Origin of the sequence: Sulfitobacter sp. (assembly GCF_036961165.1) — a bacterium.
In the GTDB taxonomy this organism is placed as follows: domain Bacteria; phylum Pseudomonadota; class Alphaproteobacteria; order Rhodobacterales; family Rhodobacteraceae; genus Sulfitobacter.
Genome location: NZ_JBALVJ010000020.1, coordinates 1 through 56,880, shown reverse-complemented (window position 1 = coordinate 56,880; position 56,880 = coordinate 1). Strand labels below are relative to the sequence as shown.

Genomic DNA, 56,880 nt, shown 5'->3' with positions numbered 1-56,880 from the left:
TTCGGGTTGGATACATCTTAGCACGCTGTCCAATTTTGCCGGACCACTTCAGACAGGAATGGAGAAGCAAAGCCAGGCTTTAGATAGTTTGCAAGAAGCTGATTGGATGGGACAAAGATTCAACTCTTTTCATGCAATTGAAACAGTTGAGACTGAGCAAAGCCTCTCTGATGGACGCGTGATAAAAGCGTCGGATCACCGTTTGGAGGATGGCAGCTATGTCGGTCTCCGGGTGGATGTGACTGAATTGAGCCAAGCAAAGGACGCAGCGGAAGCTGCAAACCAAGCTAAGACCGATTTCATGGGATTGCTAAGCCACGAGCTGAGAACGCCGTTAACGGTAATTTTAGGCGTAGCGAAGATTTCAAAAAATGCGAGGTTGTTAAGCTCTTCGAAGACTTTGCTTGCCGCTTATGAGGATGGCAGCGCTACACCCGAAGAAGCCAAGCGGATATTGGACGAAGTCTACATTCAGATCGAGGGCCTGATGGAGCGGATGATTCAGTCAGGTGAGCATCTTTTGCATCTGATCAATGAAATGCTGGATATCGCAAAGATCGAATCCGGAAGCTTGGTGATTGAACCTGCGCTTTGCGACGTGAAAGATCTCGTCGACCCTGTCATCCACCTGCTCGGCACACTTTCACGCAATAAGGCGCTGCAGTTCGAGGTCGTTCAAGAGGCCGAGACGGTGTTTGCAGACAAAGTGAGGGGGCGTCAGATTCTGTTCAAGTTGATTGGAAATGCGATCAAGTTTACCGAGACCGGATTTGTACGCCTTATCATTAAGGCCGAAGCCGACAAGGTAAACTTCATGGTTCAAGACAGCGGAGCAGGCATACCAGAAGCTGAACTCGAAAGTATCTTCGACGCTTTTTATCAAGTTTATTCAACGGCCACGCGGCGTGCAGGCGGCACCGGCATGGGATTGGCGATCTCGCGAAGCTTGGCCGGGCTGCAAAACGGGAGCCTTACTGTCAGTAGCGTCCTTTGTGAGGGCAGTTGTTTTGTTCTGAGCCTACCAATCAATCAAGACGCGGCTCATCAGCCTCAGCCTGCGTTGGTCGCAGATAACGCCACCACCTGAGACATCCATAGCTACAACACGTCTTGAGAAATTACGCCAACATGAAGGGCTGGAACGGAAATTCGCAGTTTTTGGCGTCTATGCCAGCTCTGGCCAGAGGGTTCGGCACCTCGTCGTTAGGCTTTTTGGTTCTACAGCATGACGCACAAATTTGCTCGATTTCCGAAACGAATAGGGCCACCCGAAGGTGGCCCTAAACGATGATCTATTGAAACAAGTCAGCGGCGGTCAATTCACGGCCTTTTGGTCGTTCGCATCAGATCCGGTCACATCCTCGATAATCTCCGCGTCTTCAATTTTCACATCCTCGGCCACCTGAGGAACGCCAGCGGCGCCTGATTTGTCGTCCAACGCACCAACAATCAATGGCAGCATTTGAACGCCGGCAGGCATGGCCACTTCGGAAACAGGTGGGCGCTTCCATTCTAATGTATCGAAGCTAGAGCAGTTTTCGCAGATCGGCTTCCATTCGGCGTGGATGTGCTGGCAGTTCTCGCAGATCCACTGGGGACCACGCGGAACTGCAATCGCACGGGCGAGCCAGCCTTTGACTACCGTATCAGATGCGCCTTCGCCCCGTTCAATCGCAGCCATGAGCGTGACCGAACGTGCATCAGGATCTTTTTCCACCAGATCGCCCAGCGCACGACGCGCAGCGGGGAAATCCTCGTTCGCGATATGCAACTCAGCAAGAAGCATTTTGGCCTCAGGGTGGTTTGGCGTGATTTTCGTCAGGGTTGCAAAACGCTTGATCCGCGCGGCAGGTGTTTCATCCGGCACGATAGCCGCAAATGTCGCTGCAAGATCGGGATGCGGGCGCGCCTCCCATGCTTTCTTAAGCAGGCGGGCCGCATAGCGCGGTTTGCTCTGCTCGATATAGCTTTTCGCAGCCATGACTGCAGCTGGGATCAGATCGGGGGAAAGGCGGTTCGCCTCAATCGCCGCTTCACGTTTCTCAATAGGGCTTTCGTCAGACATGATGTCTTTGGCCTCTGACAGAGCCAACACCGCATCGCGGCGTTTATGAACATCCCGCGGCAACTGTCCGTTGCGCAGCTTCGCGCTCAACGTCTTGCGGGCGCCGCTCCAATCTTCCTTTTCCGCCTGAAGGCGCAGCAAGATATCACCGGTTTCTTCGTGCTTGGGTTTGAGAGCAAAGGCTTTCTCGGCCAACACGAGTGCCGTCTCATTATCACCAGCAGCCAGCTTTTGCTTCATGATGCCGCGCACACCAACAAAACGTGTCTGCTCATTTTCAACAAGCTTTCGATACGTTTCTTCGGCCTTCTTGGTGTCACCGGCCAGTTCAGCCGCCTGAGCGATCAGCAGGTTGGTCAGCTCCGGCTTGTTGAGGTATCTGTCGGCTTTCGCAGCCTTGGTCATGGCAACGCGACCTTCACCGCTTGCCAGCGCCATCAAGCCCTCGGAAAGCGCCTCAAAGCCCTTACGCTCGCGGTTGCGATCAAAATAGCGCGATAGCGCGGTCTCATCCCCGTTGATGAATTTCCACACTGCGAACAGCAACGCCATCACCTTCAGCAGCACCCAGAGTGCGAAAACCAGCACTACCAGCAGCAACACTGATTCAAGCGGTCCGGGGTTCAACTCATAACCCAAGGCGCGGATTTGCAGGCCACCATCCGCTTCCAGCAGGAAACCCGCACCCCAAGCTAGTGCGCCAACAACGGCGATGAAAAAGATGATTTTAATCAGGGACCAGAGCATAAATTCTTCCTTAGTCAGCCGTGAGGCGTTGTGACAAAGCATCAGCCGCCATACGAGCAGCAACACGGGCATCGGCAGCGGAACGCCAGTCTGCAATAGCAGCCTGTGCTTGTTCGGGCAGGGCATCAAGTTCTGTCAGAGTAGCTGGCAGGTCGCCTGATTTTATAGCAGCTTCGGCACGAGACAACACGGCGTCCGGATCATTCCCTTCGCGCGGCGCGACCGACCGCGCCCCAAGCGAACGTATAAGGAAACCACCCAATCCCTGCTGGCCACCCTCTTCGGCCCCGCTTGCGCGCGCGGCCGAAAGCGCTGAGCGCGCTTGGTCAGGAAAGTCGGCCTGCAAGGCACTGAGCGTTGGAACACCTTCGGCAGCGGACGAAACAAGGGCGGGGTCAATCTCACCCATATCAAGTGACCAAAGCTCAGAAACCTCATCGGCAAACGGGCGGCCTGCATCAATCGCCGATACGATCTCCGCGATGGCTGACTGCGCTCGGGCGGTGACGGCAGCTTCTGCTGTCGCTTGTTCCACGGTTCTTGCATTGTTGATCAACGCTTCAATTTCACTGCGCTGGGTTTCGACCGACGACTGCAACGCCTGTAGCTCTGCGGCGTAGGCCTGAGCATCAACACCTTCCGGAATTGCTACGGCTGGACGCTCTTCAAGGGCGGTGATCCGCTCCTCTATCTTGCCAAGCTGAGCTTCGATCGGGGACAGATCAACGGCGGGAGTATCCACAGGGGCCGTCTCAAGCGCGGAAATACGGTCCTGTTGTGCGGCCAAATCACTGCGGAGTTCTACGGTTGGGTCCGACACGGGCTTCGTGAAGTAGTCGCTTTGTGCTGCGAAAAAGCCAATGCCGCCAGCAATGATGCCGCCCAAGACCAATGGAAGAAAACTGCTGCCCTTTTCCGGTTCTGGTGCCATGGCGGGAACCGGGTGCACCATTTCCGCCGTGGTAGTGGTTGGCTTCTCTTCAACCGGCTCTTCAGAGGTTTCTTCAATTATCTCTTCGGAGGGTGTCGTGTCCACGACAGGTGAATCGACTACGTCAGCTTCGGCAGAAGTTACCGCATCATCCGCCGGTGTCACCTCTGCAGTGCTAGCGTCTTCTGATGTATCTTTAATCGGAGCAGAAGCCTTATTTTCTTCGACAATCACTACATCTTCGATCTTTGAGGCAGCCGGCTTACTGCTCGTTGATTTACGTTTCGAGGGGCCGGTTTTCTTGGATGACGCCACAACACATACCTTTTCGATTCTTACCCATTAGTTGGGCCAGCTTTTCAACCTTATCCGGCATCCTCACGCCCCTCAAGGCAAGCTGAGGTTGAGACAAAGGTTTTCAAGTGCTTCACGCATGATAACAGCCTGAGGCGCAGGCAATACGGTCAAATTGCGAGTCTTTTCCCCTGCAAGCGGCAGCGCGACTGCATCGCTGAGGGCGATGATGTACGCTTGACCAAGGTTACCGTGGGCTTCCTTTGCCAATTGCGCGGCGCTACGGGGTGAAAAAACTGGAATAATACAAGGGCTTTCGAGCACCCGATGCGCGGCAGCATTCAAGCCTAATAGTCTTTGTTCATAAATAGTCACACGTTCGGTGTCGACGCCTGCGCTTTTGAGCGTCTGCGCGATGTCGCCCCGCGTATGGCGCCCCGATAGGTGAAGCAGCGGGCATTTGGGCGGATCAGCGCACAACGCTGCGATCAGCTCTTGCGCGGTATCTCCCATCTGCTGGGCGGCCCAGCCGTGCGCCGTGGCTTCAGCGGTTGTTTGCGCCCCTACGCAGTAGGCAGGGCGATCTTCGCCCTTGGGCGCATGGAGAACGCCATTGGCAGAGGTGAAGATGACACCGCCAACCTGCGTAAGGGAAGGGATGATGCCCATGCCTGAGATTTCCAACAGCGGAGAGATCACCAACCGCACACGCGACAGCACGGAAGTGTTCAGGCTGTCGGCAAACGCCTTCGCGCTGGCAGCAGGTCGGGTCAGTAAAAGGGTGGGCAGGACCATGGGCCGTGACGCTCTCAGGATTGTTTGCCAGACGTTAGAGTGTTACCTGCGGAGGGTCTACTTCGCAACGGAAACAACCCTTTTATGACCAGCATGACCATCCTCGGCATCGAGAGCAGCTGCGACGACACAGCCGCTGCAGTGCTACGCGGACACCCCGGTGCGGCCGAGATTCTGTCCTCGATCGTGATGGGGCAAACCGCGCTGCATGCGGATTTCGGCGGTGTCGTTCCCGAAATTGCGGCCCGCGCCCATGCCGAAAAGCTTGATCTCTGCGTCGCTCAGGCATTGGACGAAGCGGGACTGGGGCTTGACCAAATTGACGCGGTTGCGGTGACAGCAGGGCCGGGGTTAATCGGCGGCGTTGTTTCGGGCGTGATGTGTGCCAAGGGTATCGCACTGGCGCGCGGCCTGCCGCTATACGGTGTCAACCATTTGGCGGGCCACGCCCTTACCCCAAGGCTCACAGACGGGGTGAAATTTCCCTATCTGATGCTGTTGGTATCAGGTGGCCATTGCCAGTTCCTGATTGTTTCTGGGCCGGATGAATTTCAGCGCCTTGGCGGCACAATAGACGATGCTCCGGGCGAAGCGTTCGACAAGGTCGCGCGCCTGATTGCCCTGCCGCAACCAGGCGGCCCGTCTATTGAACAACGTGCAAAAGAGGGCGACCCAAAGCGTTTCCAGTTGCCGCGCCCACTGCTCGACCGTGAAGGATGCGATATGTCCTTTTCCGGTCTCAAAACTGCGGTACTGCGGCAGCGCGATAGTTTGTTGGTCGATGGCACGTTGGGCATGCAGGATCAGGCCGACCTTGCTGCGGGATTTCAGGCCGCCGTCGTGGATGTGCTGGCCGAGAAAGCCCGCCGCGCCCTTGCGATTTATGCCCCCCTGACGACAAACCGCAGCATTTGCGTGGCAGGTGGCGTGGCCGCGAACATGGCTACTCGCGCCGCACTAAAAACCGTTGCGGACGGGTTTGATGCCGACTTTGTGGCGCCACCATTGGCCTTGTGCACTGATAACGCCGCGATGATCGCTTATGCCGCGATGGAGCAAATGGGCACCCGCGCGCCCGACGGAATGAGGCTCTCAGCAAGGCCGCGCTGGCCGCTGGACCAAACCGCGCCCGCTATGCTGGGCAGCGGCAAAAAGGGAGCGAAAGCATGAGCGTCTGCGTCTTGGGCGGCGGTGCCTTCGGAACCGCTTTGGCGATATCCTTGGCTGGCAAGGGGCATGTGACACTCTGGGCACGAGATGCCGGAGATATGCGAACCGCCCGCGAAAACACCAAGCGCCTGCCAGGCTGCCGTTTTCCCGAAACGCTGGAAGTCACGCAGGACCTAGTGCAGGCATTGCATGCCGAGACGGTGCTGTTGGCGCTACCCATGCAAAAGATGCGTGGATTCCTTCAGGAACACGCCAACGCTCTGGCTAGCAAAACGCTGGTCGCCTGCTGCAAGGGGATCGAACTGAGCTCAGGCGCGGGGCCTGTCCAGATAATCACCGAAGAAGTGCCCAGCGCTCAGCCAGCGATCCTTACCGGTCCCAGCTTTGCCGATGATATTGCGCGTGGGCTGCCAACTGCGCTTACAATCGCGGCGCGCGATGATCTGGTTGCACAACAACTGCAGCAGGAACTGACCACAAGCACGCTGCGGCTTTACCGGACGACTGACACCATCGGGGCCGAACTGGGCGGAGCACTTAAGAACGTGGTGGCGATTGCCTGTGGCACCGCCATCGGCGCCGGCATGGGCGAAAGCGCGCGCGCGGCCCTGATGACACGCGGTTATGCAGAAATGCAGCGGATGGCAGCCTCTCGTGGTGCTGATCCCGACACGCTTGCCGGTCTGTCCGGCTTTGGCGATCTAACGCTGACCTGCACTTCGGAGGGGTCGCGCAATTACCGGCTTGGCCTTAGCTTGGGACGGGGTGAGGCGTTTGACGCTGGCACGACAGTCGAAGGCGCAGCCACTGCACGGGCAATGGCCCGTGTCGCCGCGCAGGAAGATCTGGACATGCCGATAACGATGGCCATTGCCGGACTGCTTGATAAAACGCTAGATGTCAGAGAGGCTGTGCACAGCCTGCTGACCCGACCCTTAAAGGAAGAATGACATGCTTGTATGCCTGATGGCCCACGACAAAGCCGGCGCACTGAATGTGCGGATGGAAAACCGTCCCGCACACGTGGACTATCTCAAAAGCACCGACCATGTGCATCTGGCTGGTCCACTGGTAGACAAAGAAGGCGGCATGTGCGGCTCTATGATCGTGCTTGATGTGCCTGACATGGCAGCGGCAGAGAACTGGGCTGCGAATGATCCCTACGCCAAGGCGGGCCTGTTCGAGAGCGTTACCTTGACCGAATGGAAAAAGGTGATCGGCTGATGGCCTACTGGCTTTTCAAATCCGAACCCTTTACTTGGGGCTGGGATGATCAGGTCGCCAAAGGCGAAGTGGGCGAAGAGTGGGATGGCGTGCGCAACTATCAGGCGCGCAATTTCATGCGTGAGATGGCCGTGGGTGATCTGGGCTTTTTCTATCATTCTCAGAAAGAAAAAGCCGTTGTCGGCATAGTCGAAGTGTGCGCCTCCGCCCATCCTGATACCTCCACTGACGATCCACGCTGGGAATGCGTGGACATCCGCGCGGTCCGCCCCTTTGCACAGCCCGTAACACTGGAGATGGTCAAGGCGGATGAGCGATTGGCTAAAATGGCGCTGGTCCGCAGTTCGCGGCTGTCAGTACAGCCGGTCACGCAGGCCGAATGGAAGCTGATCTGTGAGATGGGCAAAACCCAACCGTAGAAATCTAGTCGGTTTTCGCGCATGCTTACTCCACAGTGAGTTTCGGGAGGATTGACATGGGATTTCTGGCAGTGATTGCCGCCGCAGCGGCAGGGTTTGTGGTGGGTGCAGTTTGGTACATGACCCTTGCTGAGCCATGGATGACCGCGGCAGGTATCAAAAGAAGGCCAGATGGAAAGCCTGAGAGCAACTCACCCTTGCCATTTGTTCTGGCGGGCATCGCAATGGTGCTGGTTGCAGGCATGATGCGCCACACGTTTGCCCTGTCAGGAATTGACAGCGCGGGTGCGGGCCTTGTGTCTGGGTTGGGGATCGGGCTGTTTTTTATCAGCCCATGGATCATGATTAACAATGCTTATGCGGGGCGACCCTTCCGCCTGACGTTGATTGATGGCGGATACGCAACGATCGGCTGCGCTGTTATCGGGCTTGTGCTGACGCTATTTTAGAAAATCGGTGCGGCGGACACGAAAAAAGGGTTCTGGCACCCCGCCAGAACCCTTCCTCACCCCGTGCGCTCCCTTACCCCGGCACACGTATTCGAAATGTGTTCTGGCCTTACTAGCCGATGAGATATTGATACGCCCGCTTGAACTTTCACACAAGAAATCAATGTATTGAAATGGCTCTAAAAACGAAACGCCCGCTTAACCAAGCGGGCGTTTCATCCTCAAAATCAGTACTTTGATTTAATTGTATACGGCTTCTTTGCCGAAGTGCTTTGTCAGCATGTAATAGATCACAGCCCGGTATTTGTTACGCTCGGACTTGCCATAAACTTCGATCACGGAATTGATCGCTTCCATCAGGTTTGGACCATCCGGCAGGCCCAGCTTCTTCATCAGGAAGTTGTTTTTGACGGTCTCAAGCTCGGCGGGCTGGCTACCTGCAACGGTTGACGCGTCAGCATTATAGATTGAAGGACCGCAACCGATGGTCACTTTGGTCAGCAGAGCCATGTCAGGCTCCATGCCGCATTTGTTTTTCAGATCTTCCGCGTACTTCGCGATCCATTCATCCCGCTTGCCCAATGTCGTCTCCCAGTTAGTTATTTGCCGCCCAAATGGCGATTTCCTTCCGAACCCTAGTCCGAAACCATCCAAGCGCAAAAGGAATTTTTTCCAGCGATTTTCCCCCATGACCGTAGCTGTCTGACGGGCATTGTGTGTCAGAGTCTCGAATCTACGTCCGTCCCGGCCAAGGCTGCATTGCGTAAGCTTTGGTTGATAGTGCCTTAAATACGAAAAAACCGCGCAGAAGCACCCGCGCGGTTTGAAAAATTTGTTTAGTTACCGCCTGTGATTAATAACGGTAATGCTCTGGCTTGAATGGGCCTTCCGGAGACACGCCGATATAGGCCGCCTGCTCCGGGTTCAGTTTGGACAGTTTCACCCCGATCCGGTCGAGATGCAGACGCGCTACTTTCTCGTCCAGATGCTTGGGCAGGATGTAGACATCGTTTTTGTACTGGTCGCCGCGGAGCCACAGCTCCATCTGCGCCAGCACCTGATTGGTGAACGAAGCGGACATCACGAAAGACGGGTGGCCAGTGGCATTGCCAAGGTTCAACAAACGACCTTCGGAAAGGAGGATCAGACGGCTGCCGGATGGCATCTCGATCATGTCTACCTGTTCTTTAATGTTGGTCCATTTGTGGTTTTTGAGGGCCGCGACCTGAATTTCGTTGTCGAAGTGGCCGATGTTTCCAACAATCGCCATGTCCTTCATCTCGCGCATATGCTCGATGCGGATCACGTCCTTGTTGCCTGTTGTGGTGATGAAGATGTCAGCGGTGGAAACTACGTCTTCCAACAGAACAACTTCAAAACCGTCCATCGCGGCCTGCAACGCGCAGATCGGATCAACTTCGGTGACCTTCACGCGGGCACCAGCGCCACTAAGGGACGCGGCAGAGCCTTTGCCAACGTCGCCGTAACCCAGAACAACAGCGACCTTACCAGCCATCATTGTATCCGTGGCGCGACGAATGCCATCTACAAGGCTCTCTTTGCAGCCGTATTTATTGTCGAACTTCGACTTAGTCACAGAGTCGTTCACGTTGATCGCAGGGAAAGGCAACTGACCCTTCTTGACCAGATCATAGAGGCGGTGAACACCTGTTGTGGTTTCCTCGGAGACGCCAACAATCTGGCTGCGCATTTTTGTGAACCAGCCTGGGCTTTGCGCCATGCGCTTTTTGATCTGCGCGAACACGGCGACTTCTTCCTCAGAAGTCGGCACTTCGATCAGGTCAGTCTCGCCGTTCTCGACGCGCGCACCTAGAAGGATGTAAAGCGTGGCATCGCCGCCATCATCAAGGATCAGGTTCGGGCCCTCGGGGAACTGGAAGGATTTATCCAGATAGTCCCAATGCTCCTCAAGTGACTGACCTTTGATCGCAAAAACCGGCGTGCCACCGGCAGCAATAGCGGCGGCAGCATGATCTTGGGTCGAAAAGATGTTGCAGGATGCCCAGCGCACATCGGCGCCCAGCACCACAAGTGTTTCGATAAGAACCGCGGTTTGGATTGTCATGTGAAGAGAGCCAACGATCCGCGACCCTTTAAGCGGTTGGGCTTCGCCATATTCGTCACGCAGTGCCATAAGGCCCGGCATCTCAGTCTCTGCAATGTCCAACTCCTTGCGGCCGAACGCAGCAAGGTTGATGTCTTTTACGATATAGTCATTGGCCATGAGGGCGCTCCTTCATATCTTGTTGAAGCGCGCATAGCATCGCCGTGGTGTTTTCGCAATCTGCTCTGCAGCCACCAGACAGGCGAATTGTCTCAACCCTCAGTGCGGGCTTGAATGGCTGTCAGCATCTGCTCAGCGTCCTTGCATGCGGTCCAGTTCCCACCTTGGGCCTGAACGCAAGCGTTGCCGTCAGAAAGATTCCGTACAAGGGTCCATGACCCTGTAGAATCAGATACCCAAAGGCGGGTGTTATCTTGCGTGGGACCCGCCACCGGGCGCTCCCCATACCAGTCGATCAGCGAAGATTGCATTTCTGCCGTGCTCATACACACTTCCTGAGCTGTGGCTGCTGTGGCCATCACGCTGAATGCTGCGATTGTCATCAATGCGGTTTTCATTGTTCTCTCCTTGTTACAGAAAGAACAACAAAGCTATCACTCGGTTCCAGTTTTTATTTTCGGAACCAAAAGCGATTTGGTGAAAAGAGGAGGCATATATGGCGCAGCAACCCCGCGCGTGGCAACGAATGCTGTCGGGCCGCAGGCTCGATCTTCTAGATCCAACGCCTGTTGATATCGAGATAGAGGACATTGCCCACGGTCTCGCCTTTGTTGCGCGATGGAATGGCCAGACCAAAGGTGACTTTGCCTATTCGGTAGCAGAGCATTCGCTGTTGGTTGAAACCATATTCGGGCGCATCGTCCCTATGGCGCCAGTAAAATGGCGGCTTGCCGCGCTGCTGCACGACGCGCCTGAATATGTGATCGGGGACATGATTTCACCCGTGAAAGCCGCTGTTGGGCCAAGCTACACCGCGCTAGATGAGCGGCTGGAGACGGCTGTGCACATCCGATTTGGCCTGCCCGCGAAGGTCCCTGTCGCGGTGAAGAAGCAGATCAAGAAGGCAGACCGCGTCAGCGCTTGGATGGAGGCGGTGCAGATCGCTGGGTTTTCCGTTGAAGAGGCGGACAAGTTGTTTGGCAAACAAGATCCCACCCTGAAGGAAGGTCTGAAAATTGCGCTGCGGCCTCCGATCGAGGTACGCGCAGATTTTACTGCGCGCCATGCGCAACTAATGGAGGATATGCCATGATCCGCGTACGTCCAGCTATGCCGCTTCATACAAACTCAATGGCGCAGTTGCTCAACGAGATCATCAAAATCGGTGGAACTACAGCGCTGATACGTCCCGTCACAGGGCAGGACATGGCGGAGTGGATGACTTTCGCGCCCAACCGCGCAGCGTGGCATGTGGCGTTGGATAGTGACGAACGTGTCGTTGGCTTCCAATGGATTGAACCAAGCGAAAAGCTACCGCCGGACGCTGCCGAAATCGCCACCTTTGTACAGGTGGGACAAACCGGACTTGGTATTGGCTCTGCCCTGTTTTCCGCCACCGCCGAAGCGGCAAAAGAGCTATGCTATGTGTGGATCAGAGCCAATATCCGCGCTGACAACGACGGCGGGCTGACTTACTACCAAAGCCGCGGTTTCCGCGACTACGGCGTGATTGAGGACTATGTCCTTGCTGACGGGACAAGGGTGAACAAAAGACTAAAACGCTACGACGTTTAGCGCGGGCTGCGCTTTGCCAATATCCGTTGAAGTGTGCGGCGATGCATATTCAGACGGCGTGCTGTTTCTGACACGTTGCGATCACACAGTTCATACACCCTCTGGATGTGCTCCCACCGCACGCGGTCCGCGCTCATCGGGTTTTCCGGAGGTGGCGGCAGGTTATCGCCGTTTGCCAACAACGCATTGGTGATGTCGGTGGCATCAGCCGGTTTTGAAAGGTAGTCGATCGCGCCGATCTTCACCGCAGCGACCGCAGTTGCAATCGCACCGTACCCCGTCAGGACGACAACCCGCGCGTCGGGTCGTTTGTCCCGCAGGATTTCAACCACGTCTAGGCCATTTCCATCCTCAAGACGCAGATCACAGACCGCATAGGCCGGTGGGCGGGCCAAAGCGATTGCGCTGCCCTCTGCGACCGACCCTGCCATCTCAACCTCAAATCCGCGCTTTTCCATCGCCTTTGCGAGGCGGCGTAGAAAAGGTTCGTCATCGTCAAGCAACAGCAAGCTCTTGTCAGGACCAATGTCGTTCAGGTGCTCTTGTGGCATTGTTGGTGTGCCTTATTCAAAACCGTTTGGGTATCTATGTCACAGATATGGGTCGCAGGGACCTTTGGTCAAATCTGATCTACAAAGCAACCGATCTTGTCGGCCATCTGCTCTGGCGTCAACTCACGGCGGAAGAACTCAAGGAACCCATTTTCCGGTGTGACCAGATAGCTGAAGGTGGAGTGATCCACGAGGTATTCACCGTCCACGGGCGGATGCGCCTTGTAGTAAGTACGGTAGGCTTTGCTGGCCTCTGCAACCTGCGCGTCACTGCCCGTCAGGCCGATCATACGCGGGTGCATCGCCTCGGAAAAGTCGCGGACAACTTCGGGCGTATCGCGCGCCGGATCAACCGTAATGAACACTGGCGTGACCATCTTGCCGCGCTCTTCGAGTATTTCAATCGCCGCGGCATTACGGTCCACGTCCAGCGGGCACACATCAGGGCAATAGGTATAGCCGAAGTAAATCAGTGTCGGTCCGGTGATGACCTGCTCACTTGTGACAGTCTCCCCTTCGCCATTTACCAACGTGAATGGCCCGCCCAAATCGCCCGCAACAGCACCGGCGCCGCATTGGGCGAATTGGTCCCCGCCTCCTTTGCCTGCGAAAAAGAACATAGACAGCAGGCCCACACCTGCGACAACGATTGCAGCGATCCGGATCATCTTGAACTCCTTTGCGTGCAATCTATTGCGCGCCCTTGATGGTGATTTACGTCAGACCTACGCTAGGTCCCATGCAATGCAAGTCACAAATGAGTGGAGCGCCCAGATGACGCAGCCAACGATACGCACTCTGGGAGAGCGAAAAAGAGCCAACTGGATTCGTTTAAGGACGATGATTCTGCTGCGCTGGGTGGCGATTGCGGGGCAGTTTATTGCGGTGACTGTCACGCCGATGCTCTTTGGTATGCAGCTGGAACTGGGTTGGTGCTATTTCACCATTGGAGTTTCTGTGATCGGCAACCTCGTTGCCGGATTTGTCTTTCCCGAAAACAAGCGTCTGTCAGAACGACAGAACATGGCGATGATCCTTTTCGATCTGCTACAGTTGAGCATTCTGCTGTTCCTTACGGGCGGGCTGAACAACCCTTTCACCTTGTTGCTACTGGGGCCGGTCACGATCTCCGCTACGGCCCTTAGCATGCGCTCTACGATCGTGCTGTGTGCTGTTGCGATCATTACTGTGACGGTGCTGGCGTTCTATCACCTGCCCTTGCAAACGCGTGAGGGTGCCATTTTGCAGATTCCGCAGCTTTTCATCTTTGGCCAATGGATCGCGCTGATCATTGCCGTGATATTTACCTCTGCCTACTCGCGCCGGGTAACGTCGGAAATCCATTTGATGTCCGATGCGCTGTCAGCAACGCAAATGGCGCTTGCTCGTGAACAGAAACTGACAGATCTGGGCGGGGTCGTCGCCGCCGCCGCACATGAATTGGGCACGCCTTTGGCCACCATCAAACTAGCCAGTGCAGAACTGGTGCATGAACTACGGGACCAACCCGACCTGCAGGAAGACGCAGAGTTGATCGTACAGCAGACCAACCGATGTCGCGATATCCTGCGTGACATGGGCCGCGAAGGCAAAGATGACCTTCACATGCGCCAAGCACCGCTGGTCACGGTCATAGAAAGCGCAGCAGAACCGCATATGAACCGCGGCAAGAAGGTGTTTATCAACCTCGAAAGCGGTGACGCTGATGACAGTGCCCAGCCCTCCATCTTGCGGATGCCAGAGATCATTCACGGCCTTCGCAACCTTGTCCAGAACGCCGTCGATTTCGCTGATGACACAGTCTGGATCGAAGCACGCTGGACAGATAAGTATATCACCGTGCGCATTCTGGATGATGGCACGGGTTTCCCCCCCCAGGTTCTTGGGCGGTTAGGTGATCCGTTTGTTGCGCGGCGTCGCCCACGTAAGACGGATACCACAAGGCCGGAATACGAAGGAATGGGGCTAGGCCTGTTTATCGCCAAAACTTTGCTAGAGAGATCAGGTGCAGTTCTACGATTTGCAAACGGATCCGATGAGGCCGGCAATCACAGCAAGCAGATAGGCGCGGTAATCGAAGTGCGCTGGCCCCGTCGCGAAATCGACGCGCGTGAAGGAGATAATGCGCTGGCAGTAGGGCAAAATACTCGCTTCTCGGAAACATAAATCGACCTTGGTTTTAACACTTTATTAACGCTAAATGTCCCAGAGTGAAGGCTTGCCCGACTTATTGGCGGAGTGATTTTTTGGACAACCTCATAGTGATCTCAGCAGTCGTAGTGCCCACCGTTGCTCTTAGTCTGTTTTGGATATTGCGATCCGGCACGCCCGCGCCGAAAGCCTCGGTTGAAGAAGTGCCAGTGATCTTTTTTAAGGATGGCGTTCTGGAATACGCCAATGAGGTGGCCCTCGCCAGATTTCCAATCGTAACAGGTTCGCAAAACTGGCAAGATATTCACGATATATTGCAGCCCTTTTATCCCGAATTTCCTTTCACTTTTCAATCAGGGACAACCAGCCAAACCAACATCGTCAGCACCGCGTGCGAGCCGGAGCAACGATCAAATCTCCAGATCGATTGGCGCAATAACGCCGCATCACTAACATTTCATGATGCCTGTGACACCGCACCGCAAACGGCGGACATCAAAGAACTTGAATTACTCCGTCAGATCAAGACGAGCCTGCCCCACGCCGCATGGAAGACCGACACAAACGGTGCTGTCGTTTGGCATAATGATGCCTACCTTGCCCTCTATGACCGCGCGCCAAAGGGCAGCACGGCAGAACCTCTGTTCATGCTACCCGTAAAAACTGACGAACAGAGCACATGCCGCATGGAATTTAAGTCAGACGGCGCGGCGGGGCCAGAATGGTTTGACGTAAACAGCTTTGCGGTGGACGGCGGCATAATGCACCACGCAACATCACGCACGGCCTTGATCAGGGCGGAAGAAGCGCAGCGGGACTTTGTTCAGACGCTGGCGAAAACGTTTGCACATCTGTCTATCGGCTTGGCCATTTTCAACCGCGATCGGCAATTGGCACTGTTCAATCCGGCGCTCACCGATTTAACGGGGCTGTCGATTTCATTTCTAAGTCCAAGGCCGACACTCGATTCCTTCTTCGACGCGTTGCGCGAAAACCGCCGCATGCCGGAACCGAAGAACTATAAAACGTGGCGCCAACGCATGGCCGATTTGGTCAGCGCCGCCGAGATCGGCAGTTTTGAAGAGAGTTGGACGCTGGAAACAGGTCAAACGTACCGCGTGAAAGGCCGCCCTCACCCAGATGGTGCTATTGCTTTTCTGATTGAAGACATCAGCGCCGAAGTTTCGCTGACCCGTAATTTCCGTGCGGAGCTTGAGTTGGGGCAGAACCTTGTGGATACGTTTGAGGATGCGCTGGCCGTGTTCTCTCAGTCAGGTGTGCTTACCTTTTCGAACAAGGCCTATGACCTTTTGTGGGGATTTGAGGGCGAAAGCAGCTTTGCTAACGTAACAATCACCGACGCTGTCCGCCTATGGAAAGAAAAATCCGCGCCAAATCCCTTGTGGCAGGATCTGCAGGACGCTGTAATGACACTTCAGGACCGGACAGAATGGACGATGCCCGTCTGCCTCAAAGGTCAAACCCCAATGCAGTGCAAGATTGTTCCCATCGCCTCAGGCGCAACTGTGGTCCGTTTCTCACGTCAGGCAGCGGTGCACCCTGCGGCAGCGAAGCAACTCAAAAATAACCGCAGTTAACGCTCTTTCATGCACCGCGCTGGACGGCTAGTTTGGCGGCATGCAAATCACCGTCTCTCTCCATTCCCCTGATGAAACTGCCGACCTTGCGCGCAGACTGGGTGCAAAACTGTCAGCAGGTGATACCCTCCTGCTGAGCGGGGATGTCGGGGCAGGCAAAACCCATTTTGCCCGTGCGCTGATCCAATCGCTTCTCCCACAACCGGAAGATGTTCCCTCCCCCACGTTCACATTGGTCCAGACCTATGATGCAGCATCCGGAACCGAAATTTGGCATACCGACCTCTACCGCCTTAACGATCCCTCCGAATGCGAAGAGCTGGGCCTAACGAACGCAATGGAGCACGCGATCTGCCTGGTTGAATGGCCGGATCTCTTGGCCGATCTGCGCCCGCAGGACGCGCTGGACATTACACTCACCGCAACAGATGCTGAAGACCACCGCACCCTGACCGCCTCATGGTCAGACCCGCGCTGGGACCTCAAATTGACTGAATTGACTGACTGGATTCCATGACTAACCGCGAATCACTACTGATTAAGTTCGTTCATGACGCGGGTTGGGATGATGCCACGCGTATCACCGTGGCTGGCGATGCCTCCAACCGCCGGTATGAGCGGCTCAGCCGCGCTGATGGCGGCACGGTCATTCTGATGGATGCGCCTGCCGACAAAGGCGAAGACGTGCGCCCCTTCATTGCCATCGCAGAACATTTGCGCAGCATCGGCCTGAGTGCACCGGAAATACTCCAGCGAGACACCGCAAACGGGTTTCTATTGATTGAGGATTTGGGCGACGATCTGTTCAAGCAGGTCATCGCCCGCGACCCTAGCCTTGAGCTACCGCTTTATGAAGCATCGGTGGATGTGCTGACCGTACTGCATGCCGCCCCCCTGCCTGACTTGGCGCCCTACGACATGGCGACGATGACCAATTTCGCTGCGCGCGCTTACGATTGGTATCTCTTTGGCTTGACCGGGCTTCGCAACACCCCGGAGCAAGCAACATTCGAACAACTCATGGCGGACTTGTTGACCCCCGTCGACGCCGCCCCGTCTGTCCTGATCCAGCGTGATTATCACGCCGAGAACCTGCTGTGGCTGCCGAGCCGTGAGGGAGCCGCACGCGTAGGTCTACTTGATTTTCAGGACGCAATGCGCGGCCATCCGGCCTATGATCTGGTCTCGTCCCTGCAAGACGCGCGGCGCGATGTGACCCCCTCAATCGAGGCGGCGATGATAGACCGCTATCTGGTCCAGAACCCCCAGGATGAGGATGTCTTTAGAGCCGCCTATGCGATCCTTGGCTTGCAGCGAAACCTGCGTATTGTCGGCGCATTCGCGCGGCTTTGCATTGATCTGGGCAAGCCACGCTACATTGATCTGATCCCCCGCGTTTGGGAGTTCGTCGAGCGTAACCTTGCGCATCCCGCTCTAGCGCCAATAGCCGATCATATCCGCTCGACCCTGCCCGCGCCGACCGCAGATCGTCTGGACCTGCTTAGATCGAAATGCGCGTCATGAGCTTTCCGGTCATGCTTTTCGCGGCGGGCTTTGGCACGCGTATGAAACATCTGACTGCTGATCGCCCCAAACCCATGGTTGAGGTAGCAGGCAGACCGCTGATTGATCACGCCCTTGGGTTGGCGCAAGATATCACACCGTCGGCGATTGTCGCGAACCTACACTTCCGGCCTGAACTGTTGTTAGACCATCTCACCCCGCTTGGCGTCCAAACGATCGTCGAAAGCCCGCTTATCCTTGAGACGGGGGGCGGTTTGCGCAATGCGCTGCCGCTGCTGGGCAATGGGCCGGTTATCACCATGAACACCGACGCCATCTGGAGCGGTGCAAACCCCTTGCAGCTATTGTTGGATGCTTGGGATCCCACACGTATGGACGCACTCTTGATGGGTGTCTCGCCTGAGCGGGCGCTGGAACATAGCGGAACTGGAGATTTCACCGTGGCTCCGAACGGGCAACTGACACGTGGCGCCGGCGTAGTTTATGGCGGCGTTCAAATCATCAAGACCGAACTGTTGGCCGAGATTGAGGATCAGGCTTTTTCCCTCAATGTGGTGTGGGATCGCATGCTAGCGGGGGGTACTCTGCATGGTCTCATCTATCCAGGAACGTGGTGCGATGTGGGTCACCCCAGCGGCGTGAGAACTGCCGAAATCCTGATGGCATCAGATGTTTAAACCGCAAGATACACCGCGCGTCTTTGGCCTACCAACCGGCGTAGATTTCCCTCAGCTTCTGGTCGCTGGCCTCTTAGATCGGTTCAAAGGACAACCGCCCGAAGCACTGGCGCGTGTCGAGTTGATCGTGAACACCCAGCGCATGGCGCGCCGCCTAAGGTCCATCTTTGAGGATGGCCGCGCGATGTTGCTGCCACGCATCCGGCTCATCACTGATCTTGAGACTTTGGCCCCGAGCGTCATTATTCCCGAAGGGGTCCCTGCCCTGCGGCGGCGATTGGAACTGATCGGGCTTATCTCTGCCTTGTTAGAAAAGTCCCCCGATCTGGCTTCCCGCGCATCGCTATATGATCTCGCCGACAGCCTTGCTGCGCTGATCGACGAAATGCAGGGCGAAGGAGTGACGCCCGACAAAATCGCCGAGCTGGACGTAACCGATCAATCAGGTCACTGGGAGCGGGCAAAGGTATTTCTGGGAATCGTGCAGAACTATCTTTCCCTGACCGAAGCCATGCCAGACAAAGAAGCCCGCCAGCGCGCGCGGGTTGCGGCCATTGCCACCCTTTGGGCAGAGAAGCCGCCACAGCACCCCATCATCATTGCAGGCTCCACAGGCTCGCGCGGGACCACGATGATGTTGATGCAGGCCGTGGCGCGTCTGCCGCAAGGGGCACTGGTCCTCCCCGGGTTTGACTTTGACCTGCCGCCAGAGGTTTGGGCCACGCTAGACGACCCTATGATCTCGGAAGACCATCCACAGTTCCGGTTCTATCATCTGATGTCCAACTTGGGCAGCACGCCAAATGCTGTCGAGTGCTGGTATAAGAATGCAACGCCATACGCACAGGACCGCAACAAACTGATATCACTATCCCTGCGCCCCGCCCCTGTCACTGATGCTTGGCGGATTGAGGGTCCTCGGCTTGAAAACCTCGATGAGGCAACCCGCGATATGACCCTGCTGCTGGCCGAGACACCCCGCGCCGAAGCGTTGGCGATTGCGATGAGGTTACGTCAGGCCGCACAAGACGGGCAGACAGCCGCGCTTATTACACCGGACCGGATGCTGGGCCGCCGTGTGACCGCCGCACTGGATCGCTGGAATATACTGCCCGATGACAGCGCCGGTACACCACTGCACCTGTCGCCTCCAGGCCGGTTTTTGCGCCATGTTGCCGCGCTTTTGTCACGACGTCTGGATGCCGAGGCGCTTTTGACGCTGCTCAAACACCCGCTAACCCACAGTGGTGATGGCCGCAACATGCACCGCCTTTATACCCAAAGGTGTGAGCTTGCCATCCGGCGGCACGGCCTGCCTTATCCAGAACCTGAAGCGTTCATAGCGCTATGCGAAAAGGCTGTCCCAGATGATGAGGGCATGCAGCGCTGGTCTGAATGGGTGGCGAAGGCGACGATGGGGCATCTTGATTACGCCACTCATCCGCTGGGCCATTGGACCGCACTTCACATCCAGTTGGCCGAAGCGTTAGCCGCTGGGCCGACAACAAGCGAAGCGCATGAGCTTTGGCAGCAAAAGGCCGGGATCGAAGCACGGCGCATCATGCAAGAACTGGAGGACGAAGCGGGCCACGGCACTGATCTAAATGCTGCCGACTACGCTGATCTGGCAGGCGCACTCTTGGCGGCAGGAGAGGTGCGCGACCGCGACGCCCCATATCCTGACATCATGATCTGGGGCACGTTGGAGGCGCGGGTACAGGGCGCTGATCTGGTCATTCTTGGCGGTCTCAACGACGGCACTTGGCCCGCAACTCCGCCGCCCGATCCGTGGTTAAACCGGAAAATGCGCCATGATGCTGGGCTGTTGCTACCAGAGCGGCGCGTGGGTCTGGCCGCGCATGACTATCAGCAGGCGGTCAGTGCTCGCGAGGTTTGGATCACCCGCTCTATCCGCTCCGAAGATGCCGAAACCGTGCCCTCGCGTTGGGTGAACCGTTTGGGCAACCTGATGGGCGGTCTGCCAAATCAAGGCGGCGTCGAGGCGTGGAAAGCCATGATAGCACGCGGCGACCACTGGCTGGGGCAAGCGCGCGCGCTTGAGACCGTTGAACCTGTGCCGTCCGCGCCGCGCCCTTCCCCACGGCCGCCATTGGCCGCACGTCCGCGCAGCCTGTCAGTGACCGAGATCAAAACCCTGATCCGCGACCCCTATGCCATCTATGCCCGCCACAGCCTGCGCCTGCGCGCGCTTTATCCGTTGGTGCAATCGCCCGATGCACCGCTACGCGGCATCGTCGTGCATGCTGTGATGGAGGACTTCGTGAAGTCTGTCATGGAGAACCCCGCCCTGCTGTCACGCGCGCATCTGCTGGATATCGCCGGTCAACAGCTGGAAGAGCTGGTACCTTGGCCCGCCGCGCGCACCATTTGGTTGGCGCGTTTGGCGCGAGTTGCCGACTGGTTCATCGAAGGAGAGCAGGCGCGCCTAACCCAATCAAAACCTGTCGCGTTTGAAGATGACGCGCGCGGTCTTCTGGAATTGCCGGATCTTGGCTTTACCCTGCGCGGGGTTGCCGACCGGATAGACCGCAACCTCAGCGGGGAAATCCAGATTTATGACTATAAGACAGGCAACCCTCCGACCGACAAACAGCAAAAAAACTTCGATAAACAACTTCTGATCGAAGCCGCGATGGTTGAAGAAGGCGCGTTCAAGAAGATTGGTGCTGCTCCTGTGTCCCGCGCCACCTTCATTGGCCTTGGCAATAAGCCGGTCGAGATTGACGCACCGCTAGAAGAAGAACCCCCACAGGTGGTCCTAGAGAACTTGCGCACACTGATCGCTGCCTATCTTGATCCCGCTCAGGGCTTCACTTCCCGTAGGGTGATGGAAAAAGAGATTTTTGCAGGCGAATTCGACCACCTTGCACGGTTTGGAGAGTGGAACAGCTCGGACGCTGCGCAGCCAGAGGACCTGACGTGAACGACATACCCGACTGGAATGATGCAACCCGCGCTCAGATCACCGCCGCGCAGCCCAACACCTCGACATGGCTCAGCGCGAATGCGGGATCGGGCAAGACACGTGTGCTAACCGACCGTGTCGCGCGGCTGTTGCTCGATAAGGAAGAGCCGCAGCACATCCTTTGTCTGACCTATACCAAAGCCGCCGCTTCCGAGATGCAGAACCGCCTATTCAAGCGCTTGGGTGAGTGGGCGATGATGGAAGATGACGCCCTGCAATCCGCCCTGCGTGATCTAGGCGTGCTCAAGGATATTCCAGCCGAGCAACTACGCGAGGCGCGTACCTTATTTGCCCAAGCGATCGAGACACCGGGTGGTTTGAAAATCCAGACGATCCACTCATTCTGCGCCTCATTGCTGCGGCGCTTTCCGCTGGAGGCAGGCGTCAGCCCCCAGTTCAAAGAGATAGAAGACCGTGCCGCGGAACTTCTGCGCGCTGATATTCTTGATGCGATGGCTGATGGACCGCAGGCGCATCTAGTGGCCGATCTGGCGGCGCATTACACTGGCGATAGCTTTGGATCGCTTACGCAGGCGATTACAGGCAAGCGGGAGCTGTTCGACACGCTCCCCGATGATCTTAAACTGGTATTTGATGTGCCAGAGGATTTCGACCTCAGTGCGCTCCCACGTGAGATCATGGACGAAGCTGTTGCGCGCTGGATGCCTGATGCGATTGCAGTGTTCGCCGCACAGAAGACCAAGACCATGCCGGTTTTGGCGGACGGTTTGCGAAAGATTGATTTCAACGAACCTACTTTTGCCGATCTAGAAAAGCTCAAGACGCAACTGCTAACCCAGAAGATGGAGCCGCGAAAAAGCTTCCCGACCAAAGATGCTAAAGCTGATCTTGGCCCCCTGCTCACCCCGTTCGAAGATCTGGCCCAGCGCGTATATGAAAGCCACGATCTGCAAATGCGCGCACGCAGCGTTTCACGCACCGGCGCGCTGCACCGCTTTGCAAAGGTCTTTATTGCGCAATACGAGGCGGAGAAACAGCGCCGCGGCTGGCTGGACTTTGACGATCTCATCTTGCGCGCCCGCGCCCTGCTTAATGATCCCAAAGTCGCTGCTTGGGTGCTGTACCGCATTGACGGCGGCATAGATCATATTCTGGTGGATGAGGCGCAAGACACCTCTCCGCGGCAATGGGATGTGATCGAAAAGCTCGCTGATGAGTTTGCATCCGGTGCGGGTGCGCGGGGCGATCAGACGGCGCGCACGCTGTTTGTGGTGGGCGATAAGAAGCAGTCGATCTACTCGTTTCAGGGCGCCGATCCCCGTGAATTCGATCTTAAGCGGGCCACCTTCCAGCAAAGCCTTGAAGAAGCGCAACTAAGCTTCCAGAACCAAAGCCTTGATTATTCGTTCCGCAGTTCTCCTGCGATTTTGCGTGCGGTCGACCAAACTTTCAACACGCTGCCCGAACCACGCATGGATGCACCAATGACGCACCTTGCCTTTAAAGACGCCCTGCCCGGCCGCGTTGACCTTTGGCCCGTTGTCCAGGCCAACAAGGGCGACGAAGACGAAGCCGACTGGACCGATCCCGTTGATCGCAAAAGCCCGCAGCATCACACCGTTATTCTGGCTGAGCAGATCACCGCGCAGATCAAGCATCTGGTAGAGGGAGAGCATTACATCCCAGACGAGGCGGATGACCGCAGCATGATCCGCCGGCGAATCACCGCCGGAGATTTTTTGATCCTTGTGCGGGGGCGTAAAACCGGCCTCTTCTCGGAGATTATCCGCGCTTGTAAGGCTGCGAAGCTGCCGATCGCCGGTGCTGATAGGCTTAAGGTTGGGGCCGAGCTTGCGGTGCGGGACATCGGGGTGCTGCTATCGTTCCTTTCAACGCCTGATGATGCGCTTTCGTTAGCTACCGCGCTGCGCTCCCCGTTGTTCGGCTGGAGCGAACAGGAACTATTTACCCTCGCCAATGGTCGGCCGCCAAAGCTCGACCTGTGGCAAAGCCTACGGACACAAGAAGACCGTTACCCCGACACGTTAGCGGCGCTGCATGATCTGCGGAGTCAGGTGGACTTTTTGCGCCCCTACGATCTGATCGAACGCATCCTGACCCGCCACCACGGCCGTTACAATCTGCTGGCGCGCATGGGAACCGAGGCGGAAGACGGGATTGATGCGCTTTTGGGTCAGGCATTGGCCTATGAGCGGACCGAAGTGCCCAGCCTCACCGGCTTTCTGGAATGGATGCAGGCCGACGATCTAGAGATTAAACGCCAGATCGACAGCGCGTCTGACCAGATTCGCGTGATGACGGTGCATGGAGCCAAAGGTTTGGAAGCCCCGATTGTGATCCTGCCCGATACCGGTCGTAAGGATGTCAGCGTCAAAAGCGAAATTATCACGCTCGACGGTGTGCCCATCTGGAAACCAAACGCGCCTGACATGACCAAAGGCATCGCCGCCCGCATTGACGAGCTGAAAACAGAGCAAACCGAAGAAGGCTTGCGGCTGCTGTATGTGGCGATGACCCGTGCTGAAAAGTGGCTGATCGTAGCGGCGGCGGGCGATCTACCAAAGGAAAACACCAGTTGGTACCAGATGACTGAAGAGGCGCTTGGCCATCTGAACGCGGTGCCGTTTCAGGACGGCCCTGCAAACGGCATACGGCATGAGGAGCCGGGCTGGAATGAGTTACCTATGGTATCTGTCGCTCCAAAGGTCACTAAAACACCTGTGTTAGAGCCAGTTTCCAACACAGATCCACCCGCACCACCAAAGCGGCGCGAAGTTATTACACCCTCGGAATTAGGCGGCGCCAAGGCGTTGGGTGGTGAAGAAGGCATGGATGAAGATGACGCGAAATCCTATGGCTCGGTCGTCCATATGTTGTTGGAGCATCTTTCGCCGCTTGAACCGGACCAGCGCGCGGATGCAGCCGGACAACTGCTCCGCAATACCAATCCCGTTTTTGCCGAAACCGCGTTGGCCGAAACTCTTGCAGTACTGAATGCGCCTGCGCTGGCTAAGGTTTTCGCGCCACAGACCTTTGCCGAAGTGCCGATAACTGCTGATTTGGGCAGTGAGCGGCTATACGGCATTATTGATCGGCTGATCGTCACGCCCGATCACATATTGGCGATTGATTTCAAAACCAACCGGACTGTGCCCGATATGCCTGCCGCCTGCCCCGAAGGATTTCTGCGTCAGATGGGGGCCTATTCCCATGCACTTAAGGCTGTTTATCCCGATAAGAACGTCGCAACAGCGATCCTCTGGACGTACACTGGAGGCCTGATGTCTCTGCCTGACGATGTGGTGATGGCGGCGCTTGCGCGCACAGGTTGCCTTGACGCCGGCATCGCGCCTTCTTAGTTATCTACCAACCCCGAACCAATGGAGAGCTCTATGGCCACCGTTTCAGTTACCGATGCTACCTTCGACGCCGAAGTAAAAAATTCCGATATCCCCGTTGTTGTGGATTTCTGGGCAGAATGGTGTGGCCCTTGTAAGCAGATCGGCCCGTCACTTGAGGAATTGTCTGCCGAGATGGAAGGCAAAGTCAAAATCGTCAAAGTAAACGTTGACGAAAACCCAAACTCTCCTGCCCAAATGGGTGTGCGCGGCATCCCTGCCTTGTTCATCTTCAAAGGCGGCGAAGTCGTCTCCAACATGGCAGGCGCGCGCCCGAAGGCAGCACTGCAAAGCTGGATCGAAGAGTCCATCTAAGGCCTCTACGAACTATAAATTTGAAAAGGCGCCCCACATCGGGCGCCTTTTTTCTTGGGTTAAACCTTCCAGCCAAACCGTCTGAGGCGCTGTGCGATCTTTTCTTCTGCTTCCGGTCTGCCGGCGTTGATGCTGTTTTTCTGCCAGTACCAGTGAATGTAGGCCGAATAGTTTGGCGTTGAGCGTCGCACCGCTTCAAAACCCGCAGCAAGATCATCCAGTTCGGCCTGAACAGCGATGTGATGAAAATCCCCCTTGCGAAACAAGAGCGCGGGTTTGCCGAAAAAATATCCGTTGAACGCCACGCTGGAATTCTGCGTCACCACGTAGTCGCAGTGCACCAGCAGATCCGCCATGCCACCCGCCTGCACAGTCAGCCGCTTGTGCGCGCGCTCAAGTGCTGTCAGCGCCGCAACCTCTGCCTTGCCATACCGCTCACCCGGATGAAGAGTGGCTATGACGGTGCCACTGGTATGGGACAGACAGTGCTCCACCATCTCGATCGGGCTGCAAATCTGGAACGGGCGATGATCCAACAGCTTGCCCTGTAGCGGGACGTAGACCATGCCATCACGGGTTCCTTGCTGTGGAGCATCACCGAACAGGCGAATTTTCCAAAATGAATAGAACCGCGCTGCTTCGGTTGCCTCCGCCGGATCGGGTATAAACGGGGCTTGGGCCACATCCCACGCCCAGCGCTCGGCGCTTTTTTCGATCTGCCAGAACGGGTAGTGATAGGCGCGGCGAAAGCATAATCCACGCGCGTCAGGCGGCGTCTTAATATGGCTCATCGACCAGCCCTGCACTTCAGGCGCACCGCGCGGACCAAACAGCGCATACTGCACATCCATCCCTGCGCGGGTCATAACGTCGGCAAGTTTTCCGATGAAATTATGCTTACCCGCCTGCGCACTCTGGCACAGCTCAGGCTCCATGTAGAATGTCACGGTCTCAGGGTTACTCATGCTCCTGACGCTATCGCCGCCGTGCGCCCGCAACAAGGGCTGCCCTTGTTCCCTCGGCATGTGCACGCCATATAGAACCCAAGAAACGGAGGCATTATGGCACAGAGCGATTTTCCAGGTTGGCACGGTACAACCATAATTGGTGTGAAAAAGGGCGGCGAAGTCGTGATTGCAGGGGACGGTCAAGTAAGCCTTGGCCAGACTGTGATCAAAGGCACCGCGCGAAAGGTGCGCAGGCTTTCGCCGGGCGGATATGATGTGGTTGTCGGATTTGCCGGGTCTACTGCTGATGCTTTTACCCTACTTGAGAGGCTGGAAGCCAAGCTTGAGGCGACGCCCGGTCAATTGCAGCGCGCAAGTGTCGAGCTAGCCAAAGACTGGCGCACAGACAAATACCTGCAAAAGCTTGAAGCGATGCTGATTGTCACGGATGGCACGGAGCTGTTGATCATCACCGGTGCCGGCGACGTATTGGAGCCAGAGCATGGCATCGCCGCAATCGGGTCTGGCGGTAACTTTGCATTGGCCGCCGCGCGCGGGTTGATCGACAGCGACCGTGACGCCGAAGCTGTGGCTCGCGACGCGATGAAAATCGCCTCTGACATTTGCGTTTATACCAACGGCAACCTGACCGTGGAGAGAATCAAAACATGACTGATCTGACCCCCCGCGAAATCGTCTCGGAACTTGATCGCTATATCATCGGCCAGAACGACGCAAAGCGCGCTGTGGCTGTGGCCTTGCGCAACCGCTGGCGTCGCAAGCAACTGGCCGATGATCTGCGCGATGAAGTCTATCCCAAGAACATTCTGATGATCGGGCCCACCGGCGTCGGCAAGACGGAGATCAGCCGCCGATTGGCCAAGCTGGCGCGCGCGCCATTCCTCAAGGTGGAAGCGACGAAGTTTACCGAAGTGGGCTATGTTGGCCGCGATGTAGAGCAGATCATCCGTGATCTGCTAAACGCCGCAATTGCGATGACGCGCGAACACATGCGCGAGGACGTAAAGGCCAACGCCCAGAAAGCCGCCGAAGAGCGTGTGATTGATGCCATCGCTGGACCGGACGCCCGCGAAGGCACACGCGACATGTTCCGCAAAAAGCTGCATGATGGGCAACTGGACGGTACCATGATCGAGCTTGAAGTAGCCGATACCTCCAATCCGTTCTCTGCCATGGAAATCCCCGGTCAGCCCGGCGGAGGCATGGGCATGATGAACATCGGCGATCTGTTCGGTAAGGCGATGGGTGGGCGCACCAGCAAAAAGCGGCTCAGCGTGGCAGAAAGCTATGACGTGCTGCTAGGTGAGGAAGCAGACAAGCTGCTGGACGATGAGACGGTCACCCGCGCCGCTATCGAAGCGGTGGAACAGAACGGCATCGTGTTTCTGGATGAGATCGACAAGGTCTGCACCCGCGCCGATGCCCGCGGCGGTGATGTGAGCCGTGAAGGCGTTCAGCGCGATCTGCTGCCGTTGATCGAAGGCACCACGGTGAGCACAAAGCACGGCCCTGTTAAGACTGACCATATACTGTTCATCGCCTCTGGCGCGTTCCACATCGCCAAGCCGTCCGATCTGTTGCCCGAACTTCAGGGCCGCCTGCCCATTCGTGTGGAATTGCGCGCGCTGACCGAAGCCGATTTTGTCCGTATTCTAACCGAGACAGACAATGCGCTGACGCTGCAATACACGGCGCTGATGGGCACCGAAGAGGTCGAGGTGAGCTTTACCGAGGACGGCATCGCTGCACTGGCCAAAATCGCAGCGGACGTGAACCAATCGATTGAAAACATCGGTGCGCGCAGGCTTTATACCGTGATGGAACGCGTGTTCGAAGAACTCAGCTTTACCGCGCCGGACCGTGGCGGGGAGAAGATCGTGGTGGATGCCGGATTTGTGGACACCAATCTGGGTGAGCTTGTGAAATCCACCGATCTCAGCCGCTACGTGCTTTAAAGTCTTCCCATTCTCCCATGCGCCGGCGATCAATGGCGCATGGGCTATTTACGCTTCCTCATAGATAACCGTTTGTTTCTGTTGGCAGGCTTCCTGCTGACGTTCACATCGTCTTTCGGGCAGACCTATTTCATCTCGCTGTTCGCGGGTGAGATTAAGGGGGCTTTTGGCCTGAGCGATGGGGGTTGGGGTGGGATATATACCATTGGCACCACGCTATCGGCTGTAACGATGATCTGGGCCGGCGCGCTGACGGATCGGTTCCGCGTGCGGCATTTGTCGTTTTGGGTGATGGTATTACTGGCACTGGCCTGTGTGGCCATGGCGATGGTGCAGAAAGGGTTCCTACTGATCTTCGTAATCTATGCGCTGCGATTGATGGGGCAGGGAATGCTGTCCCAACTGGGCGCGGTGGCCATGTCACGCTGGTTCATCGCTACACGAGGGCGTGCGCTATCACTCTCCTCTATGGGGTTTGCGGTGGGACAGGCTATGTTGCCTGTGATGTTTGTGGCGCTGCTGGCGACATGGCATTGGCAAAGCCTTTGGCTGCTGGCGGCGGGCTGCATTGTCGTATTGATCCCTGTGATGCAAATCCTGTTGAAGCAAGAGCGTACGCCACAGTCGATGGCAAGCGGCACACAAAGCCTTGGCATGGACGCTCAGCATTGGACGCGAGGACAGATGCTGCGCCACCCGTTGTTCTATATCCTTATTCCGCTGGTTCTTGGCCCTTCGGCATGGGGTACGGCGCTGTTCTTCCAACAGGTGCACCTGACCGAGGTAAAAGGTTGGAGCCTTGTGTCTTATGTAGCCTTGATGCCCATCTATATGGTGGCAAGCATTACCTTCACCTTCATCACGGGTTCGGCGATCGACCGCTTTGGTGTGAAATGGATTGTGCCGTTCCAGATGGTGCCCTTTGGCATCTCTTTTCTAGTGCTCGCCTATGCCGATACCATCTTTATGGCGGGTGTAGGTCTGGTGATTTTCGGTGTCGGACAGGGGATGCAGGGCACGGCGACTTCGGCCTTTTGGGCAGTGTTCTATGGAACCCGGAACTTGGGCGCGATCAAAGCGGCGGCGGCGGCGCTGATGGTGTTCGGCTCGGCCATCGGGCCGGGGATCACAGGCGCGTTGATTGATTTCGGCATAGATTTTCCCGATCAGATGATCCCGATCGCGTTTTTCTACTTTGGCGGCGCGTTAATGGCGGGCTTCGGCATCCTGCGCTACCAGCGCGATCTACCTGTGACGGCGTAAGTACACGTAGTACGCACCGCCACCGCCGTGACTCACATGAGCCTGCGCCACCTGAAGCACGACAGACTTCATCGGCTGTATGGACAGCCACTGCGGCACCTGATGCCTCAACACGCCGTGGCGCACGGGGATGGGGCCACCTTCATCGCGCTGCTTTCCCTTGCCAGTGACAACAAGGATCAGGCGTTTGCCATGCGCGTGGGCGTTCATCACGAAGCCAGTCAAAATGGGATGCGCACGCTCCAGCGTCATCCCGTGCAAATCGATCTTGCCCTCTGGCCGCAACTTGCCCCGCTTGAGTTTGCCAAAGGATTTCTGATCCATCTGCAAAGGGGCCTGTCGGACTTGATCGTGAATGGCTGGTGCCAGATTATGTGTAGGCGCACGAGATGGCGGGCCTGGCTTGCCCAGAATGACCGCTTTCGCCTTACGTAGGTTACGCGGGGCAGGGGCCGACAGGCTTACATCGGGGTCAAACCGCTGCACTTCTAAATTGCTGCGCTCAATCCTTTCGGTATTGGCGCGCACACGGTCCCACAGCTCCTGATCTTCTGCGCTCAGCCTGCGGCGGGTCATATCGCGCTTTCTGGCAATAGGGCATAGGCGCGCTGGATCGGCATCAGGATTAACAGGCGGCCCGGATCGCGCAGAGTGCCGGCCAGCCGCCCGGCATTGTCTCCGGTACCAAAGAACACGTCAGCGCGCTGGGCGCCCTTGATGGCAGAGCCGGTATCCTGCGCGATCATCAATCGCCGCAGCGGTGATTCGCCGTCTTTTTCAATCCAGACAGGCGCACCCAGCGAGATAAATTTTGGATCAACCGCAACCGTGCGCATAGTGGTGATCGATCGGTTCATAGCCCCTAAGGGACCCTTGTCTGCAGGAACCTGGCTCACCTCGCGGAAGAACACATAGGACGGGTTATGATATAGTAAATCTTGCCCGTCCTCAGGATTACGCCGCACCCAATTCTTAATGACCTGCGCGCTCACCTGATGTGGTTCATAGACGCCACGGCGCACCAGTTCTTTCCCGATAGAACGGTAGTTATGCCCGTTAGAGCCACGATACCCCACGCGAACAGCAGTGCCGTCACCTAACCGAATGCGGCCAGAACCTTGAATTTGCAGAAAGAACAGCTCAACCGGATCGTCGACATAGGCGATCACCAGATCACGCCCATCCATCACGCCACTTTCCAGAATATCGCGACGGGTGAGCCAAGGCCGGTTTTGCCGTGCCTCTTGTGGCATCTTGTACACTGGATACCTGTAGCGCGGTGTCGGGCTGAGTGATCCGTCAAGCTCGGGCTCGAAATATCCGGTGAATAGCGCCTCTTGGCCGTCTTCGATCAAAACAGGGCGGAACAAAAGCTCGAAAAACTCGCGTGGATCAGGGCCAGAGCGAGCAAAAGTGCAGATCGATCGCCAATCTGGGTCTTTCATATCCTGACACGTATTCAGAAACGTCTCAAACGCCGCAGCGTGATCATCCTGCGCCCAACCATCCAACTGGTCAAAGGACAGGATGCTATATTTTACCTCAGACGCCAAAGGCCCCGCCAGCAGCGAGGCCCCGAGTATGGCGGTGATGCGAATCGCGCATGCTACCCATCTGTAGAAACCAAGAACCAATTTGGATCATCCGAGCCCATGATGCGGGCAAAAACCCACGTGTCTTTTTGCTTTTTAGCATCAGTGATGCTGCCTTCGACAATCTCGCCGTCCGAATTGCGCACTGCCTGTGTCAACTGGGCCACAAATCGCAGAGTCATTTCAGCTTCTTTTGTTTCGGGATCAAGCGTCACATTATCAAGCGACATCTCGCGAACGCCGATGAAATTCGCCTCGATCGTGAGGCCCTGGTCCTCACGGATAGCCACGCCATCAACGAAGCTTTCGTAAATTTCATCGGTCAGGAACGGCTTTATTTCGTCAAGCTCACCCCGCTCGAATCCCATGACAATCATTTCATAAGCGCCGCGGGCACCTGCCAAAAACTCGGTCACGTTGAAGGATGGCTGTATGCGCTTCATCTCCGCCAAAGCGCGCGCCTGTGGAGACCCGTCTTCAAAATGGTCCGTAATATCAAGGTCAGGCCCACCTTCGATAACTTCGAATGCTGGACCCTTACGTGGGACAGGCGGCACGTTCGTGGCCGGCTCTTCAAAACCTTCCCGTGTGCCCAGTACATTTTTCAGCCTCAAGATGAGAAAAACCGCAATCGCGGCAAGAACCAGAAGCTGGATAAGCGGTGAATTCATGTTGACCTCTTGGGGACTAGGCGTGGAAATAATCGTCTAAGCACCTTATGTAGGTGCCAAGGGGGCTCAAGTCCACTGTAGCCCCCGTGAAAGGAAGCAAATACATGTGGCTTTTAATCGCATTCATCGCCATTCCGGTGATTGAAATCGCCTTGTTCATACAGGTTGGCGGGTTTATCGGGCTTTGGCCGACGCTGCTGATCGTTATTCTGACCGCTATTGCGGGCACATATCTGGTGCGCAGTCAGGGGCGTTTGGCACTGGCTCAGTTGCAAAGTTCGTTCAATGACCTGCGCGACCCGACAGAGCCGTTGGTCCATGGCGCGATGATCCTGTTTTCAGGTGCGCTGCTGCTAACACCAGGTTTTTTCACCGACGCGGTAGGTTTTGCGCTGTTGATCCCCGCTGTTCGCCAAGCCGCATTCAAAGCCATTCGCGCACGCGTTAAAGTGCAGACCTTTGGCACACCCGGTGCTGGACGCCCGCCGCAGCACCCTGAGCGGACCGGTGGCGGCGATGTGATTGACGGTGAATTCATTGAATTGCCCGATGACGAAGCGCCTAAGAGCTCCTCGGGCTGGACAAAGCACTAAGCGATTGAGCGCTCTGACCTGACCTGATAAACGTGCCACATCAGATTTTAACCTCCAAGTAGGAGAGCCGATTATGGCCGAAGCCGAAGCACAACCACCAAAAGCACCACAACTGCGTGTTCTGGGTCAGTTCATCCGTGACATGTCTTTTGAAAACATCATGGCACAAAAGGGCGCACCAAGCGACGTACAGCCCGATGTGCAAGTTCAGGTAAACCTGGATGCGAAGAAGCGGTCTGCTGAAAACCAGTACGAATCTTCAATCAAGCTGAACGTGACCTCCAAAGCCAAGGGCGCAGATACCACGCTGTTCGCGCTTGAAATCGACTATGTTGGTATCTTTGATATTCAGGACGTGCCGGAAGACCAGCTGCACCCGTTCCTGCTGATCGAATGCCCACGCATGATTTTCCCGTTCTTGCGCCGCATCGTAAGCGACGTGACACGCGACGGCGGCTTCCCGCCGCTGAACCTTGAGAATATCGATTTTGTGGCCCTATACCGCAATGAAATCGCGCGCCGTCAGGCTACCGAAGATGTGAAAGCAGACGCCTAAAAGCTTAGGTTTTCAACCAAAGCACATCGCCGCCCAACTTGCTGACAAACTCAGCGTGGGCGGCGTTTTCTTTTTCAGTAAGCCTTGGTGGCAGTGGGGTAGGGCGCGAACGCGGTGTCCACTCATTTTGGTTCTCGCCGTCTTTCGGCTCCACACGGGTGGAAAGGCCGAAGTCAGGCTGTTTGCCCCCGATCAGCTCCAGATAGACTTCGGCCAGAATTTCACTGTCGAGCAGAGCGCCGTGCAATGTACGTGACGAGTTATCGATACCAAAGCGTCGGCAGAGCGCGTCCAGCGAAGACGGCGAGCCGGGGAATTTTTTTCGCGCGATGGCGAGCGTATCGATCGCTTGTTCCCACGGAATCTGACGCAAGCTCATTTTTGACAGCTCGAAGTTCAGGAATTTGATATCAAAAGCCGCGTTGTGAATGATCAGCTTGCTATCACCGATGAAATCCACAAACGCTTGGCCAATATGCGCAAACTTCGGCTTGTCGCGCAGAAAATCATCGCCCAAACCGTGCACTTCGAATGCCTCGTGCGGCATACCGCGTTCGGGATTGATATACTGGTGATAGGTGTTGCCAGTGGCGACATGCCTCATCAATTCGACCGCGCCAATCTCAACGATACGGTCGCCGGTATGCGGGTCAAAACCTGTGGTTTCCGTATCTAGGACGATCTCACGCATGAAGTTGGCTCCAGATTTCTTTCACGATGTCTTGCACCTGTGTCGCTGCGTGTTCAAGGGTATCGGTCTCGATCACATAGGTGGCACGGGCGCATTTCTCGGCTGCGGGCATTTGTTTGGCCTTTATGGACAGGAACTGCTCACGCGTCATGGCGCCGCGCGCCATGACGCGAGCCTCTTGAGTGGCCTCATCCGTCACCACACAGGCGGTTGCATCCAAACGGGCGTCTCCGCCTGTCTCGAACAGTAGTGGGATATCCAAGACGACAATATCCGCCTGCGTTTGCGACAGAAATATCGCGCGGTCCTGTCCAACCAGCGGATGCACGATCGACTCAATCTGTTTGAGCGTAGACAGATCGTGGCCGATGATTTCTTTTAGGGCAGGGCGCGATACTGCACCGTCTATAACTGCTTCAGGGAAGGCTGCGGCAAAGGGTGCAACAGCGGCCCCGCCTTTAGAATAGAGCCGGTGTACCGCAGCATCTGCATCCCAAACTGCGCACCCTTGATCGGCAAACATCTGCGCCGTGGTAGATTTCCCCATTCCGATAGACCCTGTAAGACCAAGCAAAAACATCAGCGTAACGCCGCTGCACGGGTGGCGTGGTCCACATCGGGTCGGCGTCCAAACCACCGCTCAAAGGCCGGTACGGCCTGATGCAGCAACATGCCAAGGCCATCGACCGTCACACATCCATATTCCTCGGCAGCTTCCAACATCTTGGTTTTAAGCGGGGCATAGACCAGATCCGTCACAACAGTCTGGGGGCGCAAACCATCCAACGGGACGCGCAACTCTCCCTTGCCGATCATGCCCAACGACGTGGTGTTGACTAGCAAAGCGGCGTCATCAACCATGTTACCAGCCTGAACCCAGTCATAAACATGCACACGATTGCCAAAATCCTGTTGAATCTTATCTGCGCGTACTCTTGTGCGGTTGGAGAGCAAAATCTCAGGCACGCCGGCATCCAGAAGCGACGCAATAACCGCACGGGAAGCACCACCAGCACCCAGAATAGCAGCAGGGCCAGAGCGCGGATCCCACTGTGAGGCGCCCGCCTTCAGATTTTCGATAAAACCATAACCATCTGTATTATCTGCGTGAATTTTTCCGTCTTTGCGGAATATCAGGGTATTGGCAGCACCGATCAGCGTCGCTCGGTCTGTGATCAGATCAGCGATCTCCATCACCTTTTCTTTATGCGGAATTGTAATATTCACACCGACAAAGCCCATCTTCGGCAACGTTCGGAGCACAGTTTCCAGATTGTCCGAAGACACATCCATCGGGATATAGTGTCCAGGAATGCCATAAATCTTGAGCCAGTGGTGGTGAAGCTGCGGAGATTTCGAATGCGCGATTGACGAGCCGATGACACCGGCCAATGGGATGCGGGGCAGTTCGGTCATTGGGCGATGTCTCCGCGAAGGGCAAGATAGTTGAGGATTTCGAGCAAGGGCATGCCAAGGACATTAAAGTAATCGCCCTCAATGTGCGAGAATAGTCGCACGCCTTCTTCTTCAAGCTTATAAGCGCCAACTGCGTGGCGGATGCTCTCCCAGTTACGGTCGACGTAATCTTCCAGATATCCATCGCTTGCATCGCGCATCCGCAAACGAACTTGGCCTATATGACGCCACAGAGGCTTGCTGTTTTCATAGATCACGGCAGCAGACAAAAGCGTATGACGCTCGCCCCGCAGGCTTTTCAGTTGAGCAAGAGCATCATCAGAAGTTTCGGGTTTGTTAAGCAGCACACCTTTGTGATCCAGAACTTGATCGCAGCCGATCACCAGCGCGCCGGGGTTCTTATCACTGACCTTTGACGCTTTGAGTTCAGCAAGCGCGTCAGCTATATCGCGGGGCGGGGCACCTTCAGCGATAAGGGATGATTTGATCATCTCTTCGTCGACACGTGCAACCTGCACCTCATGCGGAACTGCCGCTTGGCGTAGCATTTGGCTACGGATCGCAGAACCTGACGCAAGGATGATCTGTATAGTCATGTGGATAACTCATGCATAATCTTAAGATATTCTTAAGTATAACTTGTCCGCAATTCGCGGCTTGGGTTCAAGAGGGGGATAAGCCACACCTCTCATCCGGTTTGACCGCATTTCACCCACGGTGGAAAAGAACAAGTTAATGTTTCGGTAACTTGAGTTATAGCGGTGATGCTCACAGAGTTTTCCACAGTCTACTGGCCATGTAGTCAGTCTTAATCATTTGAATTATAAAATAAAATTTATAATTTCATACCTTATTAACATTTTTTTCACCCAAGTCTCAGCCCGTGTATGAAACTGAGGATAAGTATTTGATCCACAGATTTTGGCTTCCCTACTTAAATCAACAATCTTTCTTTCTATCTCTATTATTATAAAGAGTAGGCCAAGCATGGAGAGATAAAGATGAATAATATCCTGATCGCGGCCTATCCTTGGATCAAAGGGCTTCACATCATTTCTGTGATTTCATGGATGGCAGCGCTGTTCTATCTGCCCCGCCTCATGGTCCATCACACCGAACAAGTGGGCCTTAGCGGGGAGACGCACAAAATCTTTGCCATGATGGAATTCAAGCTCGCCAAAGTAATCATGAACCCGGCGATGATGGCCACATGGATTTTCGGCCTGTTGTTGGTGATGACGCCCGGGATCGTGAATTGGGACCTTGTCTGGCCTTGGCTTAAAGGGGCGTCCGTCATTGCGATGACCGTCTTCCACATTTGGCTGATGCGGCGCATGATGGGCTTCCAGCGTGGTGAAAATACCGTGACCGGAAAACAATACCGCCTAATGAACGAAGTGCCGACCCTGCTGATGATTCTGATTGTCTTTTCCGTGATGGTTAAGTTCTAGACCCATCATTGATTGACAGAACAGCCTTTAGCAGGCTAAGAGCATCCAGCGCCCCATTCGGGGAACGCATAACCCGATTATTTTTCCAAGATAGGCCAGCTGGCGCATCTGCGTGAGGCCAAGGATATCTCCATGACTGTTGAAACTCTCAATCTTGCCGACCTGAAGGCGAAATCCCCAAAAAGCCTGATCGATATGGCCGAAGAGCTGGAGATTGAAAACGCTTCCACGATGCGCAAGGGCGAGATGATGTTCCAAATTCTGCGCGAACGTGCGGATGAAGGTTGGGAAATCTCTGGCGATGGTGTGCTGGAAGTTCTGCAGGACGGCTTTGGCTTCTTGCGTTCACCCGAGGCAAATTATCTGCCCGGTCCGGATGACATCTATGTTTCGCCTGACATGATCCGCCAGCACTCCCTTCGGACGGGTGATACGATCGACGGGCTTATTAAGGCTCCTGACGACACTGAACGTTATTTTGCGATGACCGAGGTAACAACGATCAACTTTGAAGACCCTGAGAAGGCGCGTCACAAAGTTGCATTTGAAAACCTGACGCCGCTCTATCCAAACGAGCGCCTCAAGATGGAAGTCGAAGATCCAACAGTCAAAGACCGATCTGCGCGTATCATTGATTTGGTCTCTCCGATCGGTAAAGGTCAGCGTTGCTTGATCGTGGCGCCTCCGCGGACTGGTAAGACTGTTCTGCTGCAGAACATTGCCAATTCGATCGAAAAGAATCACCCAGAGTGCTATCTGATTGTTCTGCTTATCGATGAACGCCCCGAAGAAGTTACTGACATGCAGCGGTCCGTGAAGGGCGAGGTTGTGTCATCCACCTTTGATGAACCAGCAACGCGTCACGTCGCTGTGTCTGAAATGGTCATCGAAAAAGCGAAACGTCTGGTTGAGCATAAGCGCGACGTTGTGATTTTGCTCGACTCCGTGACGCGCCTTGGTCGTGCGTTTAACACGGTTGTGCCGTCCTCTGGTAAGGTTCTTACAGGTGGTGTGGATGCGAACGCCCTGCAGCGCCCTAAGCGCTTCTTTGGTGCGGCACGTAACATCGAAGAAGGTGGCTCACTCACGATCATCGCAACAGCGCTGATTGATACCGGTAGCCGCATGGACGAAGTCATCTTCGAAGAATTCAAAGGGACAGGTAACTCCGAGATTGTTCTGGATCGTAAGATCGCTGACAAGCGGGTATACCCTGCAATCGACATCCTGAAATCCGGTACGCGGAAAGAGGAACTGTTGGTTGATAAGATCGACCTCCAGAAGACGTTCGTTCTGCGCCGTATCCTTAATCCGATGGGTACGACGGATGCGATTGAATTCCTGATCTCAAAATTGAAGCAGACCAAGACAAATTCTGACTTCTTCGACTCGATGAATACTTAAAACTTCACATAAATTCAAAGGCTTAGGTCTATGGATACTATTTTTGCCCAGGCAACAGCGATGGGCCGTTCCGGTGTGTCCGTTGTGCGGATTTCTGGCCCGTTGGCGCATGAAGTCGGTGTAAAAATGGTGGGTTCGCTACCTACCCACCGTGCGACCGCACTTAGAATGGTCAAGGACAGTGAGGGTGGTTTCATAGATCAGGCCTTAGTCCTGTCTTTTGAGGCACCGCACAGCTTTACTGGTGAAGATGTAGTAGAACTACACCTACACGGCAGTATCGCGATTATGCGGCGAGTAATTGCTGAACTAGGATCTTTCGATAATGTCCGTCTTGCTGAACCAGGTGAGTTTACGCGCCGAGCGCTTGAGAACGGTCGCCTTGATCTGGTGCAGGTTGAGGGGCTTGGTGATCTGATTGAGGCCGAGACCGAGGCGCAGCGAAAGCAGGCCCTTCGCGTCTTATCAGGAGCATTAGGATCAAAAATTGAGGCATGGCGTAGCGCGCTGATCCGAGCAGCCGCTCTTCTTGAAGCGACGATAGATTTCGCGGATGAAGATGTGCCTGTTGATGTCAGTGATGAGGTTCGTGACCTACTGATAGGCGTCGATGAAGCCTTGAAGCTTGAGATTGAAGGTACAAAAGCTGCCGAAAGGATTAGAACGGGCTTTGAAGTCGCAATTGTTGGTGCACCAAACGTGGGTAAGTCTACGCTGTTGAATAGATTGGCCGGTCGAGAGGCTGCGATTACATCTAATATGGCCGGAACTACCCGCGACGTCATCGAAGTGCGAATGGATTTAGGTGGCTTGCCAGTAACTTTTCTCGATACAGCAGGTATTCGGGAAAGCGTAGATGAGATTGAGGCACTCGGGGTAGAGCTCGCTCTGAAGCGAGCAGCCGATGCAGATTTACGCGTATTTCTATTAGATCAAGGTGATACACCGCCATTCGTTCCGGTGGACGGCGATATTATCCTGATCTCAAAGGCTGATCTCACCGGTGATTCTTTCCCATCTGTTTCAGGCAAGACTGGTGCGGGGATTAATCAACTTCTTAAGAAAATTGAAGAACTGTTGGTCACGATGGCGTCGGGGGCTGGGTTGGCAACACACGCTCGCCACGCCATAGCAATGCAAACGGCGAGAGGGGGGTTACAGGCGGCCCAGAGAATTCTTGATGCTGGACCTGATCAGTACGATATTGCGGCGGCGGAACTCCGCCTTGGAATCAACGCGCTCGAAGCACTGGTAGGTCGCATTGATGCAGAGAATCTGCTAGATGAGATATTCGCAAGTTTTTGTCTTGGTAAATGAGGATTGTTTCACGTGAAACATTTTGATGTCATTGTAATCGGTGGTGGCCATGCGGGCGCGGATGCGGCGCATGCTGCGGCGCGTATGGGTGCAAGTACTGCACTCCTAACGATGTCCCGCGATACAATCGGCGTCATGTCCTGCAACCCAGCGATTGGTGGATTGGGCAAGGGGCACTTAGTTCGAGAAATAGATGCGCTTGACGGTGTTATGGGTCGCGTTGCTGACGCCGCTGGTATTCAGTTTCGGTTGCTTAACCGGCGTAAGGGCCCAGCCGTACAGGGACCACGCGCACAGGCGGATCGCAAAATCTACCGTACGACGATGCTCGCTGAAATTGAAGCCCACCCTCAGATCACCATCCTTGAAGGCGAGGCTGTTGATTTCATTATGGATGGAGAGCGGGTCGCTGGTATTGTTACAGCTGAAGGCATCAGCCTTCGTGCAGGGGCTGTGATTTTGACCACTGGAACCTTCCTGCGTGGTATCATTCACATAGGTGACGTTCAGAAACCCGGTGGACGTATGGGGGATAACCCTTCTCAAAAACTTGCTGAACGTATTGACCATTTTGAACTCAAGCTTGGTCGTTTAAAAACGGGAACGCCACCGCGGCTTGATGGTCGGACAATAAATTGGGAAGGGCTGGTCATGCAGCCAGCGGATGATGTCCCAACGCTCTTCTCATTTATGTCGAAACAGGCGGGCGCGCGTCAAATTTCCTGCGGTATTACACATACCAATGAGAAAACGCATGAAATAATTCGGAATAATCTGGATCGCTCCGCGATGTACGGCGGACATATTGACGGTATTGGTCCACGGTATTGCCCCTCAATTGAGGATAAGGTGGTTCGTTTCGCTGAAAAATCCTCCCATCAGGTCTTTTTGGAGCCTGAGGGGTTAGACGATCCGACGATATACCCAAACGGGATATCGACCTCCTTACCCGTTTCCGTTCAGGAAGATTATGTTCGTTCAATTGCAGGGCTTGAAGCAGTCGAAATCATGCAACCTGGTTATGCAATTGAGTATGATTATGTTGATCCTCGCGCTCTCAAGCAAACGCTAGAATTGAAAAATGTTCCAGGATTATACCTCGCTGGGCAGATCAACGGTACCACAGGATATGAAGAAGCGGCTGCGCAAGGGCTAGTTGCTGGTCTGAATGCTGCTTTAGCTGTCCAAGATCGCGATCCTGTGCTGTTTAGCAGGACAAATAGCTATATCGGGGTGATGATTGATGATCTAACGGCCCGCGGCGTGTCCGAACCATATCGGATGTTCACATCCAGAGCTGAGTTCCGCCTTTCATTGAGGGCGGATAATGCCGATCAGCGTTTGACGGGGCGGGGCATAGAGATTGGGTGTGTTTCTGAAAAGCGGAAGGCTGCGTACACGCAAAAGATGGATGCACTAGATGCGTGCCGCGCAATGCTAGAATCCAAGACATTCACGCCGAAAGAGGCCTCTGTTGCTGGAGTGAGTATGACCCAAGACGGGCAGCGGCGGACAGGTTTCCAACTCTTATCGTTCCCGGATGTGATATTTTCAGATATTTGCCAGCTTAATCCAGACCTAGTAAAAGTGGATAAGGACATAGCTGATCAGGTATCGAAAGATGCTCTCTACGCCAATTACCTTAAGCGGCAGGAAAATGATGTTGCTCTCCTTCGAAAAGACGAGGGTGAGCGTATACCTGTATCTTTCAGCTACACTGGGATTGATGGGCTCTCAAATGAACTGAAGTCAAAACTCATCGCTTCTAAACCGGAGAATCTTGCTCAAGCTGCCCGAATTGAGGGTATGACACCTGCTGCTCTGACTCTTTTGCTTGCTTTGATCCGTAAGGGTCAAAGAAAGAAGTCCGCGTGATGACAGATGATGTATTGAGAAATGTTTCACGTGAAACAATGGACCGCCTCCACCAGTTCGAAGCGTTGGTCCTGAAGTGGACTAAAAAGATAAACCTAATTTCCAAAGGTGACGCATCACATGTTTGGGAGCGGCACATCGTTGATTCCGTACAGGTATTCAATGCAGCACCTGAGGCTGGAGACTGGGTTGATATTGGCAGTGGCGGGGGATTCCCCGGTATAGTTGCTGCAATTCTTGCTAAGGATATCACACCTGAGCGGAAATTCATCCTTGTTGACAGCGATCAACGCAAGTGTGCCTTCCTAAGGACGGCAGTACGAGAACTCAATTTGAATGTTGAAGTGTACGCAAACCGCGTAGATCAATTGGTATCATTTAGTGCAGCGGTCCTCTCAGCTCGTGCTATGGATGATTTAAATTCATTACTGGAGTACGCGGATCGGCATTTAGCATCTGATGGAACAGCGCTTTTTCCAAAGGGCGCGAGTTGGGCAAAAGAACATCAGGCTGCACAGAAACATTGGTCATACAACTTGGACGTGATTAAGAGTAAAACGAATGCTGACGCCACCATCCTGAAGATCAAGGAGCTTACGCGTGTCTGACTTGTTGCGCCCGAATGGGCCAAAGATTATCGCTATCGCAAATCAAAAAGGTGGGGTGGGTAAAACTACGACGACCATCAACCTTGCGGCTGCTCTGGCCGAGAAGGGTCAGAGAGTGTTGGTTATTGATCTCGATCCGCAGGGTAACGCTTCAACTGGGTTGGGTATCGCACTGGATGATCGGGAATTCACAACTTATGAGCTTTTGCTCGAAGATGTTGATCTGAATGAAGTGATACTTAAGACTGAAACGGAAAATCTCTACATCATACCTGCAACGGTTGACCTTAGTTCGGCCGATCTTGAGTTGCTCTCTAATGAAAAGCGTAGCTTTTTGTTGCACGACGCGCTGCGCCAGACGAAGATGGACGCATTTGGTTTCAACTACATATTGATTGATTGCCCGCCATCACTCAACTTGTTGACGGTGAACGCTATGATTGGTGCTCATTCAGTCTTGGTCCCATTGCAGAGCGAATTCTTCGCATTGGAGGGTCTTTCACAGTTGATGCTTACGATCCGTGAAGTGCGCCAGAGTGGTAATAAGAACCTGCGGATCGAAGGTGTCGTCCTTACAATGTATGATCGTCGGAATAACCTCTCGCAGCAGGTAGAGCAGGATGCGCGGGATAATCTGGGTGATTTGGTGTTCAAAACTATGGTGCCACGTAACGTGCGGGTCAGCGAGGCGCCAAGCTTTGCAATGCCTGTATTGGCGTACGATACCCTTTCCAAAGGCGCGAAAGCATACCGTGATCTTGCAGATGAACTGATGAGCAACAATCAAATACAGGCCAAAGAGGTGCACCATGTCGAATAATCACGAGCGTAAGCGAGGTCTTGGGCGGGGATTGTCTGCACTCATGGCGGATGTAAGTGAAACCGAAAGCGTAGCCGCCAAGGGGCCGTCAGCCGCTGATCAAATGGTCCCGATTGAACGCATTTCGCCGAATCCGGACCAGCCGCGCAAGCAGTTCAAGCAAGACGATCTTGATGATCTGGCGGCGTCGATCCGTAAGAAAGGTGTGCTGCAACCTTTGATCGTGCGTGCGTTGGATGGCGGAAAGTATGAAATCGTTGCAGGGGAGCGCCGCTGGCGTGCTGCCCAGATGGCGCAGCTACATCAGCTTCCGGTCATTGTTCGTGAATTCAGCGACATCGAGGTTCTCGAAGTAGCGATTATCGAAAACATCCAGCGGGCCGACCTGAATGCTGCAGAAGAAGCGGCGGGTTATAAGCAGCTGATGGACAAATTTGGCCACACTCAAGAGAAGATGGCCGAAGCGCTTGGTAAAAGCCGTAGCCACATCGCGAACCTGCTTAGATTGCTGAATTTGCCGTTACCCGTGCTTGAACTTTTGCGGGATGGAAGCCTTAGCGCAGGTCACGCCCGTGCGCTGATCCCCGCGCAGAATCCAATGAAGCTTGCGCAGCAAGTGATAAAGGGCGGTCTTTCGGTCCGCGCCACCGAAGCTTTGGTAAAGCGCGAATTGGCTGGCGAAGCAAAGCCGAAGCCAACCGGTTCTATAGACGACGATGATAAAGATGCGGATACCAAGGCGCTTGAAGGTGATCTTTCAGCAAACCTTGGCATGCGGGTATCGCTTTCGCACAAGCCTGGGCAGGAAAGCGGCCAGATGACTGTGCAGTATAAGTCTCTGGATGAGTTGGATGAGCTATGCAGATTGCTCAGCGCAACTTAATCGTTGAGTAGGGTGGCGATAACCGAATTCAGAACTCTGAAGCCCTGATCTGTGACGGTTAATCGTGAATTCGTTGAGGAAATCATGCCAATATCGGTCAGGTGGTTTAGCGTCGCCTGTTTCAGAGGTTTTTGCGCCAGTGCGTTGAATCGTTCAAGATCCACGCCTTCGCGTAGGCGTAGACCCATCAGTAGAAACTCGGTTGCTTCGTCATCTTTTGTCAGGGCTTCACGGGTTTGTTCTGCTGCGTTTTGCGCAACTTCATCAAGCCAGCGTTTCGGGTTGCTGTAACAGACAGTGGCGTGGCGTTGTCCGGAAAGCGTCAGGCGCCCATGCGCACCGGGACCGATCCCTAGATAATCACCGTACCGCCAATAGATGAGGTTATGCCGCGACTGTGCCCCGTCCGCAGCGTGATTTGAAACTTCGTAAGCTGGCATTCCTGCGGCGCCACACACATCTTGGGTGAGGTCGAACATATCGGCCCCAAGGTCTTCGTCTGGGAGGCCGCGCAGTTTTCCAATTGCATACCGATCCCCAAATGCAGTGCCATCTTCGATCGTCAATTGGTATAATGAAAGATGGTCTATAGATAAGGCTAGAGCCTGTTTCAGCTCCGTTCCCCAATCTTTCAGGGATTGGTTCTGGCGTGCATAAATCAGATCAAAACTGACGCGTTCAAACGTATTCCGTGCGATGTCGAAGGCAGACAGGGCCTCAGCAACTGAATGGATGCGTCCAAGCCGTTTTAGGTCCGTATCATTCAGCGCCTGTATGCCCATTGAGATGCGGGATACGCCGCCGTCACGGTAGGCAATGAACCGTCCAGCCTCAACCGATCCAGGATTGGCTTCGAGCGTGATTTCGAGATCATTGGCAACGGGCCAAAGCCGTCTGATTTCAGCAATGACCGCCGCAACGGTATCGGGATTCATCAGACTGGGCGTTCCGCCACCAAAAAATACGGAAGTAACCGTTCTTCCCTTTGTTAGAGCCGCAGATCGCTTCAACTCTAAAAGATAGGCCTGCTTCCAAGCGGCCTGATCAATGTTGCGAGAGACATGGCTGTTGAAGTCGCAATAGGGGCATTTCGCTTCACAGAACGGCCAATGGATATATATTCCAAAGCCGCCCTGTTGCCAGTCATCAGTCAAAACAGCGTTCCAGAAGTTTGGCGAAAGCATCAGCGCGGTGGCTGATCGTATTTTTCTCGTCGTGGGTCATTTCCGCAAAAGTACGGGCTTCACCGATTGGCTGGAAAATCGGATCATATCCGTGTCCTGTTTCGCCGCGCATGGGCCAAACGAATGTGCCATCCACAAACCCCTCGACGACTTCGTCGTGTCCATCAGGCCACGCCAGCACAAGCGTTGCGCAGAACCGCGCGGCGCGAGGGTGTGGGGCGTTTGCTTGCTCTAGCAGATCATGGGTTTTGTGCATTGCCATGATAAAATCGCGACCATTCGGCGTTTCTCCCCAATCAGCAGTGTAAACGCCGGGCGCGTTATCCAACGCAGCTACCTGAATACCGCTGTCGTCGGCCAATGCTGGTAATCCGGTTGCTTTCACAGCCGCATGCGCCTTGATCCGCGCATTGCCGATGAAGGTATCGTCGGTTTCTTCTGGTTCTCCGAGATTCAATTCCTTGGCACCGACAACGGTGATGCCAAGGGGGGCGAAAAGCTCCAGCATTTCTTCCAGTTTGCCCGCGTTGTGCGTGGCAATCAGGATGCGGTCGCCTACGAACTTACGGCTCATGCGCAGGCAGCTTTCTGGATCGCCGTCAGTTCAGCAATGCCCTTTTCGGCGAGGTCCAGCAACTGGTTCATCTGGTCACGGGTATAAGTGGATCCTTCGGCGCTCATCTGTGTTTCAATCATGCGACCGCTTTCAGTCATGATGAAGTTGCCATCAACGCCTGCTTCGGAATCTTCGGGGTAGTCGAGATCGAGCACGGGTTGACCTGCATAGATGCCGCAGCTGATAGCCGCGACCGGATCAACCAGTGGATCAGAGATCACGTCGCCCGCCTTCATCAATTTGTTCACCGCCAGCCGCAGCGCGATCCAGCCGCCAGTGATCGATGCGCAACGCGTGCCACCATCGGCCTGGAGCACGTCACAGTCGATGGTGATTTGACGTTCACCCAAGGCAACGCGGTCAACACCGGCGCGCAGGGCGCGACCGATCAGACGCTGGATTTCCACTGTCCGTCCGCCTTGTTTACCCACGGCAGCCTCACGGCGCATGCGGGTGTTGGTGGCGCGGGGCAACATGCCGTATTCTGCCGTCACCCAACCAAGACCGGAGCCTTTGATGAATGGTGGCACCCGCTCTTCGATAGTGGCAGTACACAGCACATGGGTGTCGCCCATCTTAATCAGCGCCGAGCCTTCGGCGTGTTTTGTGAAACCAACTTCGACAGATACACTGCGCATTTCGTCAAGTTTCCGGCCAGATGGGCGCATGGGACATTCCTTTTGTTTGATTTACCTGTCGGGATACCTCTGGGTCCCTTGCAGATGCAACCCCCGCACCCTTAATGTGACAGCATGACAGACACATCAGGCATTTTACAGGAAATGAACGAGCGTTCGCGCGAAGTGTTTCGCCGTGTGGTCGAAGGATATCTCGCGAACGGTGATCCCGTCGGCTCACGCACGCTGACCCGCGAGTTTTCAGAAAAGGTGAGTGCGGCGACAATTCGCAATGTGATGCAGGATCTTGAGTTTCTGGGCCTTCTCGACAGTCCACACGTAAGCGCCGGTCGCATACCGACTCAGTTGGGTCTGCGCATGTTTGTGGACGGTTTGCTGGAAGTCGGAAATCCCAACGACGGCGATCGCGCCCAGATTGATGCGACAATGGGGCGAAACGGGGACGACGTAACCGGCATGCTGGATCGCCTCGGAACTGCCTTGTCTGGTGTGACGCATGGTGCATCGCTGGTCCTGGCGCCAAAACACGAAGCGCCAATTAAACATATCGAGTTTGTCTCGCTCTCGCATGATCGCGCGCTGGCGGTTCTGGTGTTCTCGGACGGTCACGTCGAAAACCGATTGTTCGCGCCACCCTCGGGCCAAACGCCCAGCTCTATGCGAGAGGCGGCGAATTTTCTCAACTCGTTAGTCGAAGGCAAAACTCTCAGCGAACTGACCCGCACGATCAAAATCGAAATGCAGCGGCGGCGTCAGGAGATTGATGTGCTCGCGGCTGAACTGGTCGAAAGCGGTCTGGTCATTTGGGAAAGTGGTGAAGATCATCCCGAACGCCTGATCGTGCGTGGGCGTGCGAATCTTCTTACCGATAGCGGTGAAGCGCAGGATCTTGAGCGTGTGCGCAGGCTTTTTGACGATCTTGAGCGTAAGCGCGACATTGCAGATTTCCTTGAACTGGCCGAGGAAGGCGACGGTGTGCGCATTTTTATTGGTTCAGAGAACAAACTTTTCTCACTTTCGGGTTCCTCTTTGGTGGTTTCCCCATATATGAACTCTGATCGTAAGATTATTGGCGCGGTGGGTGTGATAGGTCCAACGCGTCTAAACTATGGACGTATCGTGCCGATTGTGAATTACACGGCGCAACTGGTTGGAAAGTTGATTTCTGACCGGAGTTAGAGGTGGAATATGGCTGACCCGAACGACAACAATTTTCTTGATGATCCCGAAGCGGCGGAAGCGGAAGCTTACGCAAGCGAGATGGAAGAAATTGACGAGGGCGAATTGGCCCTTGAAGAAATTATGGCTGAGCGCGACAGCTACAAGGAGCGATTTATGCGTGCGTTGGCTGATGCCGAGAACGCGCGTAAGCGATCAGATAAAGATCGTCGCGAAGCCGAAAATTACGGTGGATCGAAGCTGGCGAGGGATATGTTGTCTGTGCACGACAACATGAAGCGTGCTCTTGAAGCGGCGACCGAAGATCAGCGTGCGGTCTCTGGCCCGCTGTTGGAAGGAATTGAACTGACTATGCGTGAGTTGCTGTCAGTTTTCAAAAAGCACGGCATCACGCCGATCACTCCTGAAGTGGGTGAGAAGTTTGATCCAAAGCTGCACCAGGCGATGTTCGAAGCACCTGTACCAGACACGAAAGCTGGCGACATCATTCAGGTCGCTGCTGAAGGTTTCATGCTGTACGACCGTCTGCTGCGCCCAGCTCAGGTTGGCGTCTCATCGATGACCGGCTAACGTCGTAATAACCAGATTTCTAGAGAGAGGCGGTCAATTTTTGGCCGCCTCTTTCAATTTATAGATCAACTCCAAGGCTTCTCGCGGTGAAAGCTCATCGGGCAGAATATCATCCATCAACTTGTCGAGCGCGGAATCCTTTTTGGGTGCGGGTGGTGGTGTAGGTGTCATCGTAAAAAGCGGCAGATCGTCGATTAACGTCTTTTGAGTCGCACCACCTTCACGCTCGCCCTTCTCCAGCGCTTCGAGCACGACACGTGCACGTGAGATCACAGCGGGCGGCAAACCGGCAAGTTGCGCCACTTGAACACCGTACGATCGATCCGCCGCGCCCTTTTTGACTTCGTGCAAAAAGATAACCTCGCCTTCCCACTCTTTTACTGTGACCGTGGCGTTATCAACGCCGTCCAGTTTCCCCGCGAGGGCGGTCATTTCGTGGTAGTGAGTCGCGAAAAGCGCACGGGCGCGGTTCACATCATGCAAATGTTCCAGCGTGGCCCAAGCGATTGACAGCCCGTCATAGGTAGCCGTGCCGCGACCGATTTCATCAAGGATCACCAATGCGCGATCGTCTGCTTGGTTCAAAATCGCAGCGGTTTCCACCATTTCAACCATAAAGGTCGATCGCCCACGCGCCAGATCATCCGACGCACCAACGCGGCTGAATAGTTGGCTCACCAATCCGATATGCGCAGAGCTAGCCGGCACGTAGCTGCCCATTTGCGCGATCAATGCAATAAGCGCGTTCTGCCGCAGATAGGTTGATTTGCCGGCCATGTTAGGACCTGTCAGCAACCAGATTGCGGCACTTGTATCGGCACTTAGATCGCAATCGTTTGCAACAAACGGTGTACCCGACTGCCGAGCAAGCGCGCGCTCGACTACCGGATGACGACCGCCGTGAATATTGAAGGCGCGCGAATTGTCGACCTGCGGCTTTACCCAGTTTTCTGCCTTCGCCAGATCGGCAAGCGCACAGGCAAGATCAAGTTCGGCAAGAGCTGCAGACGTCGCGCCAATTTCACCAGCCTTTTTCAATATGGCTTCTCTAAGCGAGGAATAGAGCTGCTTTTCCAGCTCAATCGCACGGTTGCCAGCATTCAGGATCTTGGTCTCAAGCTCGGACAGTTCGATGGTGGTAAAGCGCACCTGATTAGCAGTGGTCTGTCGATGAATGAATGTTTCGGACAGCGGTGCGGATAGCATCTTTTCTGCGTGGGTCGCGGTGGTCTCGATGAAGTAGCCCAGCACGTTGTTATGTTTGATTTTCAGAGACGAAATACCTGTATCAGAGACGAATTTCGCCTGCATCGTAGCGATCACGCCGCGCCCCTCATCACGCAATTTTCGTACTTCGTCTAAATCCACGCGATAGCCTCGTGCGATAAACCCACCATCGCGGACCAGCAGTGGAGGCTCGGCAGTCAGCGCTTCATCCAGCAAGGCGACCAAATCGTCATGACCGGCTAAGTTCCGCACAGCAGTCTGGAGTAACTCAGGCAATTCAATCGGTTCCAGTGTTTGGTTTAAGTACGCCGCTTCTGACAGACCGTTGCGGATTGCGGCAAGGTCACGTGGGCCGCCGCGATCAAGCGATAGGCGGGACAAGGCGCGCTCAAGGTCTGGCACCGCGCGAAGGCGATCACGGATGTCTTGGGCAACACGCGAGTTCTCAACAGCGAAATCTACAGCGCCGAGCCGGGCCTGAATCGTCTCTAACACTCGTGAAGGACTGGAAATGCGACGTTCAAGCAAACGGGCACCGCTGGCTGTCACGGTCCGGTCCATAACCGCCAGCAACGATCCTGTGCGTCCACCGGATAATGCGTGCGTCAGTTCCAGATTGCGGCGGGTTGCGGCGTCGATCTGAACTGTGCGCGCTTCGGTCTCTTTTACCGGTTTGCGCAGCAGTGGCAGGTTACCTTTCTGCGTCATGTCCAAGTATTCGATCAACGCACCCATTGCAGAAATCTCTGCCCGATCGAAGTTGCCGAAAGCATCTAGGGATTTTACGCCGAACAAGGCGCAGATGCGCTCCTCTGCGCCAGTGCTGTCAAAGCTTGAACGGGCCAAAGTGGTCAGTGAGAGATTGAATTCAGTCTCTAACTCTCGGTGTTCAGTATCTTTCCCTTCAGCAACCAAAAGTTCAGATGGCGCGAGCCTTGCTAATTCTGGTCCTAAACGAACCAATGGCAAACCCATCACGTGAAACGCGCCCGTTGAGATATCGACCCACGCAAGCGCATGCGCATCACGGACCTCGGCAAAGGCGGCAAGGTAGTTGTGCCGCCGCGCTTCAAGCAAGGATTCTTCGGTGAGAGTTCCGGGCGTGACAAGGCGCACGACATCGCGGTTGACCACAGACTTGTGGCCGCGCTTTTTTGCCTCGGCAGGAGTTTCGAGCTGTTCACCTACGGCGACGCGAAATCCTTTGCGGATCAGAGTCAGCAAGTACCCTTCAGCGGCGTGAACGGGGACACCGCACATCGGAATATCCTCGCCGTCGTGCTTGCCGCGTTTGGTCAGCGCGATGTCCAGCGCCTCGGATGCCGCTACCGCGTCGTCAAAGAACAGCTCATAGAAATCGCCCATGCGATAAAATAGCAACGCATCTGGATAGCCGGACTTGATCTTCAGATACTGGGTCATCATCGGTGTGACTGTGCCTGCGCTCATCTGCTTCCCCCTTGTTTCCCCTGTCTGTACAAAACCACAGGACCCGAGGGAAGGGGGCCATGGATGTGGACGATGCCCGCTATTGTGGTAGACATTATTCAAAATCTTCCAACGAATGATCGAGCCATTGAGAAACAAAGTCGACCTCTCGTCTGACCCTGATGCGCTTTTCCTCAATCCATGGAGGGAGGAGGGGCTGAAGCTGCTTGGGGAACCCGAATTCTATTGGCGGGAAATGACCGGAGCGGTCATTGACGGTTTTGCAGTTAGCGCCCATCCAGAGATAAATTCAAAAATCCGGTCCTTTGTTGCGCACAGCAAACGTCACAAAAAATTCAAGACCGTGATCGAGACGAACGCACTTCCCGTGGTCCTGGATAACGCCAAGTTTCGAAAGTCTCATGTGATGGTCGGTGACAAACTGGTCCTTTCGGGTGCTTCTGCAACGCGGCTGTTCAATACCTTCCGATGGGAAAATGAGGCTGGTGGGGCAAATCCGGTTGAGACGTTAAATAGTTATTTGCATGCCTGCCGAACAGTGAACGAGGGAAAGGAGCTTCCTGTTGAGAAGATATTTCTGGAATCCGATCTCGATTTCGCGATCGAATGCCGAAACACCTTCAACTACTTTCACTTCATCACTGAATCGCTCAGCCAGCTTTGTGTGTTGGATGCGGTAGGATTTCAGGGAAATGTCTATTTCCACTTTCCCAATCAGGAAGAGAAGCAAGGCGGGTTTGCGACCTCGTTTGTCGAGGCGCTGTTCCCTGAATTCGCAGGCCGCGTTTTTTTTGAACGCGCACCGAAGGAGTATGATCTGGTTTTGACGGCCTTTGATGTCGTCGGTGCAATTGGGCAGATGCCGCAGGATATGTTGACCGGGCTTGGTCGGATCATTCCGGATGACAATGTTGTTGGCAGCATCGAATTCCAACCAGTTCTGGCAATGAATTCGGTCAGTAGTGCGCTGCTGGCGCTGCGTAGTCGTGCGCATAAAGCGATTGAGGGGAAGGATTTCAGCCATCTGCCAAAGCGGGTGTTTATTGGCCGTAGCGACAATCAGAGTCGTAGCCGACCCTTGGCCGGTGAAGATCTGCTGATGAAACATCTCGGCCACTTCGGGTTTAAGTATGTCGTGTTCGAGAACCTCGCTCCGTTGGAGCAGATTGCGCTGATGGCGCAGGCGGAGGTGATGATTTCGCAGCATGGGGCAGGTTTCACCAACATGCTTTTTGCCAACTCTGATGCCTACCTGATTGAACTAGGGACGCTGCAAACCGCGCAATTCCGCTGGGCAGACTTCTGGCCGTTGGCGCATGCGGCGCAATGCACCTACCTGAGTTTTTATGGCGACTTTAACAGCGAAGACCAGCTTCATGAACCGACCTTTAGTGCGGATGGCATCGTCCCTCCTGCCTTGTCGGAAAAGGCTGTCGCGCAAGTTGTTGCGTTTGTTGTGACCTTGTTGGGCCACGCGCCCACTATGCCGGATGCTGCCAACCTTACCACGCTTGCGCGGCGTGTGCTGCGTGCGGGCGCTGCGGCGCGGACCGTTGCGTTGTTGGAAAAGCATTTCAGAATTGTGGCCAAAGATGCTGGTTTGTGTTTGCTGCGTGCAGATTGCCATAAGGCGCTGGATGAGCCGAAAACGGAATTGGTGGCGTTGGAGCAAGCTCATGCCGCTGATCCTTCGCGCTGGCAAACATTGGTGCGGATCATCTGGTGCGCAAACCGGTGCGAACAGCCTGCGGTTATTCGCTGGGCATTGTCGCGCCTTGCAGCGGAATTCCCCGACCGCCACGCGGCATTTATCAGCAATCATGACTGGGTACGCTTCGTCGCATGATTGTGCGAAAGGCTGCGTGGCGTTATGACGGGTGAAATAAAACTGAAAGTGCCCAGCCTGTGACCAAAAACAAAGTAACTTCCGAAGAGGCGCTTGCCTTCCATCTTGAGCCAACACCGGGCAAGTTTGAAATCACCGCGACCGTCCCTATGACGACGCAGCGTGACCTGTCGCTTGCCTATTCCCCCGGTGTTGCTGTTCCTTGTGAGGCAATCGCAGCCAATCCCCAACTAGCTTATGATTACACCAACAAGGGCAACCTCGTTGCAGTGATCTCGAACGGGACGGCGGTTCTGGGTCTTGGGAACCTTGGTGCGCTGGCCTCCAAGCCAGTGATGGAGGGTAAGGCGGTTTTGTTTAAACGCTTTGCCGATGTGAATTCGATCGATATCGAGCTCGATACCGAAGACACCGAAGCCTTCATCAACGCGGTCAAGCTGATGGGCCCGACATTTGGCGGGATCAACCTTGAAGATATCAAAGCGCCCGAGTGTTTCATCATTGAGCAGCGCTTGAAGGAGGAGATGGATATCCCCGTCTTCCACGATGACCAGCACGGCACTGCTGTGATCTGCGCAGCGGGCCTTCTGAACGCGCTCAAAATCTCAGGTAAAAAGATCGAAGACGTGCGCATTGTTCTGAACGGCGCAGGGGCGGCGGGCATTGCTTGTCTTGAGTTGTTGAAGGCGATGGGTGCGCAGCACAACAACTGCATTATGTGTGACACCAAAGGTGTGATTTATCAGGGCCGTACCGAAGGTATGAACCAGTGGAAATCGGCACATGCCGCTACCACCGAGGCACGCAGTTTGGCCGACGCGATGAAGGGGGCCGATGTATTCTTGGGTGTTTCGGTCAAGGGCGCTGTGACCACCGATATGGTTGCCAGTATGGCCGATGATCCGGTGATTTTTGCTATGGCAAACCCCGATCCTGAAATCACACCGGAAGAGGCGCACGCGGTGCGTGCCGATGCCATCGTCGCCACTGGGCGCAGCGATTATCCTAATCAGGTGAACAACGTCCTGGGCTTTCCTTACCTGTTCCGTGGGGCGCTCGACATCAACGCGCGTGCCATCAATGACGAGATGAAGATCGCTTGCGCCCATGCGCTGGCAAACCTCGCGCGCGAGGATGTACCGGACGAGGTGGCGCTGGCGTATGGCAAAAATCTGAGCTTTGGCCGTGATTATATCATCCCGACACCTTTTGATCCGCGTCTGATCCACCGCATTCCGCCAGCCGTGGCGCGTGCTGGTATGGATACTGGTGCCGCACGTCGTCCGATCATTGATATGGATGCCTACGAGCAAAGCCTGAAATCCCGTCTGGACCCGACGGCCAATATCATGCGCGGCATCAACGCCCGCGCGCGTGCCAATCAGGCACGTATGATCTTTGCTGAGGGCGATGATCCCAAGGTGCTGCGCGCTGCGGTCATGTACCAGCGTCAGGGTTTGGGCAAAGCGCTTGTTGTTGGGCGGGCTGACGATGTGAAGGCTAAGCTGATAGCGGCAGGGCTTGAAGATGCCACGCGTGAGCTTGAAGTCTTCAACGCGGCCAACAGCCATCATTTGGATATGTATAAGTCGTTCCTCTACGAACGGTTGCAGCGGCGCGGCTTCGATAAGAAAGACATTCATCGTCTTGCTGCACGGGACCGTCATGTGTTTGCGGCATTGATGCTTGCGCACGGACACGGCGACGGACTGGTAACAGGTGCTACACGCAAATCTGCCCATGTTCTGGAGCGGATCAATCACGTTTTTGACGCCACAGCCGAAGCTGGCGCTGCTGGCATCACTGCATTGCTGCACAAAGGCCGGATTGTTCTAATCGGCGATACGCTGGTGCATGAATGGCCCAACGCAGAGGATCTGGCGAACATAGCAGAAAGCGGCGCTCGCGTAGCGCGGCATCTGGGGATGGAGCCGCGCGTGGCCTTCGTCAGCTTCTCCACGTTCGGATATCCTGTGTCGGAGCGGGCAGAGAAGATGCACGTTGCGCCTGATGTGCTCGACGCGCGCGGGGTTGATTTCGAATATGAAGGCGAGATGACCGTTGATGTGGCAATGAACGCCGAAAGCCAGAAGAACTATCCATTCTCGCGGCTCACTGGTCCCGCCAACATTCTTGTGGTGCCGGCGCGCCATTCGGCCAGTATTTCTGTCAAACTTATGCAAGAAATGGCGGGTGCTACGGTGATTGGCCCGATCCTGACAGGGTTGGATCAGTCCATCCAGATTGCGTCGTCGACCTCTACGACGAATGACATTCTGAACATGGCGATCCTTGCTGCCAGCAAGGTGGGCGGATGATCTGGAACCTCGGCTCGATCAACATCGACAATTTTTACGAGGTATCACATCTGCCCGCAGCGGGTGAAACTTTGGCAGCGCTCAGCTATGGTCTCGGCTTGGGCGGAAAGGGCGCGAATATGTCGGTCGCAGCGGCGCGGGGTGCTGCGCATGTTTCCCATATTGGTGCGATTGGAAAAGATGGCCGCTGGACCCGTGAGCGGTTGATGGAATATGGCGTCGATACACCCCACATCGCCCAGATCAGCGAACCTACGGGCCACGCGATTATTGTGGTCGATGCAGAGGGTGAGAATAACATCGTGCTATTTCAGGGTGCGAATGTTCAACTTACCGAAGCGATCATTGGCGCAGCCCTTACCGAAGCATCGCCGGGCGACCTCCTGTTAATGCAGAACGAAACCAATGGTCAGGAATATGCCGCCACCACTGCAAAGTCGCTTGGACTCCGGGTCGTATATGCGGCAGCGCCTTTCGATGCATCAGCGGTTGCGCAGCTTTTGGGGAAGATTGACCTGTTGCTCATGAACGAAGTCGAGGCGGCGCAACTGGCGCAGGCAACTGGAAAGACTCCGGCGGCGCTAGGCTTGCCCGATGTGGTTATCACGTTGGGCGCGCAAGGGTGCAAATGGGTCTCTAACAAAGGCGAAAAGAGCTTTGATGCTTATCCCGCGCAGGCGGTGGATACCACGGGCGCGGGGGATACCTTCACAGGTTATCTTGTTGCAGGGCTGGATCGCGGTTTGGGGATGGAGGCGTCTATTGATCTGGCGCTCAAAGCTGGGGCGCTGATGGTGATGCGCCGTGGAACTGCTGATGTGATCCCGGACCTCAAAGAGATTCAGGACCACTTTGGTCTTTAGCTGGCAAAGGTTGCGGCTGATCCCCACAACTCCTTGACGCGCTGATCTCGGCCACAGGCGTTACGATACGCTTTGTAGGCTTTGGCCTGACTCTTAGGACCAAATCGCGTGAGGACGATCTTGCTACCTTTGGCATAATCCTGATGGTAGGCGTCTGCCGGATAGAATTTGGACGCGCCCAAAATTGGTGTCACAACGGCCTTCCCAAGATCGGCTTGCGCTTTGGCTTTCGCCTTTTCTGCGGCTGCTTTTTGCGCACCTGTGGCGAAAATTGCAGTGCGATAGCTGGGACCACGGTCACAAAACTGGCCGCCAGCATCAGTAGGATCAACAGACCGGAAAAACACATCTAGCAATGTCGAGGCGCTGACCACTGCAGGATCAAAAGTGATCTGCACGGCCTCATAGTGACCTGTCCCGCCTGCTGTCACCTGCTTGTAGGTTGGGTTCGCAGTCTTGCCGCCGGCAAAGCCGGATACGGCTTCTTTCACGCCTTTGACCTTCTCGAAATCGGCTTCTACGCACCAGAAGCAACCGCCAGCTACGGTCAATATTTCAGTGCCTGCTGCCTTTGATGGTGTCGCCTGAACCATCAGGCCGACGGCAATGAGACCTGCAAGTGCGATTGCTTTGAGATTGCTCAGCTTGGTCATTGTGCTCTCCTTTTGCGAATGATCGTTACGCCGAAGAGAGCTGCGCGCAACGGCAGACAGGGCTTCTCACGCAGTGGTGATTTTAGTTTACCGAAGCGTGCGGGCTGGTATCACTGCGATAACTTCACAAGGATTTAGTTATGCGCTTCGCTATGTGGTCAGGGCCTCGTAATTTAAGTACGGTGATGATGTACGCTTTTGGGGCGCGGAATGACTTTGCCGTGATGGATGAACCGTTTTATGCGCCCTATCTTGCTGAGTCCGGTATCACCCACCCGATGATCGATGAAGTTTTGGCTGCTCATGAGACTGATCCGGCGCGTGTGGCCGACAGTTGTCGTAGTGGCGGAAATCCGCATCTATATATGAAGCATATGCCGCATCACATGCTGCCGAGCTTTCCTATGGATTGGGCGGGGGACTGCGTGAATGTGCATCTGATCCGCCATCCTGCGCGGGTGATCGCAAGCTATGCTGCTAAACGCGAAGCCCCCACGCTGGAAGATATCGGTTTTGTGCAGCAAACGCAGGTGTACAACCAGTTGGGTGGTATCGTCATCGACAGTACCGATGTCCGCGCACGACCAGAAGTGATGCTGCGGGCGTTGTGCGCGGCGATTGATCTGTCATTTGATCCTGCCATGCTTCAATGGGCTTCTGGTCCGCGCGCTGAAGACGGTATTTGGGCGCAGCATTGGTACGGCGCGGTTCATCAAAGTACTGGCTTTTCCGGTGCCGAAGGGCCTCTGCCGGACGTTCCACCCGCGCTTCAATCGCTGCTCGAAGCTGCGCTCCCGCATTATTCGGGGTTACATGAGCGCCGCCTTTCCCCGTGAACGAAACTTGATCGCTGTTAAATGTTCAGTGTTCGTAAATGGTATCACTTTACATCGTAAAGCGTAGACTGGTTTCCGGTTAGGTTAACGAGTAGGCGGCCCGGGCGGTTATCCGTCTGGGCCGTTCGTGTTTTTCAAGATGTTTTCATTCGGCTGAAACTCTCAACGGCGATGTTTCGTGACTGCATTTGTAACATGAAATCCTAAGGAGATTTTTGATGAAACGGATGGCAACAACTGCACTCGCTTTGATGATGACCGCCGGTATGGCCATGGCCGATGGACATGCGACTGAAGTGGTCCTGCTTTTTAGGACAGTTTTGCGGCTTGGCTAAGATGCAT

55 protein-coding genes are annotated in these 56,880 nt (G+C 55.1%); 34 read left to right on the top strand and 21 right to left on the bottom strand.

The annotated features are described in order from the left end of the window. A partial coding sequence (locus V7730_RS10900) for a sensor histidine kinase (protein ID WP_335747626.1) occupies positions 1 to 1,087 on the top strand: 1,087 nt, incomplete at its 5' end. Positions 1,088 to 1,315: 228 nt separating this feature from the next. On the opposite strand, the gene V7730_RS10895 is transcribed toward V7730_RS10900, so the two are convergent. The 3 genes from V7730_RS10895 to V7730_RS10885 all read right to left on the bottom strand — a co-directional run bounded on the left by V7730_RS10895 (position 1,316) and on the right by V7730_RS10885 (position 4,832). After that, on the bottom strand, positions 1,316 to 2,812 hold the full coding sequence (locus V7730_RS10895; protein WP_335747625.1) for a heme biosynthesis protein HemY: 1,497 nt from the start codon (positions 2,810 to 2,812) through the stop codon (positions 1,316 to 1,318). A gap of 10 nt (positions 2,813 to 2,822) precedes the next feature. After that, a complete protein-coding gene (locus tag V7730_RS10890) occupies positions 2,823 to 4,058 on the bottom strand; it encodes a COG4223 family protein (protein ID WP_335747624.1) in 1,236 nt (411 codons plus the stop codon). 72 nt (positions 4,059 to 4,130) lie between these two features. Next, entirely contained in the window at positions 4,131 to 4,832 is a 702-nt protein-coding gene (locus V7730_RS10885) for a uroporphyrinogen-III synthase (protein ID WP_335747623.1), read from the bottom strand. 84 nt (positions 4,833 to 4,916) lie between these two features. On the opposite strand from V7730_RS10885, the gene tsaD reads away from it, so the two are divergent. From tsaD to V7730_RS10860, 5 genes are read left to right on the top strand one after another with little or no spacing between them, the layout of a single operon-like run. Beyond that, entirely contained in the window at positions 4,917 to 6,002 is a 1,086-nt protein-coding gene (gene tsaD, locus V7730_RS10880; protein WP_335747622.1) for a tRNA (adenosine(37)-N6)-threonylcarbamoyltransferase complex transferase subunit TsaD, read from the top strand. Continuing rightward, a complete protein-coding gene (locus V7730_RS10875; RefSeq protein ID WP_335747621.1) occupies positions 5,999 to 6,952 on the top strand; it encodes an NAD(P)H-dependent glycerol-3-phosphate dehydrogenase in 954 nt (317 codons plus the stop codon). Before tsaD ends, V7730_RS10875 begins: the two co-directional genes overlap by 4 nt. 1 nt (position 6,953) lies before the next feature. Further along, a complete protein-coding gene (locus tag V7730_RS10870) occupies positions 6,954 to 7,226 on the top strand; it encodes a YciI family protein (RefSeq protein ID WP_335747620.1) in 273 nt (90 codons plus the stop codon). Beyond that, a complete protein-coding gene (locus V7730_RS10865; protein WP_335747619.1) occupies positions 7,226 to 7,645 on the top strand; it encodes an EVE domain-containing protein in 420 nt (139 codons plus the stop codon). The genes V7730_RS10870 and V7730_RS10865 overlap by 1 nt, the downstream gene beginning before the upstream one ends. A 56-nt stretch (positions 7,646 to 7,701) precedes the next feature. Further along, the gene (locus tag V7730_RS10860; RefSeq protein WP_335747618.1) at positions 7,702 to 8,094 is read left to right on the top strand and encodes a DUF1761 domain-containing protein; all 393 of its coding nucleotides are present in this window, start codon (positions 7,702 to 7,704) and stop codon (positions 8,092 to 8,094) included. Positions 8,095 to 8,334: 240 nt separating this feature from the next. Here the strand turns inward: V7730_RS10860 and V7730_RS10855 are convergent, their stop codons facing one another. From V7730_RS10855 to V7730_RS10845, 3 genes are all read right to left on the bottom strand, one after another. Beyond that, positions 8,335 to 8,676 carry a DUF2853 family protein gene (locus tag V7730_RS10855; protein ID WP_335747617.1) on the bottom strand — a complete coding sequence of 114 codons (342 nt, stop codon included), beginning with the start codon at positions 8,674 to 8,676 and terminating at the stop codon, positions 8,335 to 8,337. Positions 8,677 to 8,947: 271 nt separating this feature from the next. Next, positions 8,948 to 10,339, bottom strand: a complete 1,392-nt coding sequence (ahcY, locus tag V7730_RS10850; RefSeq protein ID WP_335747616.1) for an adenosylhomocysteinase — start codon at positions 10,337 to 10,339, stop codon at positions 8,948 to 8,950. Positions 10,340 to 10,431: 92 nt separating this feature from the next. Beyond that, positions 10,432 to 10,737, bottom strand: a complete 306-nt coding sequence (locus V7730_RS10845) for an S-adenosyl-L-homocysteine hydrolase (RefSeq protein ID WP_335747615.1) — start codon at positions 10,735 to 10,737, stop codon at positions 10,432 to 10,434. Between the two features lie 98 nt (positions 10,738 to 10,835). On the opposite strand from V7730_RS10845, the gene V7730_RS10840 reads away from it, so the two are divergent. Both V7730_RS10840 and V7730_RS10835 read left to right on the top strand, forming a co-directional pair. Then, positions 10,836 to 11,432: an HD family hydrolase gene (locus tag V7730_RS10840; RefSeq protein ID WP_335747614.1), complete on the top strand. Its 597-nt coding sequence runs from the start codon at positions 10,836 to 10,838 to the stop codon at positions 11,430 to 11,432. After that, positions 11,429 to 11,914, top strand: coding sequence for a GNAT family N-acetyltransferase (locus V7730_RS10835; RefSeq protein ID WP_335747613.1), 486 nt, complete (start codon positions 11,429 to 11,431; stop codon positions 11,912 to 11,914). Before V7730_RS10840 ends, V7730_RS10835 begins: the two co-directional genes overlap by 4 nt. Here V7730_RS10835 and V7730_RS10830 read toward each other — a convergent pair. Then, on the bottom strand, positions 11,911 to 12,465 hold the full coding sequence (locus V7730_RS10830; RefSeq protein ID WP_335747612.1) for an ActR/PrrA/RegA family redox response regulator transcription factor: 555 nt from the start codon (positions 12,463 to 12,465) through the stop codon (positions 11,911 to 11,913). The genes V7730_RS10835 and V7730_RS10830 overlap by 4 nt on opposite strands. A 68-nt stretch (positions 12,466 to 12,533) precedes the next feature. Continuing rightward, positions 12,534 to 13,133, bottom strand: coding sequence for an SCO family protein (locus V7730_RS10825; protein WP_335747611.1), 600 nt, complete (start codon positions 13,131 to 13,133; stop codon positions 12,534 to 12,536). A gap of 106 nt (positions 13,134 to 13,239) precedes the next feature. On the opposite strand from V7730_RS10825, the gene regB reads away from it, so the two are divergent. The 8 genes from regB to trxA all read left to right on the top strand — a co-directional run bounded on the left by regB (position 13,240) and on the right by trxA (position 25,096). After that, entirely contained in the window at positions 13,240 to 14,631 is a 1,392-nt protein-coding gene (gene regB / locus V7730_RS10820) for a sensor histidine kinase RegB (RefSeq protein WP_335747610.1), read from the top strand. 113 nt (positions 14,632 to 14,744) lie between these two features. Next, on the top strand, positions 14,745 to 16,214 hold the full coding sequence (locus tag V7730_RS10815) for a PAS-domain containing protein (RefSeq protein WP_335747609.1): 1,470 nt from the start codon (positions 14,745 to 14,747) through the stop codon (positions 16,212 to 16,214). 40 nt (positions 16,215 to 16,254) lie between these two features. After that, positions 16,255 to 16,731, top strand: a complete 477-nt coding sequence (gene tsaE, locus V7730_RS10810) for a tRNA (adenosine(37)-N6)-threonylcarbamoyltransferase complex ATPase subunit type 1 TsaE (protein WP_335747608.1) — start codon at positions 16,255 to 16,257, stop codon at positions 16,729 to 16,731. Continuing rightward, the gene (locus tag V7730_RS10805) at positions 16,728 to 17,738 is read left to right on the top strand and encodes an aminoglycoside phosphotransferase family protein (RefSeq protein ID WP_335747607.1); all 1,011 of its coding nucleotides are present in this window, start codon (positions 16,728 to 16,730) and stop codon (positions 17,736 to 17,738) included. The genes tsaE and V7730_RS10805 overlap by 4 nt, the downstream gene beginning before the upstream one ends. Next, on the top strand, positions 17,726 to 18,415 hold the full coding sequence (locus V7730_RS10800) for a nucleotidyltransferase family protein (RefSeq protein WP_443070207.1): 690 nt from the start codon (positions 17,726 to 17,728) through the stop codon (positions 18,413 to 18,415). Before V7730_RS10805 ends, V7730_RS10800 begins: the two co-directional genes overlap by 13 nt. Further along, positions 18,408 to 21,359, top strand: coding sequence for a double-strand break repair protein AddB (addB, locus tag V7730_RS10795; protein WP_335747605.1), 2,952 nt, complete (start codon positions 18,408 to 18,410; stop codon positions 21,357 to 21,359). The genes V7730_RS10800 and addB overlap by 8 nt, the downstream gene beginning before the upstream one ends. Continuing rightward, entirely contained in the window at positions 21,356 to 24,742 is a 3,387-nt protein-coding gene (gene addA, locus V7730_RS10790) for a double-strand break repair helicase AddA (RefSeq protein WP_443070206.1), read from the top strand. Before addB ends, addA begins: the two co-directional genes overlap by 4 nt. A 33-nt stretch (positions 24,743 to 24,775) precedes the next feature. After that, entirely contained in the window at positions 24,776 to 25,096 is a 321-nt protein-coding gene (gene trxA, locus V7730_RS10785; RefSeq protein ID WP_335747604.1) for a thioredoxin, read from the top strand. Positions 25,097 to 25,155: 59 nt separating this feature from the next. Here trxA and V7730_RS10780 read toward each other — a convergent pair whose 3' ends face one another. Then, on the bottom strand, positions 25,156 to 26,061 hold the full coding sequence (locus V7730_RS10780; protein WP_335747603.1) for a hypothetical protein: 906 nt from the start codon (positions 26,059 to 26,061) through the stop codon (positions 25,156 to 25,158). Positions 26,062 to 26,157: 96 nt separating this feature from the next. On the opposite strand from V7730_RS10780, the gene hslV reads away from it, so the two are divergent. Genes hslV through V7730_RS10765 form a run of 3 tightly spaced genes read left to right on the top strand, consistent with a single transcriptional unit; the run spans position 26,158 to position 29,282 of the window. Further along, positions 26,158 to 26,715, top strand: a complete 558-nt coding sequence (hslV, locus tag V7730_RS10775; protein WP_335747602.1) for an ATP-dependent protease subunit HslV — start codon at positions 26,158 to 26,160, stop codon at positions 26,713 to 26,715. Continuing rightward, entirely contained in the window at positions 26,712 to 28,019 is a 1,308-nt protein-coding gene (gene hslU / locus V7730_RS10770; RefSeq protein WP_335747601.1) for an ATP-dependent protease ATPase subunit HslU, read from the top strand. The genes hslV and hslU overlap by 4 nt, the downstream gene beginning before the upstream one ends. A 39-nt stretch (positions 28,020 to 28,058) precedes the next feature. After that, positions 28,059 to 29,282: an MFS transporter gene (locus V7730_RS10765; protein WP_335747600.1), complete on the top strand. Its 1,224-nt coding sequence runs from the start codon at positions 28,059 to 28,061 to the stop codon at positions 29,280 to 29,282. Here V7730_RS10765 and V7730_RS10760 read toward each other — a convergent pair. The 3 genes from V7730_RS10760 to V7730_RS10750 are packed head-to-tail and all read right to left on the bottom strand — an operon-like array spanning position 29,265 to position 31,545. Continuing rightward, on the bottom strand, positions 29,265 to 29,858 hold the full coding sequence (locus V7730_RS10760; protein WP_335747599.1) for a Smr/MutS family protein: 594 nt from the start codon (positions 29,856 to 29,858) through the stop codon (positions 29,265 to 29,267). The genes V7730_RS10765 and V7730_RS10760 overlap by 18 nt on opposite strands. Then, positions 29,855 to 30,835, bottom strand: coding sequence for a murein transglycosylase A (mltA, locus tag V7730_RS10755; protein ID WP_335747598.1), 981 nt, complete (start codon positions 30,833 to 30,835; stop codon positions 29,855 to 29,857). Before mltA ends, V7730_RS10760 begins: the two co-directional genes overlap by 4 nt. A gap of 53 nt (positions 30,836 to 30,888) precedes the next feature. After that, positions 30,889 to 31,545: a Tim44/TimA family putative adaptor protein gene (locus V7730_RS10750; RefSeq protein WP_335747597.1), complete on the bottom strand. Its 657-nt coding sequence runs from the start codon at positions 31,543 to 31,545 to the stop codon at positions 30,889 to 30,891. A gap of 104 nt (positions 31,546 to 31,649) precedes the next feature. On the opposite strand from V7730_RS10750, the gene V7730_RS10745 reads away from it, so the two are divergent. After that, positions 31,650 to 32,138: an FxsA family protein gene (locus tag V7730_RS10745; RefSeq protein WP_335747596.1), complete on the top strand. Its 489-nt coding sequence runs from the start codon at positions 31,650 to 31,652 to the stop codon at positions 32,136 to 32,138. Positions 32,139 to 32,211: 73 nt separating this feature from the next. Beyond that, positions 32,212 to 32,694, top strand: a complete 483-nt coding sequence (gene secB, locus V7730_RS10740) for a protein-export chaperone SecB (protein ID WP_335747595.1) — start codon at positions 32,212 to 32,214, stop codon at positions 32,692 to 32,694. Between the two features lie 4 nt (positions 32,695 to 32,698). Here the strand turns inward: secB and dnaQ are convergent, their stop codons facing one another. From dnaQ to V7730_RS10720, 4 genes are read right to left on the bottom strand one after another with little or no spacing between them, the layout of a single operon-like run. Further along, the gene (gene dnaQ, locus V7730_RS10735; protein ID WP_335747594.1) at positions 32,699 to 33,385 is read right to left on the bottom strand and encodes a DNA polymerase III subunit epsilon; all 687 of its coding nucleotides are present in this window, start codon (positions 33,383 to 33,385) and stop codon (positions 32,699 to 32,701) included. Continuing rightward, a complete protein-coding gene (coaE, locus tag V7730_RS10730) occupies positions 33,378 to 33,965 on the bottom strand; it encodes a dephospho-CoA kinase (RefSeq protein ID WP_335747593.1) in 588 nt (195 codons plus the stop codon). Before coaE ends, dnaQ begins: the two co-directional genes overlap by 8 nt. Continuing rightward, positions 33,965 to 34,801 carry a shikimate dehydrogenase gene (locus V7730_RS10725; protein WP_335747592.1) on the bottom strand — a complete coding sequence of 279 codons (837 nt, stop codon included), beginning with the start codon at positions 34,799 to 34,801 and terminating at the stop codon, positions 33,965 to 33,967. Before V7730_RS10725 ends, coaE begins: the two co-directional genes overlap by 1 nt. Further along, complete coding sequence (locus V7730_RS10720) at positions 34,798 to 35,397, bottom strand: Maf family protein (RefSeq protein ID WP_335747591.1); 600 nt, start codon at positions 35,395 to 35,397, stop codon at positions 34,798 to 34,800. The genes V7730_RS10725 and V7730_RS10720 overlap by 4 nt, the downstream gene beginning before the upstream one ends. A 405-nt stretch (positions 35,398 to 35,802) precedes the next feature. Between V7730_RS10720 and V7730_RS10715 the strand changes: the two genes are divergently transcribed. From V7730_RS10715 to V7730_RS10685, 7 genes are all read left to right on the top strand, one after another. Then, positions 35,803 to 36,252 (top strand): CopD family protein, encoded by a 450-nt coding sequence (locus V7730_RS10715; RefSeq protein WP_335747590.1) that lies wholly within the window; start codon positions 35,803 to 35,805, stop codon positions 36,250 to 36,252. 132 nt (positions 36,253 to 36,384) lie between these two features. Further along, the gene (gene rho, locus V7730_RS10710; RefSeq protein WP_335747589.1) at positions 36,385 to 37,656 is read left to right on the top strand and encodes a transcription termination factor Rho; all 1,272 of its coding nucleotides are present in this window, start codon (positions 36,385 to 36,387) and stop codon (positions 37,654 to 37,656) included. Positions 37,657 to 37,686: 30 nt separating this feature from the next. After that, on the top strand, positions 37,687 to 38,973 hold the full coding sequence (gene mnmE / locus V7730_RS10705) for a tRNA uridine-5-carboxymethylaminomethyl(34) synthesis GTPase MnmE (protein WP_335747588.1): 1,287 nt from the start codon (positions 37,687 to 37,689) through the stop codon (positions 38,971 to 38,973). Positions 38,974 to 38,985: 12 nt separating this feature from the next. Continuing rightward, positions 38,986 to 40,848: a tRNA uridine-5-carboxymethylaminomethyl(34) synthesis enzyme MnmG gene (gene mnmG / locus V7730_RS10700; RefSeq protein ID WP_335747587.1), complete on the top strand. Its 1,863-nt coding sequence runs from the start codon at positions 38,986 to 38,988 to the stop codon at positions 40,846 to 40,848. Next, a complete protein-coding gene (rsmG, locus tag V7730_RS10695) occupies positions 40,848 to 41,456 on the top strand; it encodes a 16S rRNA (guanine(527)-N(7))-methyltransferase RsmG (protein ID WP_335747586.1) in 609 nt (202 codons plus the stop codon). The genes mnmG and rsmG overlap by 1 nt, the downstream gene beginning before the upstream one ends. Then, a complete protein-coding gene (locus tag V7730_RS10690; RefSeq protein WP_335747585.1) occupies positions 41,449 to 42,276 on the top strand; it encodes a ParA family protein in 828 nt (275 codons plus the stop codon). The genes rsmG and V7730_RS10690 overlap by 8 nt, the downstream gene beginning before the upstream one ends. Next, positions 42,266 to 43,159 carry a ParB/RepB/Spo0J family partition protein gene (locus tag V7730_RS10685; RefSeq protein WP_335747584.1) on the top strand — a complete coding sequence of 298 codons (894 nt, stop codon included), beginning with the start codon at positions 42,266 to 42,268 and terminating at the stop codon, positions 43,157 to 43,159. Before V7730_RS10690 ends, V7730_RS10685 begins: the two co-directional genes overlap by 11 nt. On the opposite strand, the gene hemW is transcribed toward V7730_RS10685, so the two are convergent. Genes hemW through rph form a run of 3 tightly spaced genes read right to left on the bottom strand, consistent with a single transcriptional unit; the run spans position 43,156 to position 45,627 of the window. Then, entirely contained in the window at positions 43,156 to 44,313 is a 1,158-nt protein-coding gene (hemW, locus tag V7730_RS10680) for a radical SAM family heme chaperone HemW (protein WP_335747583.1), read from the bottom strand. The two genes, V7730_RS10685 and hemW, sit on opposite strands and share 4 nt — an antisense overlap. Continuing rightward, a complete protein-coding gene (rdgB, locus tag V7730_RS10675) occupies positions 44,306 to 44,917 on the bottom strand; it encodes an RdgB/HAM1 family non-canonical purine NTP pyrophosphatase (RefSeq protein WP_335747582.1) in 612 nt (203 codons plus the stop codon). The genes hemW and rdgB overlap by 8 nt, the downstream gene beginning before the upstream one ends. Continuing rightward, on the bottom strand, positions 44,914 to 45,627 hold the full coding sequence (gene rph / locus V7730_RS10670) for a ribonuclease PH (RefSeq protein ID WP_335747581.1): 714 nt from the start codon (positions 45,625 to 45,627) through the stop codon (positions 44,914 to 44,916). The genes rdgB and rph overlap by 4 nt, the downstream gene beginning before the upstream one ends. A gap of 84 nt (positions 45,628 to 45,711) precedes the next feature. Between rph and hrcA the strand changes: the two genes are divergently transcribed. Continuing rightward, on the top strand, positions 45,712 to 46,776 hold the full coding sequence (gene hrcA, locus V7730_RS10665; protein WP_335747580.1) for a heat-inducible transcriptional repressor HrcA: 1,065 nt from the start codon (positions 45,712 to 45,714) through the stop codon (positions 46,774 to 46,776). A 9-nt stretch (positions 46,777 to 46,785) separates the two neighbouring features. After that, positions 46,786 to 47,346, top strand: coding sequence for a nucleotide exchange factor GrpE (locus V7730_RS10660; RefSeq protein WP_335747579.1), 561 nt, complete (start codon positions 46,786 to 46,788; stop codon positions 47,344 to 47,346). A 33-nt stretch (positions 47,347 to 47,379) separates the two neighbouring features. Here V7730_RS10660 and mutS read toward each other — a convergent pair whose 3' ends face one another. Continuing rightward, positions 47,380 to 50,022, bottom strand: a complete 2,643-nt coding sequence (gene mutS, locus V7730_RS10655; RefSeq protein ID WP_335747578.1) for a DNA mismatch repair protein MutS — start codon at positions 50,020 to 50,022, stop codon at positions 47,380 to 47,382. A 127-nt stretch (positions 50,023 to 50,149) separates the two neighbouring features. On the opposite strand from mutS, the gene V7730_RS10650 reads away from it, so the two are divergent. The 3 genes from V7730_RS10650 to V7730_RS10640 are packed head-to-tail and all read left to right on the top strand — an operon-like array spanning position 50,150 to position 55,049. Continuing rightward, complete coding sequence (locus V7730_RS10650) at positions 50,150 to 51,868, top strand: glycosyltransferase family 61 protein (RefSeq protein ID WP_335747577.1); 1,719 nt, start codon at positions 50,150 to 50,152, stop codon at positions 51,866 to 51,868. Between the two features lie 59 nt (positions 51,869 to 51,927). Then, positions 51,928 to 54,186 (top strand): NADP-dependent malic enzyme, encoded by a 2,259-nt coding sequence (locus V7730_RS10645; RefSeq protein ID WP_335747576.1) that lies wholly within the window; start codon positions 51,928 to 51,930, stop codon positions 54,184 to 54,186. Next, positions 54,183 to 55,049, top strand: a complete 867-nt coding sequence (locus tag V7730_RS10640) for a ribokinase (RefSeq protein ID WP_335747575.1) — start codon at positions 54,183 to 54,185, stop codon at positions 55,047 to 55,049. The genes V7730_RS10645 and V7730_RS10640 overlap by 4 nt, the downstream gene beginning before the upstream one ends. Here V7730_RS10640 and msrA read toward each other — a convergent pair. Further along, the gene (msrA, locus tag V7730_RS10635) at positions 55,046 to 55,702 is read right to left on the bottom strand and encodes a peptide-methionine (S)-S-oxide reductase MsrA (protein ID WP_335747574.1); all 657 of its coding nucleotides are present in this window, start codon (positions 55,700 to 55,702) and stop codon (positions 55,046 to 55,048) included. The genes V7730_RS10640 and msrA overlap by 4 nt on opposite strands. A gap of 140 nt (positions 55,703 to 55,842) precedes the next feature. On the opposite strand from msrA, the gene V7730_RS10630 reads away from it, so the two are divergent. Further along, a complete protein-coding gene (locus tag V7730_RS10630) occupies positions 55,843 to 56,538 on the top strand; it encodes an HAD family hydrolase (protein WP_335747573.1) in 696 nt (231 codons plus the stop codon). Positions 56,539 to 56,880 lie beyond the last annotated feature (342 nt).

Bases quoted from the DNA above. Each gene is read 5' to 3' on its own strand.
- V7730_RS10895 (WP_335747625.1), bottom strand. From the start codon at position 2,812: ATGCTCTGGTCCCTGATTAAAATCATCTTTTTCATCGCCGTTGTTGGC.
- V7730_RS10885 (WP_335747623.1), bottom strand. From the start codon at position 4,832: ATGGTCCTGCCCACCCTTTTACTGACCCGACCTGCTGCCAGCGCGAAG.
- tsaD (WP_335747622.1), top strand. From the start codon at position 4,917: ATGACCAGCATGACCATCCTCGGCATCGAGAGCAGCTGCGACGACACA.
- V7730_RS10875 (WP_335747621.1), top strand. From the start codon at position 5,999: ATGAGCGTCTGCGTCTTGGGCGGCGGTGCCTTCGGAACCGCTTTGGCG.
- V7730_RS10870 (WP_335747620.1), top strand. From the start codon at position 6,954: ATGCTTGTATGCCTGATGGCCCACGACAAAGCCGGCGCACTGAATGTG.
- V7730_RS10865 (WP_335747619.1), top strand. From the start codon at position 7,226: ATGGCCTACTGGCTTTTCAAATCCGAACCCTTTACTTGGGGCTGGGAT.
- V7730_RS10860 (WP_335747618.1), top strand. From the start codon at position 7,702: ATGGGATTTCTGGCAGTGATTGCCGCCGCAGCGGCAGGGTTTGTGGTG.
- ahcY (WP_335747616.1), bottom strand. From the start codon at position 10,339: ATGGCCAATGACTATATCGTAAAAGACATCAACCTTGCTGCGTTCGGC.
- V7730_RS10845 (WP_335747615.1), bottom strand. From the start codon at position 10,737: ATGAAAACCGCATTGATGACAATCGCAGCATTCAGCGTGATGGCCACA.
- V7730_RS10840 (WP_335747614.1), top strand. From the start codon at position 10,836: ATGGCGCAGCAACCCCGCGCGTGGCAACGAATGCTGTCGGGCCGCAGG.
- V7730_RS10835 (WP_335747613.1), top strand. From the start codon at position 11,429: ATGATCCGCGTACGTCCAGCTATGCCGCTTCATACAAACTCAATGGCG.
- V7730_RS10830 (WP_335747612.1), bottom strand. From the start codon at position 12,465: ATGCCACAAGAGCACCTGAACGACATTGGTCCTGACAAGAGCTTGCTG.
- V7730_RS10825 (WP_335747611.1), bottom strand. From the start codon at position 13,133: ATGATCCGGATCGCTGCAATCGTTGTCGCAGGTGTGGGCCTGCTGTCT.
- regB (WP_335747610.1), top strand. From the start codon at position 13,240: ATGACGCAGCCAACGATACGCACTCTGGGAGAGCGAAAAAGAGCCAAC.
- tsaE (WP_335747608.1), top strand. From the start codon at position 16,255: ATGCAAATCACCGTCTCTCTCCATTCCCCTGATGAAACTGCCGACCTT.
- V7730_RS10805 (WP_335747607.1), top strand. From the start codon at position 16,728: ATGACTAACCGCGAATCACTACTGATTAAGTTCGTTCATGACGCGGGT.
- V7730_RS10800 (WP_443070207.1), top strand. From the start codon at position 17,726: ATGCGCGTCATGAGCTTTCCGGTCATGCTTTTCGCGGCGGGCTTTGGC.
- addB (WP_335747605.1), top strand. From the start codon at position 18,408: ATGTTTAAACCGCAAGATACACCGCGCGTCTTTGGCCTACCAACCGGC.
- trxA (WP_335747604.1), top strand. From the start codon at position 24,776: ATGGCCACCGTTTCAGTTACCGATGCTACCTTCGACGCCGAAGTAAAA.
- V7730_RS10780 (WP_335747603.1), bottom strand. From the start codon at position 26,061: ATGAGTAACCCTGAGACCGTGACATTCTACATGGAGCCTGAGCTGTGC.
- hslV (WP_335747602.1), top strand. From the start codon at position 26,158: ATGGCACAGAGCGATTTTCCAGGTTGGCACGGTACAACCATAATTGGT.
- hslU (WP_335747601.1), top strand. From the start codon at position 26,712: ATGACTGATCTGACCCCCCGCGAAATCGTCTCGGAACTTGATCGCTAT.
- V7730_RS10765 (WP_335747600.1), top strand. From the start codon at position 28,059: ATGGGCTATTTACGCTTCCTCATAGATAACCGTTTGTTTCTGTTGGCA.
- V7730_RS10760 (WP_335747599.1), bottom strand. From the start codon at position 29,858: ATGACCCGCCGCAGGCTGAGCGCAGAAGATCAGGAGCTGTGGGACCGT.
- V7730_RS10750 (WP_335747597.1), bottom strand. From the start codon at position 31,545: ATGAATTCACCGCTTATCCAGCTTCTGGTTCTTGCCGCGATTGCGGTT.
- V7730_RS10745 (WP_335747596.1), top strand. From the start codon at position 31,650: ATGTGGCTTTTAATCGCATTCATCGCCATTCCGGTGATTGAAATCGCC.
- secB (WP_335747595.1), top strand. From the start codon at position 32,212: ATGGCCGAAGCCGAAGCACAACCACCAAAAGCACCACAACTGCGTGTT.
- dnaQ (WP_335747594.1), bottom strand. From the start codon at position 33,385: ATGCGTGAGATCGTCCTAGATACGGAAACCACAGGTTTTGACCCGCAT.
- coaE (WP_335747593.1), bottom strand. From the start codon at position 33,965: ATGTTTTTGCTTGGTCTTACAGGGTCTATCGGAATGGGGAAATCTACC.
- V7730_RS10725 (WP_335747592.1), bottom strand. From the start codon at position 34,801: ATGACCGAACTGCCCCGCATCCCATTGGCCGGTGTCATCGGCTCGTCA.
- V7730_RS10720 (WP_335747591.1), bottom strand. From the start codon at position 35,397: ATGACTATACAGATCATCCTTGCGTCAGGTTCTGCGATCCGTAGCCAA.
- V7730_RS10715 (WP_335747590.1), top strand. From the start codon at position 35,803: ATGAATAATATCCTGATCGCGGCCTATCCTTGGATCAAAGGGCTTCAC.
- rho (WP_335747589.1), top strand. From the start codon at position 36,385: ATGACTGTTGAAACTCTCAATCTTGCCGACCTGAAGGCGAAATCCCCA.
- mnmE (WP_335747588.1), top strand. From the start codon at position 37,687: ATGGATACTATTTTTGCCCAGGCAACAGCGATGGGCCGTTCCGGTGTG.
- rsmG (WP_335747586.1), top strand. From the start codon at position 40,848: ATGACAGATGATGTATTGAGAAATGTTTCACGTGAAACAATGGACCGC.
- V7730_RS10685 (WP_335747584.1), top strand. From the start codon at position 42,266: ATGTCGAATAATCACGAGCGTAAGCGAGGTCTTGGGCGGGGATTGTCT.
- rdgB (WP_335747582.1), bottom strand. From the start codon at position 44,917: ATGAGCCGTAAGTTCGTAGGCGACCGCATCCTGATTGCCACGCACAAC.
- rph (WP_335747581.1), bottom strand. From the start codon at position 45,627: ATGCGCCCATCTGGCCGGAAACTTGACGAAATGCGCAGTGTATCTGTC.
- hrcA (WP_335747580.1), top strand. From the start codon at position 45,712: ATGACAGACACATCAGGCATTTTACAGGAAATGAACGAGCGTTCGCGC.
- V7730_RS10660 (WP_335747579.1), top strand. From the start codon at position 46,786: ATGGCTGACCCGAACGACAACAATTTTCTTGATGATCCCGAAGCGGCG.
- mutS (WP_335747578.1), bottom strand. From the start codon at position 50,022: ATGAGCGCAGGCACAGTCACACCGATGATGACCCAGTATCTGAAGATC.
- V7730_RS10640 (WP_335747575.1), top strand. From the start codon at position 54,183: ATGATCTGGAACCTCGGCTCGATCAACATCGACAATTTTTACGAGGTA.
- msrA (WP_335747574.1), bottom strand. From the start codon at position 55,702: ATGACCAAGCTGAGCAATCTCAAAGCAATCGCACTTGCAGGTCTCATT.
- V7730_RS10630 (WP_335747573.1), top strand. From the start codon at position 55,843: ATGCGCTTCGCTATGTGGTCAGGGCCTCGTAATTTAAGTACGGTGATG.